This is a genomic window from Aeromonas sp. 602200 (assembly GCF_049173895.1).
Taxonomy (GTDB): domain Bacteria; phylum Pseudomonadota; class Gammaproteobacteria; order Enterobacterales; family Aeromonadaceae; genus Aeromonas; species Aeromonas veronii_A.
On sequence record NZ_JAAKSL010000022.1, the window covers coordinates 1 to 57520 of the forward strand.

The window sequence follows — 57520 nt, forward strand, 5'->3', positions numbered from 1 at the left end:
AGTCTCGCCCTTGAGCTCGACCGCCTTGGCTTCCGCCACCGACAGGTTGCCATCGCCAATCGCCGCCAGGTCGATGCCCGGCAGGTCAGTATCCACTTCATAACCTTCGCTGTCGGTCGCGGTGGCGCTGTTGCCCGCCACGTCGGTGCTGGTCACGCTGGCATCGATGGTGCGGTCGCCATCGGCCGCCAGGTCGCTGCCCGCCACCAGGATGGTGAAGCGGCCATCGGCATCCACCGGACCGGTGAACGGTTTGCCGTTGACGGTCAGGGTGACGGTGTCCCCTGCCTTGAACTCGCCGCTCACGGTGCCGCTGACCGGGATCTGCTGACCCGCTTCGGCGGCGTTGATGACGTCGTCGGCGGTGATGTCGGCATCCAGGGTGATGGCCAAGTCAGGGGCCTTGCTATCAACACTGCCATCGTCGGTAGAGGTACCTGTGTTGCCAGCCGGATCGGTGATGCTGGCCGTCACCTCATAGCTGCCTTCGGCCAGCGGAGTAGTTACATCTACGCTGTAGCTGCCACCAGGTTGTACCGTGGCGGTCAATTTTTGCAGGTTACCATTGGCATCGGTCACGACCAGAGTGACCGTGCTGCCAGCAGGTGCATCCGTAGTACCCGTGATGGTCGGGGTGGTGTCATTGGTATTGTCAGGTGCATCAACAGTAATCACTGGAGCGGTTACATCCACACTGCCATCATCAGTTGCACTGCCGGTATTCCCCGCAGGATCGGTCACTGTGGCGGTGACGGTATAAGAACCCTCGGCCAGTGGGGTAACCACATCCACGGTGAAGGTGCCATTAGGTGTGACAATAGCGGTCAGGGTCTGCTGATTGCCGTTGACATCGGTCACCACCAGGGTCACCGTGCTGCCTGCAGGCGCATCCGTGGTTCCGGTCAGGGTCGGAGTGGTGTCATTGGTATTGTCTGGCGCTACCACGGAGATGGTTGGAGGCGTAAGGTCAAATACCTCATCTTCTCCAGCCGCATCCAGCGGTGGCTCGCCATTGGCGTTGTAGATAGTATCGAAGGTGGCTTCAGCAATGGTTGCGGAACCGGTACGGTCGATAGTGACAAAACCGCCGTTGCCACTGGCTCCGGCGACACCACCAACACCACCACCACCGGCAGCAGGTGCACCGCCTGCGGCGGAGGCTTCAAAGGCCTGGGTCGGGTCAGCGCCACCCAAAATGGCTTCTTGCAGGGCACTGATATCATCGGGTGTGCCTGCGGCACTGTTTTGCGCCAGCTGGGGAGCATCTTCCTCTTCGGCAGGCTCACTCTGCTCGCTGGCAGGTTGCACATTGAAAGACTGTCCGCCGCCCATGAAACTGGCGCCATCCGGCGACATGATCACCGCCCCTTTCGGCAGCACATCCCCTTCCACCAGCAACTTGCGGCTACCATCTGCAGCCACCTGATAAACTTGACCTTTGAGCTGGGTGACGGTTACGCCCTGTTCCAGAGTAACGGAATTGGTAATCATGTTCTCTCCTGAATCCTGATTTGCATGCAAAAAGCCACAGCCTACTCTGCACAGAGAGAGAGCAAATAACCAGTTCGAAAATTCGAAAGAATAGACTGATTTGAGGCTGGACCGTTCAGCCAGACAGAAGGGTGACGAGGGGATTACCGAAAAATAAAAACTAAAATTATCAATACATTATCATGACAGGAGCATGACAAGGCATGCTCCTGTCAGAATTAACCCTATGCACCGGCCCAGAGGATGATGGCCAGCAGTTGCGGCGAGATGATCCGCAAGAACATCACCAGCGGGTAGACAGTGGCATAGGAGAGCGCACTGGCACCACTGGTCGGGTGCATGGCGTTGGCAAAGGCCAATGCGGGAGGATCCGTCATGGAGCCAGCCAGCAAGCCACAGAGGGTGAGATAGTTCATCTTGCCATAGAGACGCGCCAGCACCCCGACCACCAGCAAGGGGATCAGGGTAATCGCTGCCCCATATAGCATCCAGGAGGGGCCATCACCGTTGATCAGGGTATCAACAAAGCCGGCCCCTGACTTGAAGCCAACCACCGCCAGAAACAGCACGATCCCGATCTCCCGCAGCGCCAGGTTGGCGCTGGGGGGCATGAACCAGTAGAGCTTGCCGATGCTGCCGATCCGCGACAGGATCAGCGCCACCACCAGCGGCCCCCCCGCCAGACCCAATTTGAGAGCGGCCGGGAATCCGGGCAGGTAGAAGGGGATGGAGCCGAGCAATACGCCGAGGCCAATCCCGATAAATACCGGCAACATCTGCACCTGTTGCAGTTTTTGCTGCACGTTGCCGACCACATTGGTCACGGCCTCGATGGCATCGAGACGACCTACCAGGTTGAGGATGTCACCAAACTGCAGACTGGTCTGGCTGGTCGGTACCAGCTCGATACCGGCCCGGTTGAGGCGCGAGATCACCACGTCATAGCGCTGTTTGATGTCAAGATCGCGGATCTTCTTGCCCAGCACCTGCTCGTTGGTCACCACGACCCGCTCCACCCTCAGGTCGGTACCGCGAGTCGATAGGGAAGTGTCGACCTCTTCACCCAGCACCAGCAACACCTTGTGCAGTGCATGGCGCTCACCAACCAGGTGCAGCAGGTCGCCCAGCTCGATACGGGAATCAGGGCGCGGCACCATCAGCTCGTCGCCACGCTTGAGGCGTGAGCAGATGACATCAGACTCGTCGAGACTCGGGATCTCGCTCAGCATCAAGCCATGCATGTTGGGGTTGCGTACCGCGATGTTGATGGTCTGCAAGCTCTCCTTGGTTTTACCTGTCTGCAACTCGAACTGGGCGGCTTCATCGTCGATCTTGATGCGAAAGAAGACCCTGACCAGCCACATGGTGAGCAAAATGCCGCAGATGCCGAATGGATAGGCCACTGCGTATCCCATCCCCATCAGCCCGGTTGAACCATGGGGAGCTCCCAGCTCCGCCAGGATCTGCTGACCCGCACCAAGAGATGGGGTATTGGTCACGGCACCGGAGAAGACCCCGAGGATCACCGGTAGCGGCACATCAAACAGTTGATGAAGTGCCGCCGCAACGATGCACCCCAGGATAACCAGCAAAGCAGCAAAGGCATTGAGCTTGAGTCCGGAGCTGCGCAATGACGAGAAAAAACCGGGGCCGACCTGAATGCCGATGGTATAGACAAACAGGATCAGGCCAAACTCTTGAATAAAATGGAGTGTTTGCTCATCGAGCGCCAGCTCTGACACCCCGGCAAAGTGACCCACAATGATGCCGCCGAACAGCACCCCACCGATCCCTAACCCAACGCCATAGACTCGCCAGTTTCCAAGCCAGAGTCCCAGCACTGCCACCAGCGACAACATGCTGATGGAAAGCGCGATTTCACTCATTTCGTGCATCCTTTGCGAATTGAACTGGCCCTAGCTTGTCAGCAAACGCTGATGCCAACTGTGTGATACCGCACGAATTTATCCTTTTACGCGCCAAAAATACCAATTAAGGGCTAGTTGCAAGACGTTAGGCGACGTAGCCGTAAATGGCCATAAAGTGACAAACGCTGCCACCCAGCACAAAGAGATGCCAGATGGCGTGGTTATAGGGGAGCTGCTTGGCCACATAGAAGATGACCCCGAGGCTGTAGATAAGGCCGCCAAGCCCGAGCAGCAACAACCCCTCACCGGCCAGATGGATATAGAGCTGGTAGATGACCACCAGCGACAGCCAGCCCAACATCAGGTAGGTAAAGAGCGACAACTTCTTGAAGCGGTTGATAAACACCAGCTTGAACACCACCCCGGCCAGCGCCAGGGCCCAGATCACCACCATCAACCCCTTCGCCAACGGCGTATCGAGCGCCACCAGCAGAAAGGGGGTATAGGTGCCGGCAATCAGCAGATAGATGGCACAGTGATCAAACACCTTGCACCAGCGTCTGGCACGCCCTTCAGCCATGCTGTGATAGAGGGTCGAGGCGAGATAGAGCAATACCAAACTGCCGCCATAGAGGCTGTAGCTCACCAGCGCCTGCGTACCCTGTCCCCATCCCTTGATGAGCAACAGCACCAGCCCGACAATCCCCAGCAACAATCCCGCACCGTGACTCAGCCGGTTTGCCAGCTCCTCCCGGGGGGAGTAATCCATCACACCACTCATAACATCGACTCCACAATAACTGTGGCTCACTCTACCCAGCGCCATTTCGGAGTACAAGTGTTCGCTTAAAAAATGGGGTGGCTGTCACCCGCCCCCCTTTGGTGTATGCTCTGCCGCCGATGCCCGAGACAAGCGGCATAGACACCTAACCCGGTGACCTGGTCTGGAGAACCTGATGAAGTTGACTGAGTTGTTTGCACAAGCGGATCCCGCCTTTGGCGAGGCGATGAACACCTTGCTGGAGAGCTTCCACCACTCCGACGACAGTCAGGCCCCCTATCAGCGCGACCTGTTCACCCACCAGCTCGATCAATCCCGCATGCCTGCAGTCGGCCAACCTATCGAGGAGTATCTGGCGCGGCTGGCTACTCTGGTACCCGGCGCCTCGCACCTCACCTCGCCACGCTACATGGGCCACATGACGGCGCCCCTGCCGGCCTATACCGCCGAGCTGTCGCGCCTGCTGGTGATGCTCAACCAGAATCCGATGAAGATGGAGTCCTCCCGCCTGCTCAGCTTTCTGGAGCGGGAGGTGCTGGCCAAGCTGCACCGCCTCATCTATGGCAGGGACGATGCCTTCTACGGCGAGCAGATGCATGCCAAGGATGCCGCCCTCGGCGTCATGACCAGCGGCGGCACCATCGCCAACGTCACGGCACTGTGGCTGGCCCGCAACCGCGCCTGCGGCGACAACCTGTTCGCGCTCTATGAGCAAGGCTATCGCGGTGCAGTCATTCTGGGCTCCCGGCTGATGCACTACTCCTTCGACAAGGGGATGGATCTGCTGGGACTGGGCGCCCGCAGCGTCTGGCGCCTCGAGACCGACGAGCAGAACCGGCTCAGTCTGGCTGCGCTGGAACAGGCGCTGATCCAGTGCAAAGAGCAGAAATTGAAAGTACTGGCATTGGTCGGCGTGGCAGGCAGTACCGACTTTGGCTCCATCGATCCCCTGCCTGAGCTGGCGGCCATTGCCGAACGAGAGCAGATCCACTTCCACGTGGATGCTGCCTGGGGTGGCCCGACCCTCTTCTCCCCCCGCTATCAAAACCTGCTGGCCGGGATCGAGCGCGCAGATACCGTCACCCTCGATGGCCACAAACAGCTGCTGGTGCCGCTCGGTACCGGCATGCTGCTCTGCCGCCAGCCCGACCTGATGATGGCGGTCAAGCGGGAGGCGCCCTATGCCATTCGCGCCACCTCGTTCGATCAGGGCCGCTTTACGCTGGAGGGCACCCGCCCGGCCAATGCCCTCTATCTGGATGCCGCCTTCCAGTTGTTCGGCCAGCAAGGCTATGCCAACCTCATCGAGGCCAACTACGACCGGGCCCGACTGATGGCCGAGCTCATCACCAGTAATCCGGCCTTCGAGCTGATGTCTGCTCCGGTGATGAACCTGCTCTCCTATCGCTGCATCCCGCCCCATCTGCAGGGCAAGGTGCTGGATGAAGCGGCCAACGAGCAGATCAACACCTTCAACGTAGCGCTGCAAAAAGCCCAGCGCGCCGAGGGGCACAGCTTTGTCTCCCGTACCCAGCGGGCAGTGGTGCGCTACGGTGCCCAACCCCTCACCCTGCTGCGCGCCGTGCTGCTCAACCCCCTGATTGAAGAGGGCCATATCCGCGACCTGCTGGCCGATCAGCAGCGACTGGGGCTCACCATTGCTCGCCAACTGTTTGGCGACAGCGCGGAACCGGCGTAAAAATGAGCGGTCTTATTCATTTGCCGTTGTCCACCGTGCAGGTAGACTGGGCGAAATTTGCAGGCCATTTTTGAGGACTAGGCGCCAACAATGAAGCAATTTATTGAATTTATTCCACTTATCGTTTTCTTCGCGGTCTACAAGTTCTACGACATCTACATGGCCACTGGCGCCCTGGTGGTGGTCACCGGTCTGCAGCTCGCCTATAGCTGGATCCGCTATCGCAAGGTCGAGAAGATGCAGCTTTTTACCTTCCTGCTGGTCGGCTTCTTTGGCGGTCTCACCGTGTTCTTCCACGATGACACCTTCATCAAGTGGAAAGTGACCGTCATCAACGCCCTGTTTGCGCTGGGTCTGCTCATCAGCCGCTACGGCTTTGGCAAAAACCTGATCAAGCAGATGCTGGCCAAGGAGCTGCAGGCGCCCGACGCCATCTGGGATCGGGTCAACCTCGGCTGGGCCGGTTTCTTTGCCGTCTGCGGCCTGCTCAATCTCTATGTGGCCTTCAACTTGCCGCAAGAGATGTGGGTCAATTTCAAGGTGTTCGGCCTGCTGGGGATGACGCTGGTCTTTACCCTGCTCAGCGGTGTCTACCTCTACCGCCACATTCCGGCTGATCAAAAAGAACAGCTGAAAAAATAACCCTCATCAGAAAAGGATTGTCTCATGTGGTATCTCATCTACTCCGAAGATGTTCAGGGCAGCCTGCCGCTGCGCAAGCAGGTTCGCCCCGCCCATCTGGCTCGCCTGCAAGCCCTGCAGGATGAGGGTCGGCTGCTGACTGCCGGCCCCAACCCGGCCATCGATGCCGAGGATCCGGCCGATGCCGGCTTTACCGGCAGCACCGTCATCGCCGAGTTTGCCTCGCAGGCGGACGCCCAGGCCTGGGCCGATGCCGATCCCTATGTGGCAGCTGGCGTCTATGCCAAAGTGACCATCAAGCCGTTAAAGAAGGTCTTCTGACCGCAAAGCGCATAGCGAAATAAAAAAGGCCGGACTGGAAGTTCATTCCAGTCCGGCCTTTTTGCATCCCGATATCTCGTTTATGCCTTGGCGACAAACCAGGGATTGAGGATATCGGGCTTGTTGTAGGCAAGGGGTGAACCATCGAGTTGGGTGACGCTGCCCCCCGCCCCCTCCAGCACCGCCTGCGCCGCGCCGGTATCCCACTCGCAGGTGGGTGCGAGGCGCGGATAGAGCTCGGCGCCCCCCTCGGCGATGATGCAGAACTTCAGCGAACTGCCCATAGAGACCAGCTCGATTTCACCAAAGGGAGCCAAGAAATCGAGGGTCTCCTGCGACAGGTGGTTGCGACTGCCCACCACTCTCCACGCCTCCCCTTCACGATGAGGCCGGGTCTGGATGGACTCGCGCTTGCCATCGGCGATGCGCCAGGCGCCTACTCCTTTGCCGCCATACCAGAGCTTGTTCAGCACCGGCGCATAGACCAATCCCCAGCGCGGCGCCCCCTCTTCAATCAGCGCGATATTGACGGTGAACTCGCCGTTGCGGGAGACAAACTCCTTGGTGCCATCGAGGGGATCCACCAGCCAGTAGCGGGACCAGCTGTGGCGCGCCGCCATCACCTCGGGCCCCGACTCCTCCGACAGCACAGGGATATCCGGAGTCAGCCGTGCCAACGCCTGAACGATCACCTCATGAGCCCCCTTGTCGGCCGCGGTCAGCGGACTCTCGTCGCTCTTGTACTCCACCGCGAAGGGCTGGCTGTAGATGGCCATGATGGCCGCCCCCGCAGCGCGGGCGACAGGTTCAAGTTCGGTGATCTCGGGGTGGTACATAACAGGCTCGATCAGTGAGTGAGAAACCCAGTCTATCGCGTTTGTCATCAACCGCTTATAGCTGATTGCACTGGATTATATTGCCCGCGCTTCTCCTGTCCCGTGCTGCCATCGGCCGGTACCAGCAGCACTTCGATACCGGCATTGCGCAGGCCGGAAAGGATATCGGCAGGCACGGCATCGTCGGTGATCAGGGTGTGAATACGCAGGGTATCGATGATCTTGTGCAGGCTGCGCCGGCCAAACTTGCTGGAGTCGGTGACCACCACAATCCGCTCGGCCACCTGACACATGCAGCGGTTTAGGCGTGCTTCGTCCTCATGATGGGTGCTGACGCCGCGATCCAGATCGATGCCATCCACCCCGAGAAACAGCATGTCAAAGTGGTAGTTTTGCAGGGACTGCTCCGCTTGCGCACCGTAGAAGGAGAGCGACTTGCGGCGCAGATGTCCACCCGTCATCAGCAGCTCCACCCCTTCTGCTTCGAGCAGTTCATTCGCCACGTTCATGCCGTTGGTCATCACCAGGATCTCCTGATGTCCCTTCAGATGGCGCGCCACCTCCAGTGTTGTCGTCCCCGAATCGAGGATAAGGCGGCAACCGGAGGGCACCAGGGTCGCCGCCAGCGCGCCGATCCGCTGTTTCACGGGAGTATTGAGCACACTCTTGTCGGCAATGGTGCGCTCCGGCACCGTCTGGCCTGGTTCACACAACAGGGCGCCGCCGTAAGCGCGCACGGCGATCCCCTGCTTCTCCAGAAAAGCCAGATCGTTGCGGATGGTCACGGTAGAGACCTGATAATGAGTCGCCAGCTCGTTGACCTGAACGCTGCCATTGCTGCGCAGCTGCTGAATAATCCGCTCCCGCCGCTCGCTGGTTCCGAGCGCACCTTTTTCGCTTGTTTGCATAGTTCTTCTGCCGGAATGCTGTAGTGAAAGATCGCTTTCACTTCGTTACGTTTGCATATTAACGCTCAGCGAAGGTGCCAAATCAAGCCTTCATTACGCTTTACCACCACTCTCATAATCTTTCCCCACTATTCAAATCCTTTCGATACCTTTCTTTTTGTGATCCCTTTCAAGATCTGACGACTCTTTTGTTTCGTTTTCTTTTCCTCCCCACTACCGTAAAGAAAAGAAATCGAAAGAACATTTCCATCCGCAGCAACCAAGGGACATCAAAATGAAATCCATGCTGGCACTGGTCGAAAGACATAAACAGGGAGAACAGACCGGGATCTACGCCGTCTGCTCCGCTCACCCGCTGGTGCTGGAGGCCGCGCTGCGGCTGGCCGCCGAAGGGGATGAGCTGCTGCTGGTCGAGGCCACATCCAATCAGGTGGATCAGTTTGGCGGCTATACCGGCATGACCCCCGCCGACTTTCACGATCGCCTCTACGAGCTGGCGGCACAGTGTCACTTTCCGGCGCAGCGCCTCATTCTGGGGGGCGACCATCTGGGCCCCAACCGCTGGCAGGGGGAACCGGCCGAGCAGGCCATGGCCCATGCCGGGGATCTCATCGCCAGCTATGTCGCTGCCGGGTTCAAGAAGATCCACCTCGACTGCAGCATGTCCTGTCAGGGCGATCCCGTTCCCCTGACCGACGAGCTGGTCGCTGAAAGGGCGGCACGGCTGGCGCAGATCGCCGAGCAAACCTGTCTGGCCACTTTTGGCGAGAGCGATCTGGTCTATGTGATTGGCACCGAGGTGCCGGTGCCGGGCGGTGCCCATGACGATCTTGCCGAGCTGGCGGTCACCACGCCGGAGGCAGCGCGCCATACCCTCGAGGCCCATCAAGAGGCCTTCAGCAAGGCGGGGCTGGCCCATATCTGGCCGAGGGTGATCGGTCTGGTGGTGCAACCCGGCGTCGAGTTTGACCATACCCGCGTCATCGATTACCGGCCCGAAAAAGCGGCTCCCCTTAGCCGGATGATCGAAGCCTATCCCCACATGGTGTTCGAGGCCCACTCCACCGATTACCAGACTCCCGAGGCTTACCGCCAGCTGGTACGCGACCACTTTGCCATTCTCAAGGTCGGCCCCGCCCTCACCTTCGCCCTGCGCGAAGCGCTGTTTGCCCTTGCCGCCATCGAGGAGGAACTGGTGGTTGCCAAGGCCTGTTCAGGTCTGCGCAAGGTGATGGAAGAGACCATGCTGGAGCGCCCCGACTTCTGGCGCAGCCACTATCAGGGCAGTGCCAACGAGTGCCGGCTGGCCCGTGGCTACAGCTATTCGGATCGCATTCGCTACTACTGGCCCGATAGCCGGGTCGATGAGTGCTACGCCAGATTGCTGGCCAATCTGGCGGCGGAGCCCATCCCCTTGCCACTGCTGAGCCAGCATCTGCCCCTGCAGTATCGCAAGGTGCGTCAGGGCACGCTCTCGGCCAATCCCCATGACCTCATTCTCGATCAGGTGCAGGAGGTGCTGCGGCACTACGCCAGCGCCTGCACTGCGGCCTCTCGCCGCCATTCCCAGCTCGACCCCGTTGTATAAGGAGTTGCAGACATGATCCTTGGTTATTCAGAAGAGATGTTGCGCAGTGCCAATGGCCTGGCGACTGCCCGTGAAATTCGCCAGCAACCCGCCACCTGGCGCGAGACCCTCGCCATGGTCGAGGAGTGCCGTCCTGCACTGACCCGTTTTCTGAAACCCCTGCTCGCCCGGCAAGAGCTGCGCATCATCCTGACCGGAGCTGGCACCTCCGCCTTTGCCGGTCGGGCGCTCGCCCCCTATCTCTCGGCCCACCTGCATGCCCGGGTCGAGGCGATCGCCACCACGGATATCGTCACCGACCCGGCCGAGTATCTGGCCGAAGATTGCCCGACCCTGCTTATCTCCTTTGCCCGCTCCGGCAACAGCCCCGAGAGCGTGGCGGCGGTCGAACTGGCCAGCCAGCTGCTCAGCCACTGCCACCATCTGGTACTGACCTGTAACGGTGAAGGGGCACTCTATCGCCGCTGCCAGCAAGATGCCCACTCTCTGGCCCTGCTGATGCCGCCCCAGACCAATGATCGCAGCTTCGCCATGACCAGCAGCCTGACCAGCATGATGCTGAGCTGTCTGGCTCTCTTCCTGCCAGAGCGGTTCAACCGCCAGCGCTGCGAGCAGCTGGTCACCACCAGTGACGCCATTCTGGAGCAGGTTGTGCAGCGCGTACCGGCCTGGAACGAACCGTTGCCCGAGCGGGTCATCTATCTTGGCAGCGGCAGTCTGCAAGGGGTGGCGCAGGAGGCGGCACTCAAGCTGCTGGAGCTGACCGCCGGCCGTCTGGTCGCCATGTTCGACTCCCCCACCGGTTTTCGCCACGGTCCGAAATCGGTCGTCAACGAGCAGACGCTCATCCTGCTGCTCATCTCCAACGATCCTTACACCCGTCAATACGATCTGGATCTGCTGCGCGAGCTGCGAAGCGATGGCAAGGCCGCCCGGGTGGTCGCCATCGCTGACCAGCGCCATCCCGCTATCGAGGAAGGTGAGCACATCTATCTGCCCGCCACCCTGCATGGCGACGATGCCCAGCTCGCCTTCTGCTACCTGCTCTATGCCCAGTACTACGCCTTCCATACCTCGCTGGGACTGGGGATCAGTCCGGACAATCCCTGCCCCACCGGTCAGGTCAACCGGGTCGTACAGGGGGTCAATATCTATCCGTTCCACCAAGAAGGAGTGCTGTGATGCCCAATATCGTATTGAGCCGGATCGATGAGCGTCTGATCCACGGTCAGGTCGGTGTCCAGTGGGTCGGCTTTGCCGGTGCCAATCTGGTGCTGGTCGCCAACGACGAGGTGGCAGAGGACCCCATCCAGCAGAACCTGATGGAGATGGTGCTGGCCGAAGGCATTGCGGTGCGGTTCTGGCCGCTCCAGAAGGTGATCGACAACATCCACAAGGCGGCAGATCGCCAGAAGATCCTGCTGGTCTGCAAAACCCCGACCGATTTCAACACCCTGGTTCAGGGAGGTGTCCCCATCTCCCGGATCAACGTCGGCAACATGCATTACGCCGACGGCAAGCGTCAAATCCACAAGACCGTATCCGTGGACGAACAGGACATCACCGCATTTCGCGCCCTGCGGGACGCCCGTGTCGAGTGCTATGTCCAGGGCGTGCCGACCGAACCGGCACAGGACATTTTCAATTTGCTCTGATTAAGGACAATTGTGATGGAAATCAGTTTGTTACAAGGTCTGCTGCTTGGCATCCTGGCGTTTTTCGCCGGACTCGACCTGTTCAACGGTCTGACCCACTTCCACCGTCCCGTGGTGCTGGGGCCGCTGGTTGGCCTCATCCTCGGCGACCTGCCCACCGGTATTCTGGTGGGCGGTACCCTGGAGCTGGTCTGGATGGGACTGGCCCCGCTGGCGGGGGCGCAACCGCCCAACGTCATTATCGGCACCATAGTCGGCGCCACCTTCGCCATCACCACCGGGGTCAAGCCGGATGTGGCGGTCGGGGTTGCCGTTCCCTTCGCCGTGGCCGTGCAGATGGGGATCACCTTCCTCTTCTCGGTGATGTCGGGGGTCATGTCCCGCTGCGATCGCATGGCCGAAGCGGCTGACGTGCGCGGTATCGAGCGGGTCAACTACCTGGCGCTGCTGGCGCTGGGCACCTTCTACTTCCTCTGTGCCTTCCTGCCCACCTACTTCGGGGCCGAACATGCCAAGGCAGCCATCGACGTGCTGCCTGCCCGCCTCATCGATGGCCTCGGCGTTGCTGGCGGCATCATGCCCGCCATCGGTTTTGCCGTGCTGCTCAAGATCATGATGAAGAACGTCTATATCCCCTACTTCATCCTCGGTTTCGTCGCTGCCGCCTGGCTCCAGTTGCCGGTACTGGCCATCGCCGCCGCCGCGCTGGCCATGGCCCTGATCGACTTCATGCGCACCACCACCCCGCAAGCTCGTCCTGTTCAGGAGGAAACCGAAGATGGCATCTAACAACACAGCTGCGCGGATCATCTCCAGCGCCGAACCGCACAATACCCGGCCACAATCCGACGACACCTATGAAGATCAGCAGCTTGGCGCCGAGCTGACCAAGCAGGATATCAACCGCTTTGCCTGGCGCTCCCTGCTGCTGCAGGCCTCCTTCAACTATGAGCGGATGCAGGCCTCCGGCTGGCTCTATGGATTGCTGCCGGCACTGCAGAAGATCCACACCAATCCGCGGGATCTCTCCCGGGCCATGAAAGGGCACATGGGCTTCTTCAACACCCACCCCTTCCTGGTCACCTTCGTGATGGGGATCGTGCTGGCGATGGAGCGCTCCAAGCAGAACGTCAACAGCATCCAGAGCACCAAGATTGCCGTCGGTGCACCACTCGGCGGGATCGGCGATGCCATGTTCTGGCTAACCCTGCTCCCCATCTGCGGCGGCATAGGGGCAGATCTGGCGCTGCAAGGCTCCATCATGGGTGCCGTGGTCTTCTTCCTGCTGTTCAACGTGGTCCACTTCGGCCTGCGTTTTGGTCTGGCGCACTACGCCTACCGCATGGGGGTAGCGGCCATTCCGGTCATTAAGGCCAACACCCGCAAGGTGGGCCATGCCGCATCCATCGTCGGTATGACGGTGATCGGCGCACTAGTCGCCACCTATGTGCGTCTTGGCACCACGCTGGAGATCACTGCCGGTGATGCAGTCGTCAAACTGCAGGCGGATGTGCTCGACAAGCTGATGCCCGCCTTCCTGCCGCTGCTCTACACCTTGGCGATGTACGCCCTGATCCGCAAAGGCTGGAGCCCGCTGCGCCTCATCGTCATCACGGTAGTACTCGGTATCGTCGGCAAGTTCGCCGGTTTCCTCTAATCCGGAGCCGGCAGCAAGCCGGCCCCCTTTGCAGTAAAGGAACTGACTATGTTGGGCATCATTATTTGTGGTCACGGCGGTTTCGCCAGCGGTCTGGAGCGCGCCATGCTGCAGATCCTCGGCGAACAGGAAGCGGTTATCGCCATCGACTTTCCCGAGAGCTCCACCACTGCCCTGCTGCAGGCGCAGTGCGAAGCGGCACTGACTGAGGTCGACAAGGGGGATGGCGTGGTTTTCCTGACCGACCTGCTCGGTGGCACCCCGTTTCGGGTCGCCTCTACCCTCTCACTGCACCAGCCAGAGCGGGAGGTTATTACCGGTACCAACCTGCAACTGCTGCTGGAGATGGTGCTGGAGCGCGATGGCCTCAGCGCCCGTGAATTCCGCCGGCAGGCCCTTGATTGCGGCCACCGGGGGCTCACCTCGCTAGCAGATGAGATGGGTAAAGAACGTCAGGCAGATGCCGCTCTCGTCGAGGAGGGTATTTAAATGACCTCACGGATCCGTGCCCGTCGCCTGCTGACCGAACAGGGTTGGCTGGAACATCAGGAGCTCACCCATGAAGGCGGCATCATCACCGCCATCGCCCCCATCACGGATGGCGATCCGGCACGGGATGTCGAGCTGCTGGTGCCTGCGCTGATCGATGGTCATGTCCACGGCGGTGCCGGCGTCGATGTCATGGATAGCGATGGCAATGCCCTGGCTACCTTGTCGATGGCCAAGGCGGCAGAAGGGGTCGGCGCTTTTCTTGCCACCACGGTCACCGCCCCACTCCCCGAGATAGAGCAAGCCCTTGCCCGCATTGCCGATGGCGTTGCCCGCGGTATACCGGGCGCCGAGCTGCTCGGCTGCTATCTGGAAGGGCCCTACTTCACGCCGGACAACAAGGGCGCCCACGATCAGGCGCTGTTTCGGGAGCTGGATATTGCCGAACTGACCCACCTGCAACAGCTCGCGCGCGGCAGCCTGAAGGTGGTCGCGCTGGCACCGGAAAAGCCCAACGCCATCGCGGCCATTCACCATCTTGCCGCAAACGGCGTGCGGGTGATGCTGGGCCACTCGGCGGCGGATCACGACACCACCATGGCGGCGCTGGCAGCGGGCGCCTCCGGGCTGGTGCACTGCTTCAACGGCATGCGCGGCCTGCACCACCGCGAACCCGGCATGGTCGGTGCGGGTCTTGTCCATCCCGCAGCCTGGCTGGAGCTGATCGCCGATGGCCATCATCTCCACCCGAGCGTGCTCAAGCTCTGTCACTGCTGCGCCGGCCAGCGCCTGCTCTTGGTCACCGATGCGATGCGCGCCGCCGGTATGCCAGACGGTCACTATCTGCTTGGCAACTATCGGGTCGAGATGAAAAACGGCGTGGTACGCACCGAAACCGGCGGTCTGGCGGGCAGCACCCTCACCCTGCTTGGCGCCGTACGCAACATGGTGCAGCTGGCGGATGTGCCGCTCGATGAAGCCATCGCAATGGCCTCGCTGGCACCAGCAAAGATGCTCGGCATTGCCGATCGCCTCGGTTCACTGGCGGTTGGCAAACAGGCCAACCTGCTCGCTCTCACCACTGAACTCAATCAACAACACATCTGGGTAGCTGGCCGGGAAATAAACCCGACCCAGCTCTCCTCCCTTTTCTCAGGATCTCGCGTCAATCAGGACGCTCAGGAGTCACTATGTATCTGATCTCTTCCCATGAAATGCTCAAAGATGCCCAGCGCCACGGTTATGCCGTACCGGCTTTCAACATCCACAACCTGGAAACCGTGCAGGTGGTGGCTCGCACCGCCGCTCGCATGCGCTCTCCGGTGATTTTGGCTGGCACCCCGGGCACCTATCGCCATGCCGGGGTCGAGTATCTGGTCTCCATCTGTCAGGCCGCGGCCCATGAGTACCGTATCCCGCTGGTGCTGCATCTGGATCACCACGAAGACGAGCAGGACATCCACAACAAGGTCGAAGCGGGCATTCGCTCCGCCATGATCGATGCCTCGCACTTTCCGTTTGAAGAGAACATCGAGAAGGTGCGCAGCGTGGTGACCTTCTGCCATCGCATGGGGGCCAGCGTCGAAGCGGAGCTGGGTCAGCTGGGCGGTCAGGAGGATGACCTCATCGTCGATGCCGCTCATGCCAAATTTACCGACCCGCTCAAGGCGGCCGAGTTTGTCCGCCGTACCGGTATCGACTCGCTGGCGGTGGCCATCGGTACCGCCCACGGCCTCTACAAGGAGGAGCCCCGTCTGGACTTCGCCCGCCTCGCCGCCATTCGCGAGCAGGTGGATATTCCGCTGGTGCTGCACGGTGCCTCCGGCGTACCGGAGGCCGATGTGCGCCGCTGCATCGAACTCGGGATCTGCAAGGTCAACGTTGCGACCGAACTGAAGATAGCCTTCGCCGATGCAATGAAAGCATTCCTTGGCTCTCATCCGGATGCCAGCGACCCGCGCCAGTATCTGGTACCCGCCATGGCCGCCATGGAGGAAGTTGTCGAGGCGAAAATCCGTATGTGCATGAGTAATAACAAGATTTGATAACAATAAAATTACGGTAACAGGTCTGGGAGATAATAATGATGGCTCGCGCATCCTTGCGAAATAAGGTATGGGAATTTGCCCAGAGTTTGGGGAAAACATTCATGTTTCCCGTCTCTCTGATGGCATTCATGGGATTACTGCTGGGGGTGGGGTCATCCATTACCAGCCCCTCCACCATAGATAATTTTCCTTTTCTTGGTGGGGAATATACCCAGCTCGTCTTCAATCTGGTGGCAACCGTAGGCAGCTTCGGCTTCACCTATCTGCCCATCATGTTTGCCATCGGTATTCCGATGGGATTGACCGAAAAGAACAAGGGTGTCGCGGCCTATTCCGGTTTCGTCGGCTATATGGCGATGAATATCGGGATCAACTTCTATCTCGCCAGTACCAATCAACTGGCTTCGCCGGAAAATATCAAACTGGCGGGGCAAGCCATGGTGATGGGGGTTCAGACCCTCTCCATGGGTGTGCTGGGTGGCATAGTGTCGGGGATCGTAACCTACTTCATCCATCGCCGTTTTTATAACCTCAAACTGCACGACGCCTTCTCGTTCTTCAGCGGCTTGCGCTCCGTGCCCATCATCACCGTGCTGGTCATGTCGCTGATCGGTCTCGCCATGCCGCTCTTCTGGCACTATGTGGCGCTCGGTATTACTGCGGTCGGCAACATGATCATCTCTGCCGGCTCTTTTGGTGCCTTCCTCTACGGAGTGGCCATCAACCTGCTCAAACCGCTCGGTTTGCACCACATCATGCTGGCCATGGTGCGCTTTACCCCGGCAGGCGGTACCGAGCTGGTCAATGGCGAAACCATTTCCGGCGCGCTCAATATCTTCTTCGCCCAGTTGAAAGCGGGTGAACCCATCAGCCCGGCAGCAACCGCCTTCCTGTCGCAAGGGTTTATGCCGACCTTTATATTCGGTCTGCCTGCTGCAGCGTTGGCCATGTATATGGCAGCCACGCCCAGCAATCGAACCAGAATCAAGAGCCTGATTATCTCCGGGGTACTGGTCTCTATCGTGACCGGTATTTCCGAGCCCATCGAATTCCTGTTCCTGTTTGTCGCGCCGGTACTCTATCTGTTCCATGTCTTTATGACCGGCGCCGCGCTCTTTGTGGTGGCCATGTGTGGCGTCACCATCGGCAATACCGATGGCAGTGCACTCGACCTGCTTATTTTCGGCATCATGCAGGGCTGGCAAACCAAGTGGTATCTGATAATTCCCATTGGCCTTATCTGGTCTGCCATCTATTTCACCGTCTTCTACTGGTACATCAAGAAATATGACATCAAGACCCCCGGCAGGGATGAGGTCGATGATATCCAGATTGCGAAACACGACCCGGCCGTGATCCTGAGTGCCCTCGGTGGCAAGGAGAATATCGTCAGCCTGGACAACTGCGTCACCCGGCTGAGACTGGTGGTACACGACATGGGCAAGCTGCAGGAGAAGATCCTGAAACAGGCTGGCGCCCTCTCCGTTGTAAAAATCGACGAGCACAGCGTGCAGGTCATCATTGGCGCTCAGGTTCAAACCGTGAAGGATAATCTCGATGCTCTCCTGTAAAGATCGGGAGGCCCTGCGCCTCCCAACCCCCTCTGCCGACTTGCCCCCCTCCCGTTTCGACGAGCTGGCAGATCGCATCAGCGACAAATGCCGCAAGTGGGATATGAAAGTGATCGAGAGCCGCTTTGGCCCCGTTCCTGCAGACAGCATTCCCATGTGGATTGCCGATATGGATTTCAAATCACCGCCGGCTGTGGCTCGCAAGTTCAGCGAAATCATCAGCTGGGGCACCTTCAGCTACACCCACTGCATCGATGATTTCTACGAGGCGGTCATCAACTTCCAGGCCCGCCACCACAAGGTCGCGGTGGAGCGGGAGTGGATCACCCTCTCCTATGGCACCGTCTCGACCCTGCATTACACGGTGCAGGCATTCTGCCAGCCGGGTGACAGCATCATCATGAACACCCCTGTCTATGATCCCTTTGCCAAGGCGGCCGAAAGGCAGGGGGTCAAGGTTGTAACCAACCCGTTAGCCCTGAGCAAGGGGCGATACCGGATCGATCTGGCGAAGCTGGAGGAGCAGATCATTGGCCACAAGCCCAAAATCTACTTCCTCTGCTCACCCCACAACCCGTCGGGCAGGATATGGAGTCAGGGCGAGCTGGAAGCCGTTGCCGACATCTGCCTGCGCCATCAGGTGTTGATGATGGTCGATGAAGTGCATGCCGAGCACATCATCCATGGCGAGTTCGTCTCCTTTCTGGCGCTGGAGGAGCGTTACTGCAACAACATGATGCTGATGAGCTCGCCCAACAAGGCATTCAATCTGGGCGGATTGAAAACCTCCTACAGCATCATTCCAAATCCGCAGATAAGAAACAGCTTCAGAGCGCGCCTTGAGCAGAACTCCATCACCTCTCCCAACGTGTTCGGGCTTTGGGGAATTATCACCGCCTATAACGAGTGCGATGAGTGGCTGGCTGACTTGAATCTCTATCTGAGAGAAAACTACACCCTTCTGGCGCGCTACTTCAGGGAGAACCTGCCCGACTTCCAAGTCATGCCGATGGATGCCTCCTATCTGGTCTGGGTCAATACCAAAGGGAGCGGAATGAGCGCAAGCGAGGTGACCCGCAGGTGGGCAGTCGAAGCGGGGGTCATCATCGAAGATGGCTCCCACTACGTCAGCGATGGCGAAGAGTATGTGCGGATCAACATAGGCACCTCCCGCCAGCTGCTCGGTGAGGCGCTGCAGCGTCTGGGAAAATGGGCACAGCAGCAGGTCTGACGGCTGTCGATATTCCCATCGGCAGAAACAACAAAAGGGACGCCATGGCGTCCCTTTTGTTTCATATGGCCACTGTGCGTTGCCAGTGCCCGAACCATCAGATCCCCTGACGGGCTTCCTGCATCAGCAGGCGCATATCGCTGACCGCCTTGGCCAGACCGTCGAAGGCGGCGCGGCCGATGATGGCGTGGCCGATGTTGAGCTCATAGAGCTCGGGGATGGCGGCGATGGCCTTGACGTTGTGGTAGTGCAGGCCGTGGCCGGCATTGACCTTCAAGCCTTTGCCAGCGGCATAGGAGGCACCGGCGGCGATGCGCTTGAACTCGGCGTTGCGCTCGGCATCGGTAGTTGCATCGGCGTAACGGCCAGTGTGGATCTCGATAAAGGGGGCGCCACTCTCGGCGGCCGCATCGATCTGGATGGGATCGGCGTCGATAAAGAGGGATACCTGAGCCCCTACCGCGGAGAGGCGAGCCACGGCGTCAGTCACCTTGGCCAGCTGACCGGCCACGTCCAGACCGCCCTCGGTGGTCACCTCGGTGCGCTTCTCCGGCACCAGACAGACGAAGTGGGGCTTGATGCGGCAGGCGATGCCGATCATCTCTTCGGTCACTGCCATCTCCAGGTTCATTCTGGTCTGGATGGTCTGGCGCAGGATCTCCACGTCGCGCTCAGTGATGTGGCGGCGATCTTCTCGCAGATGCACTGTGATGCCATCAGCCCCGGCCTGTTCGGCCACGAAGGCGGCCTGTACCGGATCCGGATACTGGGTGCCACGGGCGTTGCGCAGGGTGGCAATATGGTCAATGTTCACACCCAGATAGATTTCACTCATTGAGAACTCCTTGAAAGGCTTCATCTGTTGACTGCGCGGTCAGCGAATCACCCCGCGCCAATATCCGTATGTCTGTAATCTGTGTCAGCCTTGGATGCTGGCTTTGCGTTTTAAAAACAGCTCCCGGCTCTTTAACTGGCGTTTGCCCAGATAGGGTTGCAGCGCCAGTCGGCTGAAACGTTTGGCCGCCTGCAGCAAGGGAGGGGTATCGAAACGTCCCTCGGCAAAGGCGAGCAGGTGGGCACCGAGAAACAGGGTACGGGGATCCGGCGCCCGCTCGCAAGCAACAAAGCCCAATTCACGCTCGAAGCCATAGAGCAGGGTCGGCTCGATGGGCGACTCGTCATCCGCCGTGTATTCGAAATCCACCGCATAGCCGAGCGCCTGCAGCAGCAGAAACTCGAAGCGACGCAGCGGTAGCTCCGGCGTCTCGCCGTCAGCCAGCGCCATGATGGCACGGGCATAGGCATCGAACACCTCTGGAAACGGGGTGTGGGCTTCCAGCAGGTAGTAGACCAGCTCGTTGAGATAGAGGCCGTAGAAGAGGCGATCGCCACCGAGTCGCAGGGAGTGGTCGGGGCATTCGACCTGGGTGAGGTTCTTGAGATCCCCCTTGCCGCGCCAGGCAATGGTCAGCAGGGTAAAAGGTTGCAGCAGCCCCTTGAGAGGGGAGCGTGGCCCGCGAGAACCGCGAGCCACCAGGGTAAAGCGGCCACTATCCTGAGTGAATACCTCGACCAGCTGGCTGGTCTCACGATAGGGCCGGCTATGGATGACGAAAGCCGGGGTCAGCAATCAGTCAGCGCCACTTAATCGTCACCGTAGCCAAGACTGCGCAGGGCGCGCTCGTCATCGGCCCAGCCGGATTTGACCTTGACCCACAGCTCGAGGTGCACCTTGTTCTGGAACAGCCGTTCCATATCGAGGCGCGCTTCGGTGCCGATGGTCTTGATCTTCTCGCCCTTGTTGCCGATGACCATCTTCTTCTGGCCATCGCGCTCGACCAGAATGAGGCCATGGATGTGATAGATACCGCTCTCTTCCACCTTGAAGCGCTCGATCTCCACCGTCACCGAGTAGGGCAGCTCCTCACCGGTGAAGCGCATCAGCTTCTCGCGGATGATCTCGGAGGCCATGAAACGTGAGGAGCGGTCGGTCACGTAATCTTCCGGGAAGAAGTGGACGTTTTCCGGCAGCAACGGCTTGGCCCACTCGCGGATCTTCTCCACGTTGGTACCCTTCTGGGCACTGATGGGCAGGATATGGGCGAAGTTCATCTGCTGGCCCAGCCACTCGAGGTGGGGAAGCAGCTCCTCCTTCTCCTTGACGTTGTCGATCTTGTTGACCGCCAGCACCACCGGGCACTTGAGATTGCGCAACTTGCCCAGCACCATCTCGTCATCTTTGGTCCAGTGAGTACCGTCCACCATGAATACCACCATGGCCACGTCCCCCAGCGAACTGGTGGCGGCGCGGTTCATCAGGCGGTTGATGGCCCGTTTCTCTTCAATGTGCAGACCCGGGGTATCTACATAGATGGTCTGGTAGTTATCCTCTGTGTCGATCCCCAAAATCCGGTGACGGGTGGTCTGGGGTTTCTTCGAGGTAATGCTGACCTTCTGGCCAAGCAGCTTGTTGAGCAGGGTGGACTTGCCCACGTTCGGGCGGCCCACGATGGCGACAAAGCCGCAGTAGGTAGTATCTGTCATGACAGTTTTTCCAATGCTTGCTGCGCCGCGGCCTGTTCGGCCTTGCGACGGCTGGTGCCGACCCCGACGAGAGGACCATCCAGACCTTCCACGTCACACTGGACAGTGAACTCCTGATTGTGGGCCTCGCCCTTGACGTTGGTCACGGTGTAGGTCGGCAGGGATTTGCGGCTTCCCTGCAAAATTTCTTGCAGACGGGTCTTGGGATCTTTCTGCTCGATGCCCGGCTTGATCTCTTCCAGGCGGCTGGCATACCAGCTCAGCAGCAGTGTCCGCACCGTCTCAAGATTGGTATCCAGATAGACGGCACCGATCACCGCCTCGACCGTATCGGCCAGAATGGATTCGCGGCGAAAACCGCCGCTCTTGAGTTCGCCGGGGCCGAGGATCAGGTGATCACCAAGGTCAAACTCCCGGCCCAGTTCGGCCAGGGTCTTCTCACGCACCAGGGTGGCGCGCATCCGGCTGAGATCCCCTTCCGCCGCTTGCGGGAAGCGGTGGAAGAGATCGTCGGCAATCACCAGACTCAAAATCGAGTCACCCAGAAATTCCAGTCGTTCATTGTGACGGGAACCGGCGCTGCGGTGAGTCAGCGCCCGGGTCAGCAGTTCCAGATCCGCAAAGACATGCCCGAGACGGGACTGCAGTCTGTTCATCTTGATATTCATTTACTTGATTCCGCCAATGCGGTTGAAGCGCACACCTGTCGGTACCCAACTTGGCAGCAGGGAGCCTTCTTCGCGCTCGAATTCAAAACTTATCCAGATAGCGACCGCCTTGCCGACCAGATTCTGCTCGGGCACAAAGCCCCAGAAGCGGCTGTCGGTGCTGTTGTCGCGGTTGTCGCCCATCACGAAATACTGGCCTTCCGGTACCACCCACTCGTCGGGGTAGGTGCCGGGCTGGCGATAGTAACGGCCAACCATGTCGGGCATCAGCGGATTGCGCAGGGTCTCGTGGGAGACATCACCCAACTGCTCGGTATAGCGGTCAAGGGGGATCCCCATCTGGGTAAATTCGCCTCTTTGTTCAAACTTGACGTCGAGCTTCTTGAAGCCCGGGCACGTTTTCCCTTCCTGCTCCTCGCACTTGGGCCGAATCATCAGCTCCTTGTTGCGATAGATAACCCGATCACCCGGCATGCCGACCACCCGCTTGATGTAGTCAACGCGCGGTTCAAGGGGATACTTGAACACCACCACGTCGCCACGCTTGGGCTCGCCAGTCTCGAGGAACTTGGTGTTGGTCACCGGGTCCCGCAGACCATAGGCAAATTTTTCCACCAGGATGAAGTCGCCCACCAGCAGGGTGGGCATCATGGAACCTGACGGGATCTGGAACGGTTCAAAAATGAACGAACGCAGGATCAGCACAAAGGTGATGACCGGGAAGACCCCGGCGGTCTGCTCAATCCAGACCGGCACGGGGGCGACCTTGGCCAGGGTCTTCTCATCCAGGTGGGCACCGCCATGGGCACGAGCCACGGCAATCTTGGCGGCGCGCTGCTTGGACCAAATCATCTTGTCCAGACACCAGATAACACCGGTGATCGCGCAGACCACCACCAGGATCAGGGAAAACGTGCTTGCCATCTATTAATCCTTTCCGACGTGGAGAATCGCGAGGAAGGCTTCCTGCGGCACGTCGACACGGCCGAGGGACTTCATCCGCTTCTTACCTTCTTTCTGCTTGTTCAGCAGTTTCTTCTTACGACTCACGTCACCACCGTAGCACTTGGCGGTTACGTCTTTACGCAGAGCCTTGACGGTGCTGCGTGCGATGATCTGGTTGCCGATGGCCGCCTGAATGGCGATATCGAACATCTGGCGCGGGATCAGCTCGCGCATCTTCTCCACCACCTGACGACCGCGATACTGGGCGTTGTCCTTGTGGGTGATGATGGCCAGGGCATCGACGCGCTCACCGTTGATCATGATGTCCAGACGGACCATGTCGGAGGTTTCGAAACGCTTGAAGCCGTAGTCCAGCGAGGCGTAACCGCGACTGGTGGACTTCAGACGGTCGAAGAAGTCGAGCACCACTTCCGCCATCGGGATTTCATAGGTCAGTGCCACCTGTTTGCCGTGATAGACCATGTTGGTCTGCACGCCACGCTTCTCGATACAGAGGGTGATCACGTTGCCCATGTACTCCTGCGGCAGCAGGATATGACACTCGGCGATCGGCTCGCGCATCTCCTTGATGCTGGTGATGGCAGGCATCTGGGCCGGGCTGTCGATATGGATGGTGGAGCCGTCGGTCAGCTCGATCTCGTAGACTACGGTCGGAGCCGTGGTGATCAGATCCAGATCGTATTCACGCTCCAGACGCTCCTGAATGATCTCCATGTGCAGCATGCCGAGGAAGCCACAACGGAAGCCGAAGCCCAGCGCAGTAGAGCTCTCAGGTTCGAAGAACAGGGAGGCATCGTTCAGGGAGAGCTTGTCGAGGGCGTCACGGAACGACTCGTAGTCATCGCTGGAGATAGGGAACAGACCCGCATAAACCTGCGGCTTCACCTTCTTGAAGCCGGCCAGCGCCTTGTCGGCACCGTTCTTGGCCTGAGTCAGGGTATCGCCCACCGGCGCGCCGTGGATGTCCTTGATACCGCAGACAACCCAACCTACCTCGCCGCAACCCAGACCCTGGGTATCCACCTGCTTGGGCGTGAAGATACCGATACGATCGACACCCCACACCTGACCGGTGCTCATCACCTTGATCTTGTCGTTCTTCTTCAGGGAACCGTTCTTGATCCGCACCAAAGAGACAACGCCCAGATAGGAGTCGAACCAGGAGTCGATGATCAGCGCCTGCAGCGGGGCATCCGGGTCACCTTCCGGCGCCGGGATCTTGGCGACGATCTCTTCCAGCACCAGATCAACACCCAGACCAGTCTTGGCTGAGCAGCGCACCGCATCGACCGCGTCGATACCGACGATGTCTTCGATCTCCTCGGCAACCCGCTCGGGTTCTGCGGCCGGCAGGTCAATCTTGTTCAGCACCGGCACCACTTCCAGATCCATTTCCATGGCGGTGTAGCAGTTGGCCAGAGTCTGTGCCTCAACCCCCTGGCCGGCATCCACCACCAGCAGCGCCCCTTCACAGGCCGCCAAAGAGCGGGAGACCTCGTAGGAGAAATCCACGTGGCCCGGGGTGTCGATAAAGTTCAGCTGGTAGGTGTTACCGTCTTGTGCCTGGTAGTTCAGGGTCACACTCTGTGCTTTGATGGTAATGCCGCGCTCGCGCTCCAGATCCATGGAGTCAAGCACCTGAGCCTGCATCTCGCGGTCGGACAAGCCACCGCAAGTCTGGATCAGACGGTCCGACAGGGTCGATTTACCGTGGTCGATGTGCGCAATAATCGAAAAGTTACGAATGTGTTTCATCGAGCAAGAGTCACTCAAAATTGGTTTAAGGTCGGTTATGGAGGCGCGATTTTACTGGATAACCCGGCTGACGGCCATTCTTTAGTCGCCAACGCCAGTGAAATAGCGCCTGTTCAGTCAGGAGAGGGTACGGACGGGAACCACAACGCCGAGCATGCGGGGGCCATAACGCCCCTCATCAAGCCGGCCGGAAAAGTAACGAACCAGTAAAAAGCCGCCAGCGCCACCCAGCAGAGAGGCAAGAATGGTAATCCCCTCCCCCCCAGAGAGCAGCGGCGCCAACCAGAGTTGCCCCAGCAGAGCACTCGCCAGCAGGCAGAACAGCGGCAGCACATAGACCAGCGCGGCCCCGCGCAGCAGGCTCTCCTGCGGGATACCGAGCCTCACTTGCTGGCCAACCCGCACCTCGGCGGTCAGCCTGACCCGCAAGCGGGGAGCTTTCAGGGGAAACGCCTTGGCCACGGTGCCGGTACCGCAGTTGGATTGCTGCTGACAACCACTGCAGGCGGAGCGACGCTCGTACTCCACCCAGGCATGGTCACCCTCAATGGCCACCACGGTCGCCAGCTCTTCACTCATCTCATTCACGGCAACACCTCGGGTTCACACAATCAGGGGATCTGACCACGACTCGCCACGCTCGGCAAGCGGGGAAGAACCCCGCATCCCCCGTTACTGCACCGCTTCGTTGCGGGCCAGCGGCTGGACCGACTCGGCGATGCGCTTGGCGGTTTCGGCAGGCACCTCGCCGACCACGGTGATCTCGACCCCCACCTCGTTGACATAGCTCACCAGCGAAGTCGCCCCCTGGCGGATCAGCTGCTGGCGCACCGCCTGCTTGGGATCGACCCGGGAGACATAGACCGAGAGATCCACCAGCCCGTCGGAGAGCATCATATAGTCCACCGGCATACTGGTGGTCACCAGCTGGTGCCGGTCTTGCGACAGCACCTTGAAGCCATCGGGCAGCCAGGTGATCTGCCAGTTCAACTGCTGTTGCGGCGCCGGATAGGCATCCTCCAGCGCCAGCGCCGGGGGCTGCTTGCTGTTGGCCAGCTTCACCAGCCAGGGGGCCGGTTTGCTCTGCAGATCCAGCTCGACACCGAGTACCTGCTCCACCAGATTGCCTTCCCGCTCGACCATGTCGATCCGCAACAGCAAGTGGCTCTGCTCGTCAATCCAGAGCACGAAACCATATTTATCGGCCTCTTTAGGCACCAGCCTCACCACCTGTGCCACCACACCGGCGACACGGCTGCGGCCGGCCAGCACAGGATCATAGCTCTCCAGCACCTGCGCCAGCGGCATCTTCACCAGGGTCGACCAGATGCCGGGGAAGCGGGCATCCTTCAAGGTGTAGGGATCATGGCTGTTCTCGAAAAAGGTGAACTCGTTCTGACGCTGGAGATACTCGATCGCCTTGCCGTCAAGGTAACTGAGGTGGGCCACTTCTTTGCCGTTGATCACGGCATGGCTGATCCGGATCGGTTCAAGACGCCCCTGACGGGCCTTGACCATGGACAACTCGAAATTCTGTTGCTGCACGGCACTCTGCATCTGCTGCAACAAGGCCTCGGCCGACTTATCGTCGGCCGAGGCCTTGGCACTGATCAGCAGGAGAGAGGCCAGCAAAATACGGCTGGACTGGCGCACGTTTGTATCCCTGACAATTCGTTATTGTTGGATCTGTCTGTCTTGCAACAGGCGCTGCTGCAACTGGTGGTCACGCAGGAAGGCGTTAATCCGCTCCCGCTGCTCCTGCATCTGCTGTTCGGTCAGCCCCTGCTGACGGGCACGGGCACCCTCCTGTTGCGGATAGTGAACACTCACAGGCGCCGCACTGCCACCGATTGGAATGGTATTGAGCACCGGATTGGCCGGAACGCCATCCTGCCCCTGATACTGCTGCACCCCGAAGATAACGGCAGCGGCCACGGATGCCGCAATGGCATATTGACCCAGCTGCTGACCGACACGGCGGAACAACGGAACCACATTAGAATCTGTCTTGACCGGTGCAACGGCAGGTTGCAGCACGGGAGCCGTCTCGACCGGCTTGGGTGCCAGTATGGTGGGCTCATCCTCCAGCGCAGCCATGATGCTGTCACTGAGATCCAGTTGCAGATTGACCGGCAGGTCACCCCGCATGGCATCGCCGATCAGGTGGTAACGACCCCAGGTATCTTGCAAGTCGGAGTCCATCTCCAGCTCGTTCAGTACCTCTGCGTCACTCAGGTCACCATCCATCAGGGCAGAGATTTGCTCTTTATTTGCCATAAGTTAACCCGTCTTTCCCCAGTTAATTCTCGATCAGAGGTTGCAGCTTTTTATCGATTGCTTCCCTCGCCCGGAAGATACGGGATCTGACCGTACCCACAGGGCAATCCATGATTTCGGCAATCTCTTCGTAGCTCAGCCCTTCCAGTTCGCGAAGGGTGATAGCTGTCCTCAGGTCTTCCGGCAATGCCTCTATGGCTGAAAACACGGTGCGTTTGATCTCGTCAGTCAGCGCCAGGTTTTCGGGGGTTGAGACCTCTTGCAAGGCTTCACCACCACCATAAGACTCCGCTTCGTCAGCCTCCACATCACTGCTGGGCGGCCTGCGCCCCTGGGAGGTGAGATAATTCTTCGCCGTGTTCACGGCAATTCGGTACAACCAGGTGTAAAAAGCACTTTCGCCACGGAATGTCGGCAATGCACGGTAGGCTTTTATAAAGGCCTCTTGCGCCACATCGGGCACATCACCGGGATTGTTGACATACCTGGCAACCAGGTTGACCACCTTATGCTGGTATTTTTTTACCAACAGGTTGAAAGCTGCTTTATCGCCGCGCTGGACCCGTTCAACCAGCTGTTCGTCCAGTAGATTCTGGTCGCTCATCAGAGCCGTAAAACCCCCATCAGGTTATCGTTTTTCTTTTCCGGCCCTTCCTAAGCGCACAAGTTCAGACAGGGAGAATCAGAGAAAGTTCGCTTCAATTGAAAAAAATGTGATGCAGGCTGCATCCTCGCCCTCGCTTGGGCTACCATGGTGCCAGTTCTTAATCCAGGCCAATGATACTTATGAAAGCAAGTGTTGAATACCTTTGCGATGTACTGATCATTGGCAGCGGTGCCGCTGGTTTGTCCCTCGCGTTGCGATTGGCAGACCACGCCAAAGTCCTGGTTCTGAGCAAGGGGCCCATCAGTGAAGGGGCCACTTTCTATGCGCAAGGAGGCATCGCTGCCGTTTTCGACGAAACCGACAGCATCGAATCCCACGTGAGCGACACGCTCAACGCGGGCGCCGGGTTGTGTGACCCGGCAGTGGTCGAGTTCACCGCACGCCACGCCCGCGAATCCATCCAGTGGCTCATTCAGCAAGGGGTCCCCTTCGATCAGGAGGAGAACGCCGACGGCGAGTCCCAGTACCACCTGACTCGTGAAGGGGGCCACAGCCATCGCCGCATCTTCCACGCGGCGGATGCCACCGGCAAGGCGGTGCAGCTCACCCTGATCGATCAGGTTCGTGCCCACCCCAATATCCAGCTGATGGAGCGCTTCAACGCGGTCGACCTCATCACCACCCGCAAGCTCAACCTGCCGGGCAACAAGGTATTGGGCGCCTACGTCTGGAACCGCAACGCCGAACAGGTCGAGGTGATCCGCGCCCGTTTCGTGGCACTGGCGACCGGCGGCGCCTCCAAGGTCTACCAGTACACCTCCAACCCGGATGTGAGCTCTGGCGATGGCATCGCCATGGCATGGCGGGCCGGTTGCCGGGTGGCGAACCTGGAGTTCAACCAGTTCCACCCCACCAGTCTGTTCCACCCCGATGACCCCAACTTCCTGCTGACCGAAGCGCTGCGTGGCGAGGGGGCCTATCTGCGCCGCCCGGACGGCAGCCGCTTTATGCCGGAGTTTGACGAGCGGGCCGAGCTGGCGCCGCGCGACATCGTCGCCCGCGCCATCGACCACGAGATGAAGCGGCTCGGGGCGGATTGCATGTATCTGGATATCAGCCACAAACCGGCCGACTTCATCATCAAGCACTTCCCGACCATTTATGAGCGCTGCCTTGCAGTCGGAATCGACATCACCAAGGAGCCGATGCCCATCGTGCCGGCTGCCCACTACACCTGTGGTGGCGTGATGATCGACAACAACGGCCAGACCGATATCCCCGGTCTCTACGCCATCGGTGAAGTGACCTACACCGGTCTGCACGGCGCCAACCGCATGGCCTCCAACTCCCTGCTGGAATGCGTTGTTTATGCCCATCAGGCGGGGGCCGACATTCTGGCCAAGCTGCCGATGAGCGTGGAGCCGCCGCGCCTGCCGGTGTGGGACGAGAGCAAGGTGGAAGATTCCGACGAACTGGTGGTGATCCAGCACAACTGGCACGAGCTGCGGTTGATGATGTGGGACTACGTGGGGATAGTGCGTACCAACAAGCGCCTGGCCCGCGCCAAGCGCCGTATCGACCTGCTCAAGCAGGAGGTGCAGGAGTACTACGCCAACTTCCGTGTCTCCAACAACCTGCTGGAGCTGCGCAACCTGCTGCAGGTGGCCGAGCTTATCGTCAACTGCGCCCTGCAGCGCAAGGAGTCTCGCGGCTTGCACTACAACCTGGATTATCCGGATATGCTGCCGGACTCCAAACCGACTGTGCTGACCCCGGAGCGGGATTAATCCCCCTTCCCGTAAAGCGTTGCACCAATCAGTGACCCCGCCATGGCGGGGTCACTTGTTTTCAACCGCTTTTCAGCCACAAAAAGAGTGTCGCCAGCCACATGGCAACAGCTTATCGCGATAAATCAGCGCCTGGTTATCAGGGAAGCAGGCGTCAACGTCGGGACGGCAGAAAGTGGATAGCTCGCGCCAGCAGGCGGTAATGTTCGGGGGGAAGGGCGTCGGAGAAGAGCCACAGTTGCCGTGGCGACGCCGATTCAGAGCCTTCCGGCTCGGGACAAAGCGTCAACCTGAGCGCGCCGGGCAGAATGCGACTGTTCTTGTCAAGCTGATAGCGACGACCTTGCCACTGTAGCCACTGGCCATCCCAGACAAGCTCGAACGGGGGCGCGGCGAGCGCCCGCCAGCTCAACCAAAGCGCCACCAGCCAGACGGGCAGCAACAGCGCCCACTGCCAACCGGCAATCAGGCCAGCCACCGGCCAGAGCAGCAACAGAAAGAGGGCCACCAGCAAATATTGCTGATGGCGGGAGGGGTGAACCTTCATGATCACCCGCTCCACGGTATTACCCCTGGCGGTCGTGGCGCGCCTGATTGCGCTCCAGGATCATCGGGATCATGGCGGCAAATGCGGGATCGGCAGGGACACCATGACCCATGCACCATTTGAACAGATCCGGATCGTCGCTCGCCAGCAGGCGGATAAAGGTCTGCTGATCGGCTTCGCTCAGGGAGTCGAACTCGTGTTCGAAAAAGGGCATAAAGATCACATCCAGCTCGAGCATACCGCGACGGCAGGCCCACTTCAGGCGGGATTTTTCAACTGGGCTCAACATGGCACTCTCCTTACAAAGACCGGGGGATGGTACCAGCTGGATTTTCCGGCTGACAAACATTAGTTACGTCTTTACCATGCAGCTCACATACTTTCTCTCTGGAATACCATCGTGAGCCTGCAACCACCTGTTTTTCCTGCCGAGCCGACCCGCTTCCCCCTGACCAAGCTGGCCATCACCCGTATCAGCGGCCAGGATCGCGTCAAATATCTGCAAGGTCAGGTCACCTGTGATGTCAACGCCCTGCAACCGGGGCAACAGACCCCGGGTGGCCACTGTGATCCCAAGGGCAAGCTGTGGAGCAATTTCCGCCTGCTCTGCCTCGACGACAGTCTGCTGCTGCTGACCAGCCCTTCAGTGTTGGAACGTCAGTTGCCGGAGCTGAAGAAATTTGCCGTCTTCTCCAAGGTCGAGATCGCCGCCGATGAGCGTCACGCTACCGGGATCGCCGGTACGGGCAGCGATGGCTGGATCGCCGCGCAGTTTGGTCTGGAGCAGAGCGGTCTTATCGACGGCGGCATGGCGGTGAAGATTGAACAGGATCGCTGGCTGCTGGTGAGCAATCAGCAAGCCGACGCCCTGCCACAAGGTGACGAGTCACTCTGGTGGGGGCTCGAGATCAAGGCGGGCCTGCCACACATGGAAGCGGTGCATCAGGGGGAGTTCATCCCGCAGATGCTCAACCTGCAGGCACTGGACGGCATCAGCTTCAACAAGGGTTGCTACATGGGGCAGGAGACGGTGGCCCGCGCCAAGTATCGCGGCGCCAACAACCGCGCCCTGTTCCTGCTGGCGGGGACTACCGGCGAGCCAGTTGCCAGCGGCGATACCCTGGAGCTGCAACTGGGTGACAACTGGCGCCGCAGCGGCATGGTGCTCAACGCCTGGCAACAGGCCGGGCAGGTGTGGCTCACCGCCGTACTGCCGAAGGATACCGAGGCTGACGCCCAATTCCGCCTCAAGCAGGACGAAGGCTCCCGCCTCACCCTGCAACCCCTGCCTTACGCCCTGACCGAGTAAGGTCGGCTAGCGAGGCACCCGCGCCAGCAGTGCCTCCTTCAGCCAGCGCCCCGCCTGCCCCAGCGGGCGGGCGCGATGCCACTGCAGCTCCAGCGCCAACGCATGGCTGGCGATAAAGTCGGGCTCCAGCACCACCACCTCGCCCCGCTTCAGCGGTTGATGCAGCAGAAATTCCGGAATAGCGGACCAGCCAAGACCCCGTTTGACCAGCTCCAGCACCCCGAGATCCCCCTCGACCCACCACACCTGAGCCGAGATACGAAAACGCTGGCGCTCGCTCCCTTCCCGTCGGCCGGTCACCATCAGCTGACGTGCTCCCTGCAGATCGACCTCCCGCAGCGGCTGCTTGCGGGCCAGCGGATGATCCGGTGACACCACCAGCGGCATGGTCACCTCCCCCAGCGAACGGGCGACAATCTCCCGCTGGGGATGCACCTTCTGATAACTGATGCCAAGCTGGGCCCGCCCAGTCACCAGCATCTCGGTCACATCTTCCATCAGCGGGAAGAGCAGCTCCAGCTCCACGGTGGGGTAGCGAGTGGCGAACTCCTCCAGCAGGCTGCCGAGCCAGGGCAGGTGGGAGTCATCATCGATGGCCAGGGTGAGGCGCGTCTCCACCCCGGCCGCCAGCTCCCCGGCAATGGATTGCAATCGTTCACTCTGCGCCAGCAGGATCCCCGCCTCCTGCACCATGCGGGCCCCCGCCTCCGTCAGTTGCGGATAGCGGCCGCTGCGGTCAAACAGGGTGAGCGCCAGATCGATCTCCAGATTGGCGATGGCGCTGCTCACTACCGACTGCGCCTTGCCCAGCTTGCGGGCGGCAGCGGAAAACGAGCCGGTTTCGGCGGCTGCCAGCAAGATCCTCAGTTGTTCCAGTGATGGCGTCATCCTATGGCCCTCCGGCAAGCTCTCTCATCCATCTATTTTAGCGATGGATACCAACATGAATCTATCGCTAAAGATCTATAGATTAACCAGCAATCCGTGAATAAATCTGATTGAGAGAGTGACTTATGCGTACCCGTAACGATCGCCTGCGCCATGCCATTGGCTTTGAATTCATTGGCCTGCTGATTGCCGCCCCGCTGGCCAGCTGGGTTACCGGGGTCGGGCTCAACCATATGGGCCCGCTGGCACTGTTCTTCTCGGTGCTGGCCACCGTCTGGAACTACATCTACAACATCGGGGTCGACAAGCTGCTGCTCAAATATCAGGGCCATACCCACAAAACCCTGTGGCAACGGGTGCTGCATACCTTCGGCTTTGAGGGCGGTCTGCTGATCGTCGCGCTGCCGGTCATGTCCTGGTGGCTGAGCGTCAGCCTGCTGGAGGCGCTGGTGCTGGATCTGGGCTTCGTCGTCTTCTACCTGATCTATGCCTTCGTCTACAACTGGGGCTATGACAAGGTGTTCCCCATCCCCCGCGAAGTGCCGCACGGCATGCAACAAGAGGCGCGCTAAGGCACGAATCCGTTGGATTGAAACCGAGAAATGAAGGGCAACAAGGAAAGACTACAGAAGAAACGACACGGCCCCATCATGGCAGACATGATGGGGCCGCAACAGGGATCAGCGCTGGCAGGCCGGCTGATTCAGAGGTAAGGATTCAGGCCTGCCCGTCGCTCAAGCCTGGGCCTTGAGCTCTTCGCCGCTCTCGTCAGTTGCGACAGCCTCTTCAGGCTGGGCCTGAGCGGCCTGCAGCGCTTCCAGCTCGCTCTGATAATCGCTCAGGATCTGCTGGGCAACCGCCATATCTCCCTTGTGTTTGCGCTCGAACAGATGGTGCTGCACCACGCCGTTGAGATACTCCACTGTAATGGGCTGCTCCAGGGTGGCCATCAGCTCCTCTTTCTCCAGCTCGGCATTGATTTCATCGGCGGTTGTGCGCAGCAGCCCGGCCAATTGAACCAACATGCGGCGCTCACCTTCGCGCAGCAGGCTCAACATGCGGTTTCTCTGCTGCTCATTCTGTTGGGTCATACATTTCCTTACGTCAATTGGGAACAAGCCCGCTCATTCTGCCCTGTCCCCATGACAGCGTCTATCTCATGCCCCCCACAAATTTTTGGCGCTGGCTCACAAATGGCTACAGATGCTATTTGAAGCGGCTCTGGGGTATAGTAGCCGCTGATTTTCAGGCGCTTTTTTCACCTTCATCCGCAGAAAAGGATGACACGGCAAGGGCGCCTGCCCGGTTTACCCCAACGAGGTGAAGATCCGCTTTATGACCGACGCCATTGTGGTGCTCTGCACCTGCCCAGATCAAACCAGTGCCGACCTTCTCTGCGAACAGCTGCTGAACCAGCGGCTGGCCGCCTGCATCAATCAACTGCCGGGCATTACCTCTGTCTATCGTTGGCAAGGCAAGGTGGAGCGCGCCACCGAGATCCAGCTCGTCATCAAATCCCGCCAGCCACTCTTTGCCGAGCTGCAGGCATGTATTCAAGCCAATCACCCTTATGAGGTGCCCGAGCTGCTGGCCCTGCCGGTGAGTGCCGGACTACCCGCCTATCTCGACTGGCTCAATGGGGAGACCTCATGACATTCACTCGCTTGCTCTCTCCCCTGTTGCTGCTCTGTGCCCTGTTGACGATAGCGGTGGGCAGCGCCCCTGCCCACGCCAGCGGCGCCGACCTGCTCAGCTCGCTGGGCATTGAGGCCAACGCCAAACCCAAATTTTTGCAGGTCGATGAGGCCTTTCAGATCAAGAGCGAACAGCGTGGCGATCAGCTGCTGCTAACCCTCCACATCGCCGACGACTACTACCTCTATCGCCATAGCCTGCGCTTCAAGGGGAACAACCTCACCTTCAGCGAGCCGACCCTGCCGGAAGGCACCGAGCACGAGGATGACTTCTTCGGCAAGACCCGGGTCTACTACCAGCAGGTGAGCATCGCGGTGCCGCTAAAGGAGGTGGGGGAAAATGCCACCCTGCGGGTGCGCTATCAGGGCTGTACCTACGGCCTCTGCTATCCACCGACCGACAAACTGATCGATGTGGCTCCGCTGGTCAAGACAACCACCGCATCCGCTGCTGAAACGGCACAAAGCGTCGCACCGGTTAGCCAGCAGGATCAGCTGGCCTCCGCCCTCGGCCATCAGGGGTTCTGGCTCAGCATCGTCGCCTTCTTCGCGCTGGGGCTGGGGCTCGCCTTCACCCCCTGCGTCTTCCCCATGTACCCAATCCTGACCGGCATCATCGCCGGTGCTGGCCATCGCCTCTCCACAGGTCGCGCCTTCCTGCTCTCCCTGGTCTATGTGCAAGGGATGGCGGTCACCTACACCTTGCTCGGACTGGTAGTGGCCTCGGCGGGTCTGAAATTCCAGGCGGCGCTGCAACACCCCTATGTGCTGATCGCCCTCTCGGTGATGTTCGTGCTGCTGGCCCTCTCCATGTTCGGACTCTATACCCTGCAACTGCCGAGCAGTTTGCAAACCCGTCTCTCCGGCCTCTCCAACCGCCAGCAGGGCGGCTCGGTAGTCGGGGTCGCCATCATGGGGATGATCTCCGGGCTGGTCTGCTCCCCCTGCACCACGGCGCCGCTCTCGGGGGCGCTGATCTACGTGGCCCAGAGCGGCGATCTCTGGCTCGGCGGGGCGGCGCTCTATGCGCTGTCACTGGGGATGGGCCTGCCGCTGCTGCTGCTCGGCACCTCGGGTGGCAAGCTGCTGCCCAAGGCGGGCGCCTGGATGGATGTGATCAAGCAGCTGTTTGGTTTTGCCCTGCTGGCAGTGCCGATCCTGCTGCTGTCACGGCTCTGGAGCGATCAGATTGCCACTCTCGCCTGGCTCGGCTGGGGGCTGCTGCTGTGCGGCTACCTCTATCACCACAACCAGCATCAGCCCCACTCGGTGGCCAAAAGCGTGCGCGGCTTCGTGCTGTTGCTGGCGATGATCAGCGCCGTGGTGGTGGGCAAGGATCTGCTGCAACCGGCCACCCCTGCTGCCATCACGGCGGATGTCGGTCAAACGGCGCCGCGGTTTATCCGCGTCAAGACGCTGGATGATCTCAAGGTGCAGCTGGCCGCCGCCCGCGGTAAGCCGGTGCTGCTCGACCTCTACGCCGACTGGTGCGTCGCCTGCAAGGAGTTCGAGCACAAGACCTTCAGCGACCCGGCAGTACGCGAGCGTTTCGGCCAGATGGTTCTGCTGCAGGCAGACGTCACTGCCAACGACGATGCCGATATCGAGCTGCTCAACAGCCTCAATGTGCTCGGACTGCCGACCCTCATCTTCTTCGACCGCGAGGGCAAGGAGCTGTCAGGGCAGCGGGTCACCGGTTTTATGGGGCCTATCCCCTTTGCCAAACATCTCGAGATGGTAAGTGATGCACACTGAGTTGCGTCGGCTGCAGACAAGCGATTCACCTGCCTTGCAGCGGCTGTTCGAGCAGGCCCCCTCCTATCAGGCGGCGGTGAGCAATGACCCTCTCTCTGCACGGGCAGGAGAAGAGGAACTTGTCGCCTGCCCATCCGGCCTGCCTCTCTCCGACAAACATCTCATCGGCCGCTGGGAGCAGGGAGAACTCACCGCTGTCATTGATCTGCTGCGCGGCTACCCCAATCCAGACACCGCCTATCTGGGTCTGTTACTGGTGGGGGAACCCTGGCAAGGGAGTGGCCGTGGTCAGTCGCTCTATCTTCACGCCTGCACGCTGGCAAGCTCATGGGGGGCTACCCGGCTTCGCCTGTCAGTGATTGCCAGCAATGAGAGTGCTCTATCCTTCTGGCTGCGCAGAGGCTTCACCGAGTGCTATCGCCGCGAGCTGGCTGGTTATCGGGCCGAGGCCATCGTGCTGGAACGTTCACTGGAACCGTGAGCCGAGGTTTGCCGCCGCGCATTCGCGTGGCACAATCGCCCCTCTCGTTTTGCACTTGTCCGGAGTTTTGATGAAAAAGTGGTTCATCCCCCTGCTAGCCCTCTGGCTTTATGGCTGCAGTGCAGGGCCCGGTGAAGAGGATATCCGCCAGCAGGTCACCGCCAAGCTGCTGGCCGAGACAGACGCCAACCTGTTCGATATCAGCGACTTCACCATCCTCGGCAAGGAGGAGCGGATGGAGGGGGTCTATCTGGTCAAGGTGAGTTACCAGCTCCACTTCAAGCAGGGGCTCGATCAGTTGCAGGTGTTGCACGACGAGGACCTGGTCTACGACCGGGTTGGCCCCTTCCAGCAGGAGATGGGGCTGATGGAGCTCGAGCGAAAATATGGCGCGTTCGAGGCGGGCCAGGTGCTGCCACAAGAGGCAGAGGTGTGGATGATGAAGGACGAACAGGGCTGGCGGCTGGCCGAACCGGCCCAATAAAGCGCTTTCCGCCCCTTATGCTCTGCAACGACGCTCCTGCCGTTGCCAACCTGCTCAAACCTGGGTATCGACCCGATACCCTTTTCGCTCGGCAGGTTCGTTCGGCAGCTTGCTGGCCAACCCTGACAGCACCTCCTTGAGGGTGACCCCGCTCTCTGCCGCACCACTGCTCTCCAGCAGCTTGGTCAGCTGGTTCTGCAAGGGGTTGACCGCTTCACGCTCGGCTCCTTGCTCGCTCTCTTTTTCCTGTCCGCCCTGCTGATCCAGCGTCTCCAGCAGGCGCTCCAGATCCCGCTTGAGCGGGTTTTCGCTGCTGTCGGCGATGGCGAGTTTGCGCTGTTCCTGCTCTTGCCGCTGTTGTTGCTGCAATACCAACTGTTGCTCCTGCTGCTGTTGCAGGGAGCCCATCATGGTGTTGATGAACGCTTCCAGCGAATCCCTGATTGAAACAGTGCCCCCGCCGCGGCTCTCCCCTTGCGGTGACAGCCCCAATTCGTCCAGCACAGCGCCAAGGTCGCGCACCATACGGCTGCCACTGCCCGTTGATGGTGAGGTCACAGCCCGCTCCAGTGCCTGCACGGCGGGAGAACCCTGCCGTTGCGCCAGCGGGCTGAGCCCGCCTGACGCGACCACATTTATCTCCATCTTGGCCCTCCTCTCCCCGTCCTCGGCCCTTTCTCGGCAAATATTCCGGCAATCTGACAACCCCTTGCCCCTTGGCAGATAACCGCTCTCACACCTAAAAGATAGCGCCAACCGGACGAGATTGGCGCGAATGCATCTTTTGGTCTATCGGGCGGAACGATAGTGCTAGCCCGCTATAAACAAGAACTGGCAAGGGGGCTTAGTTCAGCCATCACTGCACAGGCTGACAATCGGAGTCAGAAGATATCCTTCATCCGGTGCCACAACATTCCCAGAGCCAGCAGCGGAGAGCGCAGCGCCGGGCCACCCGGGAAAGTGATGTGAGGCACGCTGGCAAAGAGATCGAAACCCCGGCTCTCGCCGCGGATCGCCTCGGCTACCAGCTTGCCCGCCATATGGGTGGCGTTGAGGCCATGCCCCGAGTAGGCCTGGGCATAGAGCACGTTGGGGTGAGCCTTCAAGCGGCCAATCTGCGGCAGCCGGTTGGCGCCAATCCCGATCATCCCGCCCCACTGAAACTCGATGGCAGTGCCAGCCAGCTCGGGGAATACCCGCAGCAGCTTGGGCAACATGAAGGCCTTGATGTCGCGGGGATCCCTTCCCGAGTAGTTGCAGGCGCCGCCAAACAGCAGACGACCATCGGCGGAGAGACGGTAGTAGTCGAGCGCCACGTTCTGATCGCACACCGCCATGTTTTGCGGCAGCAAGCGCTGGCGCAAGCGGCGATCCAGCACCTCGGTGGCGAGAATGTAGGAACCGGCCGGCAGCACCCGCCCTCCCAGCTCCGGATTGAGGTCATTGAGATAGGCGTTGCAGCCGATCACCAGATAGTCGGCAGTGACCCGGCCATGGGCGGTGGTCACTTCAAGCTGCTTGCCGTAATCGATATGGGTCACTCTGGAGTGTTCAAACAGGGAAACCCCGAGGCTGGCGGCGGCGCGCGCCTCGCCGAGCGCCAGATTGAGGGGATGGAGATGGCCGGAGCCCATGTCGATGAGGCCGCCGATATAGCGATCCGACCCCACCACGCTATGGATATCTTCCCGCGGGACCAGCTTGAGTTCGTGCTCATAGCCCAGACTCGCCAGATGGTCGAGATCCTCTTCGAAACCTGCCAGATGGCGCTGACGGGTGGCAAGGTCGCAGTAACCCCAGGTGAGGTCGCACTCGATATTGAAACGCTCGACCCGCTCGCGTACCAGCTGCACCGCCTCCAGCCCCATCAGGTCGAGATCGCGCACCCCATCCTCACCAATCCAGCGGGCAAACTGGCTGGTATCGTGGCCGATACCGCGAATAAGCTGACCACCGTTGCGCCCGGAAGCGCCCCAGCCGATACGGTTGGCCTCCAGCAGCACCACCTTGTAGCCTGCATCAGCCAGGTTGATGGCGGTGTTGAGACCGGTAAAACCGCCGCCGATAATGCAGACATCCGCGTTCAACTCGGCCTCGAGTTCCGGCCACTGCTGCGGATCGTTGCGGGTCGCGGCGTAGTAGGAGGCCGCGTGCTCCTGATATCCGATGTGCTTTCCTGCCTGCATGTTCAGCATCCTGCCTTGTTGCAAATTGTTTAATAAAATAAGCAAACTTGTTTCGATAATACCCAGCTAAGGCACGGCAAACCAGCTACCACGGATCACAGAAATGCAAAAGGCGCCCCGAAGGGCGCCTTTTCATGCAATCAAGGTGCTGTAACGAATTACAGTACGTCGATGGCGTTCAGGTCGGAGAATGCTTTCTCCAGACGAGCGATCATGGAAGTCTGACCTTCACGCAGCCATACGCGCGGATCGTAGTACTTCTTGTTCGGCTTGTCGGCGCCTTCCGGGTTGCCCAGCTGGCCTTGCAGGTAAGCTTCGTTCTTCTTGTAGAAGTTCAGCAGACCTTCCCAGGTTGCCCACTGGGTGTCGGTGTCGATGTTCATCTTCACTACGCCGTAGGAGATGGACTCGCGGATCTCTTCCAGAGTGGAACCTGAACCACCGTGGAATACGAAGTCCAGAGACTTGGCCGGAATACCGAACTTCTCGGAAACGTACTTCTGGGAAGCGTCCAGGATGGACGGGGTCAGCTTGACATTACCCGGCTTGTATACACCGTGTACGTTGCCGAAGGAGGCAGCGATGGTGAAACGCGGGCTGATCTTGGACAGACGCTCGTAAGCGTAAGCAACATCTTCCGGCTGGGTGTACAGAGCGGACTGATCCATGTGGCTGTTGTCGACGCCGTCTTCTTCGCCACCGGTGCAACCCAGTTCCAGCTCCAGAGTCATGTTCATCTTGGCCATGCGGGTCAGGTACTCGCAGCAGATGTCGATGTTCTCTTCCAGAGACTCTTCGGACAGATCCAGCATGTGGGAGGAGAACAGCGGCTTGCCGGTTTCAGCAAAGTGCTTCTCGCCCGCTTCCAGCAGACCGTCGATCCACGGCAGCAGCTTCTTGGCAGCGTGGTCGGTGTGCAGAATTACCGGCACGCCGTAGGCTTCGGCAACAGCGTGAACGTGCTTGGCACCAGAGATGGCACCCAGGATGGCGGCTTTCTGACCTTCCAGCTTCAGACCCTTACCGGCGGTGAACACGGCACCACCGTTGGAGAACTGAACGATAACCGGCGCTTTAACCTTGGCGGCAGCTTCCAGTACGGCGTTAACGGAGTCGGTACCAACGCAGTTTACAGCCGGCAGAGCAAAGCCGTTCTCTTTAGCGATGGCGAACACTTTCTGAACGTCATCACCAGTGATCACGCCGGGTTTTACGAAGTCGAAAATTTTCTTAGACATGTTTAATCGTCCTGTCTCGTATGCCGTTAATAAAAAATGGGGGGTTCATCATGAACCGGCACAGCGGGCACATGATAAACGAAACGGGAGGCTTTTGCCCCCCGTTCCGGGTCAATTAGGCTTTGGCGCGCTGTTCCAGAATCGCAACAGCCGGCAGTACCTTGCCTTCTACGAACTCCAGGAAGGCGCCGCCGCCAGTGGAGATGTAGGAGACTTTGTCAGCGATGCCGAACTTGTCGATGGCAGCCAGGGTGTCGCCACCGCCAGCGATGGAGAAGGCCGGAGAAGCAGCGATGGCTTCAGCGATAACCTTGGTGCCTTCAGCGAACTGGTCGAACTCGAACACACCGACCGGGCCGTTCCACAGGATGGTCTTGGCGTTCATGATGATGTCAGCCAGGGCCTTGGCAGAATCCGGGCCGATGTCGAAGATCATGTCGCCGTCGGTCACGTCAGAGACGGACTTGATGGTCGCCGGAGTGGACTCGGAGAACTCTGCACCTACAACCACGTCGGTGGTCACAGGAATGTTGGTCTCGGCAGCCAGTTTCTTGGCGGTGTCGATCAGGTCGTGCTCGCACAGGGACTTGCCGACGTTGTGACCAGCAGCAGCGATGAAGGTGTTGGCGATGCCACCACCGACAACCAGCTGGTCAGCGATCTTGGAGAGGGACTCCAGAACGGTCAGCTTGGTGGAGACCTTGGAGCCGCCAACGATGGCAACCATCGGGCGCTCGGGCTTCAGCATGGCTTTGCCCAGGGCTTCCAGTTCACCCGCCAGCAGCGGGCCGGCACAGGCGACCGGTGCGAACTGAGCCACACCGTAGGTGGAACCTTCGGCGCGGTGAGCAGTACCGAACGCATCCATTACAAAGACATCACACAGGGCGGCGTATTTTTTGGCCAGCTCTTCGGTGTTCTTCTTCTCGCCTTTGTTGAAGCGGCAGTTTTCCAGTACAACCAGCTCACCGGCAGCGACTTCTACGCCATCCAGGTAATCCTTGGCCAGGCGAACCGGGCAGGACAGAGCGTCTTTCAGATAGTTGACAACCGGAGCCAGGGAGAATTCTTCGTTGTATTCACCCTCGGTCGGACGACCCAGGTGGGAGGTGATCATCAGCTTGGCGCCCTTTTCCAGAGCCAGCTTGATGGTCGGCAGAGTCGCAACGATACGTGCATCGGAGGTGACCTTGCCGTCTTTTACCGGTACGTTCAGGTCAGCACGGATCAGAACGCGTTTACCCGCCAGATCCAGGTCAGTCATCTTGATAACAGACATATTCAGTCCTCTATATTTTCCAGGTAATGTTAAAAACAGTAACCTTTCGCCCGGGGCAGGCTCAGCCTGCGGCCATCATGGCCCGGGTGGTATCCAGCATCCGGTTTGCGAAGCCCCATTCGTTATCGCACCACATCAACATCTTGACGAGGTTGGCATCGCTCACCCGGGTCTGGGTACCATCAATGATGCAGGAGTGTGCATCATGATTGAAGTCTACGGAGACCAGCGGTTCTTCCGTGTAATCCAGAATACCGTGTAATGTACCTCTGGATGCCCGTTGCAGGGCTTGATTTACGTCACTAACTGTCACTTTTTTACGAACAGTAATACTCAGATCCATCGCTGTTACATTGATGGTCGGCACCCGCACCGCGATCGCCTCGAACTTGCCGGCGAAGTGGGGCAGGATGCGCTCCAGCCCCTTTGCCAGCTTGGTATCCACCGGAATGATGGACTGACTGGCAGCGCGGGTTCGGCGCAAGTCACTGTGGTAGGCATCGATGACTTGCTGATCATGCATGGCCGAATGAATTGTCGTAATAGTACCACAATTTATCTCGAATTCTCGATGCAATGTTTCAATCACCGGCACCACGCAGTTGGTGGTACAGGAGGCGTTGGAGACGATCCGCTCGCGCCCCGTCAGCACCTGATGATTGACCCCGTAGACGATGGTGGCGTCCACATCCGCTTCGGCCGGATGAGAGAACAATACCTTGCCCGCCCCCGCCGCCAGATGCAGCTCGGCATCGGCCCGCGAGCCAAATACCCCGGTGCAATCGAGCACCACGTCCACCCCCAGCACCCGCCACGGCAGCTTTGACGGATCCCGCTCGGCAAACAGGGAGATTAGATCCTCCCCCACCAGCATGCTGTTGCCCGCCAGTTGCACCGGATGGTGGAAGCGACCGTGACTGGTATCGTAACGGGTCAGGTGCACCATGGCCTCGGGGGCCGCCAGCTCGTTGATGGCGACGATCTTGATGGTCTTGTCGCGCCCGCTTTCATAGAGGGCTCGCAACACGTTGCGACCGATCCGCCCGTAACCATTGATGGCAATCTTGATCATCGAGAATCCGTTTCCTTGAACCAGCAACAGGGCGGCGCACCGGCCACCCGGGAGCCCCGGCTACGACAGCAGGGCCTCCTTGAATTCACCGCGGGCCAGCAGTGCGGCCCCGAATACCCCGGCACTGTCACCCAGGGCAGGAGCAATAATGGGGGTTGCGAAGCGGGGATTAAAGAGGAAAGGCAAAATTGTCTGCCGCCCGGCGCTGTAAAGGCTCTGCACATTGCCCACCCCACCGCCGATGACGATCACATCCGGGTCGAGAATGTTGACCACATTGGCCAGCGCCTGACCAAACAGCAGGTGCAGCCGGTCGATGGTGAGCCTGGCCACATGATCGTGAGCCGTGGCGGTCGCGATTTGGGCGAGCGAGAGGTGGCGCTTGGCCTTCGCCTCGTACCAAGCCTCCAGCGCCGGGCCGCTGATCAGGGTCTCGACGCAGCCGTGCTTGCCACAGTAGCACTCGGGGCCGTCGGGAGAGAGCACGTTGTGGCCCCACTCACCGGCGATACCGTGATGACCGTTGAGAATGCGGCCGTTGATGACGATGCCGGAGCCGACCCCGGTACCCATGATGATGCCGAACACCACTTTCGCATCGGGATGGTGCTGGCGCACCGCACCAAGATGGGTTTCTGCCAGCGCAAAGCAGTTGGCGTCGTTGGCGATCAGCACCGACACGCCGAGCCGGCGCTCCAGATCCTCCTTGAACGGCTTGCCGTTGAGCTCGGTGGTGTTGCAGTTCTTCATCAGGCCGGTTTGCGGATCCCGAGCGCCGGGGGTGCCCATGCCGATGACGGTCGGGCGCTGGCCAATCTTCTCGGCGCACTCTGCTACCAGCTTGGCGATCTGGCCGATCATATGGTCATAACCGCCCGCCCGCTCGGTGGGGATGCGATGGCGCAGCAGCACCTCGTCACCATCCAGCACCACGCATTCACACTTGGTACCGCCAAGATCGATACCCCAATCCAGTGACTTGCTGCTCATCTTGCCTCCTGCACGGCCGCCACGCACTCGTCGTCGCGACGCTTTTTAAAATGTAAAACGGGGCCTGACGGCCCCGGATATCAAACAAACTCTTCTTCTCTCGCCCCGGCCTTAGCGGCCGTGGTACTGGGCGGAGAGCTCGTGTACCGCGTTGACGAACACACCAGCGTGTTCCGGATTCACATCCTGATGGATGCCGTGGCCGAGGTTGAAGACGTGGCCATTACCGTGACCGAAACCGGCCAGAATGGAGGCGACCTCTTCACGGATGCGAGCCGGGGTGGCGTAGAGCATGGAGGGGTCCATGTTGCCCTGCAGCGCCACCTTGTCGCCGACCCGACGCTTGGCGTCGGCAATGTCGCTGGTCCAGTCCAGACCCAGCGCATCGCAACCGGTGGCGGCGATCTGCTCCAGCCACTGACCACCGTTCTTGGTAAACAGGGTGACCGGCACGCGGCGACCGTCGTGCTCGCGGATCAGGCCATCGACAATCTTGTGCATGTACTGCAGGGAGAAGTCTCGGTAATCGCGCGGGGTGAGTACGCCGCCCCAAGTGTCGAACACCATGACAGCCTGCGCACCCGCCTTGATCTGGGCGTTGAGATAGCTAATCACGCTGTCGGCCAGCTTGTCGAGCAGCAGGTGCAGGGTTTGCGGCTCTGCGTACATCATCTGCTTGATCTTGGTGAACGCCTTGGAGCTGCCCCCCTCCACCATGTAGGTGGCCAGGGTCCATGGGCTGCCGGAGAAGCCGATGAGCGGCACTTCGCCCTTCAGTTCGCGGCGAATGGTGCGCACCGCGTTCATCACGTAGCCCAGCTCATCTTCCGGATCCGGGATCGGCAGCGCCTGCACATCGGCCATGGAGGTGATCGGACGCTCGAAGCGCGGGCCTTCACCCTGCTCGAAGTAGAGCCCCAGCCCCATGGCATCGGGCACGGTAAGGATGTCGGAGAAGAGGATGGCGGCATCGAGCGGGTAACGGCGTAGCGGCTGCAGGGTGACTTCACAGGCCAGCTCGGCGTTGCGGCACAGGGACATGAAATCCCCCGCCTGGGCGCGAGTCGCCTTGTATTCCGGCAGATAACGGCCAGCCTGGCGCATCATCCATACCGGGGTCATGTCCACGTCCTGACGCAGCAGGGCGCGCAGGTATCGATCGTTCTTCAGCTCTTTCATCCCAGTTCCCGAGTTCGTATCACGCATAAAATGGCGGCCATAATACCACTTTGCCCACCGGATCGGACTGCCCAAAACGTGGCAAATGGACGCGCGGTTGCAAAGATGTGAAGGGGCGCAAACCTGACCGCCCCGCTTGTAACAAGAAGTGCAAAAAGATTGGCGAAAAGATAAGCGCCTCGTTACCCCTCGCCCGCCAGCGAACGCTCGATCAGCCGCCGGGCGATGGTGCCGTGAGGTGGCAAACGCGGCAGCCGGTCGGCGGCAAAGAAATCGGCTGCGACCAGTTCATCATCCTGAACCCGGATTTCGCCGCTCTCGTAATCGGCGGTAAAGCCCATCATCAGGCTGTGGGGGAATGGCCAGGGCTGGCTCGCCACATAGCGCACATTGCGCACCCGGATGCCGCTCTCCTCGAACACCTCCCGCGCCACGCACTGCTCGAGGTTCTCTCCCGCCTCCACAAACCCGGCCAGCACGGTATACATGGGATCGTCCGCCTGATAGTGACGGCGATGGGCCGCCAGCAGGATCTCCGGCCCCTTGCGCACCGCCACGATAATGCAGGGTGAAATGCGCGGATAGGCCGTGTGGCCGAGGTGGCACACCTGCGCCCACTCCCCTGCCTTCGGGGTCATGGGAGCGCCGCACTCGCCGCAGAAACGGTGAGTACGGCGGAAGGTGGCAAGCTGCCAGGCACGACCAGCGAGACGAAAGCCCTCTTCGTCTCCTGCCACCATCAGCTGGCGCAGAGGGGCCATCATAGTCGTGTCGGCCTCAGCCCCCAGATCGAGCAGATAGCAGGGCAGCCCCTGCCACTCGTCAAAGCGCTCGAAATGGGCGTCAACCAGCGCTGCGGGCAGGCACGCTTTACTGCCCTGTGGCACTTGACCCTGCTGATCGAGCAGTACCAGATGATCGCCCCCCAGCACGAACCAGCGGGCTTGTTCGGTTAATGACATCAGATAAACACTCTCGTTAAAACAAAACCCTGGCTACGGCGGGCCCGCCAAGGGGAAAACGCCACGCGAATGGCTCCCATCTTACGACCAGCACAGGTCGCTGACGACCCCGCCGTGGCCGATTGTTCCATTCGTAAAAACGGATGGTGCAAATAAAGAGGCCGCCCGAAGGCGGCCCGCTGTTATCCGGCATCCCGTATCCGGCCTCTATCGACGCGGATCAGGCATCACCCATCGCCAGCAGGGAGGCGTTGCCGCCCACCGCAGTGGTGTTGATGGTGCGGGTCTTCTCGGTAACGAAGCGGCTCAGGTAGTGGGGGCCACCCGCCTTGGGGCCGGTGCCGGAGAGCCCCTGGCCGCCGAACGGCTGCACCCCGACCATGGCGCCGATCTGGTTGCGGTTGATGTAGACGTTGCCGACGTTGATGCGGCTCGCCAGCTCCTCGGCGTGGGATTCGTTGCGGCTGTGGATCCCCAGCGTCAGGCCGTAGCCGGTGCCGTTGATGTCGCTGATCACCTTGTCCAGATCCCGGGTGGCGTAGCGCACCACGTGCAGGATGGGGCCGAACTGCTCCTTGACCAGCTCGCGGATGGAGCCGATCTCCAGTGCGGTCGGCTGGACAAAGTGCCCTTCCATGGTCGCGGCCGGCATCGGCGCCTGCGCGATCAGGCGAGCACGAGGGATCATGTAGGCGAGGTGGGCATCGAGACCGGATTTGGCATCGGCATCGATCACCGGGCCGACGTCGGTGTTGTGCTCGGCCGGGTTGCCCACTTTCAGCTCCTGCATGGCACCGGTGAGGATCTCCAGCACCCGCTCGGCGATCTCCTCCTGCAGGTAGAGCACCCGCAGGGCCGAGCAGCGCTGACCGGCGCTCTGGAAGGCGGCGCTCACCACGTCGCGCACCACCTGCTCCGGCAGGGCGGTGGAGTCGACGATCATGGCGTTCTGGCCGCCGGTCTCGGCGATAAGCGGCAGGATGGCGCCATCGCGCTGGGCCAGGGTCATGTTGATGAGCTTGGCGGTCTCGGTGGAGCCGGTGAAGCAGACGCCGCCGATGCGCGGATCCGCCGTCAGCTTGGCGCCGACGGTGGCGCCGTCACCGGGCAGCAGTTGCAGCACGTCGCCCGGAATACCGGCCTGATGGGCCAGAGTCACCGCCAGATGGGCGATAAGGCCGGTCTGCTCCGCCGGTTTGGCGATGACGGTATTGCCGGTGGCCAGCGCAGCGGCGATTTGGCCGAGGAAGATCGCCAGCGGGAAGTTCCACGGGCTGATGCAGACAAAGACACCGCGCCCCTGCAGGAACAGCTCGTTCTGCTCGCCGGTATAACCGGGCAACAGGGTCGCCTGCCCCATCAGGCCGCGGGCCTGCACCGCGTAGTAGCGGCAGAAATCGACCGCTTCACGCACCTCGTCGATGCCATCTTGCAGCAGCTTGCCCGCCTCGCGGGTACAGAGGGAGACAAACTGCTCGCGGTTCGCTTCCAGCAGATCCGCCAGCTTCTCCAGCGCGGCAGCACGCTCGCTTACCGGGGTGTCACGCCAGCGCGGGAAGGCGGCGTGGGCAGATGCCAGCGCCTGCTCCACCGCCTGCTCGTCGGCCCAGTGGATCTTGCCGACGGTGAGGCTCACATCCTGCGGGCTCAGCACGGTGCGTGCCTCGCTGCGTTTGGGGGTCTCGCCATCGACGATGGGGCCCGCCAGCCACTGCTTGCTCTCCAGCTCTTTCAGGCGGGCGAAGAAGGGGCGCTGGATGGAGAGGATGTTCATGTTGACGCCACTGGAGTTCTTGCGGTCGGTGAAGAGGTTCACCGGCTGCGGAATCCGGTCGTTGGCAAAGCCGGAGTAGCGCTTGAGGGTGCGCAGCGGATGCTCGGCCAGCGAATCCACCGGGGTGTTGGGGTCCACCAGCTTGTGAACGAAGGAGGTGTTGGCCCCGTTCTCCAGCAGGCGGCGCACCAGATAGGGCAGCAGATCCTTGTGGGCGCCGACCGGCGCATAGATGCGGCAGTGCAGACCGGGATTGTCGTTCAGCACGGCGTTGTGCAGCTCCTCCCCCATGCCGTGCAGACGCTGGAATTCAAACTGGCGATCACCGGCCATCTCCAGAATGCTGACCACGGTATTGGCATTGTGGGTGGCAAACTGGGGGGCGATAAAGCCGCGAGTCGGCTCGCTCAGCAGGTAGCGGGCGCAGGCGAGGTAGGAGATATCGGTGCCCGCCTTGCGGGTAAAGAGCGGGTAGCCGGGCAGGCCCGCCTGCTGGGCATATTTCAGTTCGCTGTCCCAGTAGGCGCCTTTTACCAGTCGCACCGGAATGAGGTCACCCTGCTCGCGGGCCAGCGCGGTGAGCCAGCAGAGTACCGGCAGGGCGCGCTTGGAGTAGGCCTGCACTACCATGCCGAGCTTACCCCAGCCACGGTTGGCATCGGAGCGGTAGAGCTGCTCGAACAGATCCAGCGACAGCTCGAGTCTGTCCATCTCCTCGGCGTCGATGCTGATGGCCACATCCTTGTCGCGGGCGAGACGCACCAGCCCCACCAGCCGCTCGCACATTTCGCCGAGCACCCGTTCGCGGTTGGCCACGTCATAGCGTGGATGGAGTGCCGAGAGCTTGATGGAGATGGAGGGGGCCGGGCCGCCGTCGCTGATCCGCTCGTTGCCCACCGCCTCGATGGCGTTGCGGTAATCGGTCAGATACTTGTCGGCATCCTGCATGGTCAGCGCCGATTCACCCAGCATGTCGTAGGTGTGGGTGTAGCCCAGCTCGCGGGATTTGCGGCTCGCCTTGAGCGCCTCTTTCATGTCGCGCCCCAGCACGAACTGCTTGCCCATAATCTTCATGGCGGCGTACATGGCGGAGCGCACCACCGGCTCGCCCAGCTTGTTGACCATGCGCCCCAGCAGGTTGGCCGGGTTGCCGTCGAGCTTTTTGTCGAGCTTGATAATCTTGCCGGTCAGCATCAGCCCCCAGGTGGAGGCGTTGACCAGAGTAGAGTCGCTCTTGCGAAAATGAGATGACCAGTTGGCGCCGGAGAGCTTGTCCTTGATCAGGGCGTCAGCGGTCTCGGCATCGGGAATGCGCAGCAGCGCCTCGGCCAGACACATCAGGATGATCCCCTCCTGGGTATCGAGGCTGTACTCCTGCAGGAAGGCGTCGATACCGTCACCGGAGCCGCTCTCCTTGCGCACCTTGGTCACCAGAGTACGGGCACGCTGGGTCACCTGCTCCAGCGAGGCGCCATCCCCCGGCAACATGGCCGACAGTTCGGCCAGATAGGCATTTTCATCCACCACATAGTTCTGGGTGATGGCTTCGCGCAGGGCGGCCAGATCGGAGGGGATATAGTCAGCGGCAAGCACTTGAGTAGCTTTGAACATATGGGGTCTTCCTGTACGCCCTAGGGCTGATATCGACAAAGGCGGACGCGCCGCCGAAACGCCGATAATGTATACAATGTTGCACCCTATATGAAATGAATTTGTTGCCAATCTTTAACAAAGATCGCTCACTCCCCCTATGAATTCCCTTTTGAAGCCAATACGCCAGCAAGCGTGAGGGTCATCTGACTTCATTTTGTATACGATCTGCCGCCACTCTATCGCAAAGCAGCCACGCATTCCGCCCAATACCGGATGTCGCCAATGCGCCCCAAAAAAGAAGGGCCGCCACGGCGACCCTTCTCAACAATTCATTCAGCCAGATGCTGTCAGTTCATCCAGCGATCGCCACGGCTGCGACGACGGGGCAGCATGGGCAACAGGATGCCAAGCAGGATACCGGCCCCCACCATGGCACCACCACGGATAAACCAGTCCATCTGCATGTCGTGCTCCTGGTTGTCGTAGCTCTGGGTCAGGGCATCATTCTGCTCTTTGAGATTGCTCATCTCCTCACCCTGACTGACCAGCTGGGCCTTGAGGGCGGCGATCTCCTTGCTCTGGGCAGCGATCTGGCCATCCTTCTCGGTGAAGCGTTTCTCGTTGTCACCGTTGAGGTTCTGCAGGCGATCTTTAAGCTCATCGCGTTCTTTTTCCACCTGGGGCAGACGCTCGCGCAGGCTGATCTGGCTCTGCAGTTCGCTGTTCTTGATCCACCCCTCGCGGCCACGGCCGTCCACCACCTGGGTGAAACCGGCCTCGCCGTTCACCGCCTTTACCTCCAGCGGTTCACCAGCCTTGACGCTGCCAAGGATCCGGTACTGGGTACCCGGGCCATTGTGGATATAGGTAAAGATGTTGTCTGAAACATAACGGGTATCGGCCAGTGCCTGTTGGGCACACAAGCAGATCAAAATCCCGAGAAGGGCGCGCATGGTCGATCGGTTCTCTTTTTCTGGTGTGGACAAGAGGTTGAATGTTAAGCCGCCAGCAGGCTAAAGGACAAGCAAAGAAAAAGCAGCTCCCCCCGGATATAAAGCGCGGAGTTGCGAGTCACCTCGCAACTTGCCCGCCCTTGGCCTCACTTGTTTTTCAGCTCCCGCACCTCGCTGCGCAGGGCGCGGATCTCTCGCAGCAACTCCTCTTGCTGGTTGTTGTAGTGATGACGCCACTTGTCGGTCTCGCTCTCCTTGGCAGGCTGCAAAAAGATGCTGGCCATAAAACCGCTTATGGCACCAAACAGACCGACCCCGAACAGGATCAGCAGGCTGGCGACAAAACGCCCCTCCTCGGTCTTGGGTACCAGATCGCCATAGCCCACGGTCGACAGGGTCACCAGCGTCCACCAGAAGGCGTCATAGGGGGTCTCAATCTGGCTGCCGGGCTGGCCCGACTCAATCCAGTACATGACGCCGGAGCCCAATCCCAGCAGCAGGACGAAGAGGAAGAGGATGCCGGAGAGGGTGGTCTCGTTGCGCTCGCGACGGAACATGGCCCAGAGATCCGGGTGCTCCTTGAACAGTTGATAGACCCGCCACAACTGGAGCAGTCGGGCCCAACGCAGCTGCTCCACCATCGGCAGACTACCCGGCAGATAGAACCAGTTTGCCTTGAAGTAGGCTTTGCGGTCTGGAGCACGGATCCAGCCATAAGCAAAATGCGCGAGGAAGAAGTAGCAGATCAGACTGTCCAGGTCATAGAAGAGCTGCAGGGTCTGGGGAGTCAGGGTTTCGTGGCCCCACCAGCGGGCCGTCACCAGCAGAACCGAGACAATCGACAGAAATGCCATCAGCAGATCCATCGCCCGTAGATGAGTTAAGTGATGTCGCATACATTTTCCAACTTTAAGCACAGTGCGAATTAATAAAAGAGAAGATAATGCCGATAGCCTTGAGGGCAAAGGAAAAGCGATATTCAAAGGAGATTTTACGATGCAGTTGAACCTGCTGGAGAAGCGGATGAGCAACATTCGGCTAGTGCCGAAAGTGGTGTTGCTGATGGTGGTGAGTACCATTTTGCTACTGACCAAACTCTGGTTTGATACCAACAATCTGGAGACCACCCTGCTCAGCGAGGGGCTTGATCCGGACAAAGCCAACGCCATTGCCGACCGCCTGCTCTGGAGCGGCCTGATGGAGACCACCATCATGGGGCTGCTGTTCGTGATCCTGCTGATGACCGGTTCCCGCCTGATGGTCAAGCAGGTGCACTATCTGGTGGATCTGCTGGAGCGCTTCGCCAAGCGGGATCTCAGTCACAAGGTGTTGCTCAAATCTCGGGATGAATTCGGTGACATCGCCAAGGCGGTCTCCCACTCGCAGGAGAACCTCAAAGCAGTGTTTAACAACCAGCGCGCCGCCTGCAAGGAGCTCAACGACATCGCCTCTCAGGTCACCCTCTGCATGGAGGAGGCCAACGAAGCGATCAACGAAGAGTTCACCCAGATCGAACAGCTGGCGAGCGCCATGAGCCAGATGGTCGGCGCCATTCGCGAAGTGGCTGCCCATGCGGATCAGGCCTCTCACGCCACCGCCGAAACCAGCCAGCTGGCGGAAGAGGGAAGCCGCTGCGTCGCCGATACCGTCAGCACCATCGACACCCTCTCCGGCAACATCCAGCGCTCCGCCACCGTGGTCAACGAGGTGGAGCAGGGGGTCGAGCGCATTGGCTCTGTGGTCGACACCATTCGCGGCATCTCGGAGCAGACCAACCTGCTGGCACTGAACGCCGCCATCGAAGCGGCTCGCGCCGGTGAAGCGGGTCGTGGCTTTGCCGTGGTGGCCTCCGAAGTGCGCGAGCTGGCCAACCGGGCTCAGGCCGCCACCGTCGAGATCCAGAAGATGATCGAACAGCTGCAGGGCAATGCCGGTCAGGCCGCCGCACTGATGGCCCAGAGCGTGCGCCAGGCCGACAAGGGGGTGGAACAGGTGACCCAGGCCGGTACCCAGCTCGCCACCATAGTGCAGCGGGTACAGGGTGTCGCCGACATGAACCGCCACATCGCCGCCGCCTCCGAGCAGCAGAGCTCGGTCGCCGAAGAGATGCGCGGCAATCTGGAACAGGTCAAGCAGATTGCCGAAGGCTCCGTCGTGGTGCTGCGCGAGCTGCAAGAGGCCTCCGAGCTGGTCGAACAGCACAGCAAGGAGCTCGACAGCCAGATCCACTCCTTCAAGCTCGCCTGACTGCTCGCCCTGGTCGGGCATGACCGCGTTGTGCCCTGCCGCCGCTCCCGGCCATAAAAAAATCCGAAACCAGTGGTTTCGGATTTTTTCTATCGGACAAAGGGCAGGCTCGGCTATCGCCTTGCCCACTCTTGCACAACTTACTCGGCAGCCATACGGGCTTCGATGTAAGCCAGTGCGCGGTCGATACGCGCCAGTACGCGCTCCTTGCCCACCAATGCCATTACGGCGTCGATGGCAGGGGATTGACCCAGACCGGTGACGGCCACACGCAGCGGCATACCAACCTTGCCCATGCCCTGACCCAGCTCGGCGGCAGTGGCTTCAATCAGCTCGTGCAGCGCTTCGGTAGTCCAGCTATCCAGTGCAGCCAGCTTGGTTTTGGCCAGAGCCAGCGGCTCGGCAGCCACGCCGCGCAGGTGCTTCTTGGCAGCGGCTTCGTCGATGGCCTCGTACTCTTCGAACAGGTAGCGGCTCTGGGCGGCCATCTCGACCAGGGTGTTGCAGCGCTCGGCCAGCAGGGTGACCACGTCGGCCAGCGCCGGGCCATTGCTGGTGTCGATCTTCTGGTTTTCCATGTGCCATGCCAGATGCTTGGCAACATAGGCCGGATCCAGGCTGCGCATGTAGTGGTTGTTCAGCCACAACAGCTTGTCGGTGTTGAAGGCGGAGGCAGACTTGGAGATGGCATCCAGGCTGAACAGCTTGATCATCTCTTCCAGGCTGAAGATCTCCTGATCGCCGTGGGACCAGCCCAGACGCACCAGATAGTTCAGCAGCGCTTCCGGCAGGTAGCCGTCGTCGCGGTACTGCATCACGGAGACTGCACCGTGGCGCTTGGAGAGCTTGGCGCCATCGTCACCCAGGATCATGGATACGTGGGCAAACTCAGGTACCGGCGCGTTCAGCGCCTTGTAGATGTTGATCTGGCGCGGGGTATTGTTGATGTGGTCTTCACCACGCACCACGTGGGTGATCTCCATATCCCAGTCATCGACCACTACGCAGAAGTTGTAGGTCGGCGCGCCGTCGGTACGGCGGATAATCAGATCGTCCAGCTCGGTGTTGGCGAACTCGATGCGGCCACGGACGTGGTCATCGAACACCACGGAACCTTCGGTCGGGTTGCGGAAGCGAATCACGTGCGGCGCATCGGCCGGGTGATCGTGGGCGTGGTCGCGGCACTTGCCGTCGTAACGTGGCTTCTCGCCGTTGGCCATCTGGCCTTCGCGCAGTGCTTCCAGACGCTCTTTGGAGCAGTAGCACTTGTAGGCGCGGCCATCGGCCAGCATCTCGTCGATCAGACCGTTGTAGCGATCGAAGCGCTTGGTCTGGTAGTAGGGGCCCTCATCCCAGTTCAGCTCCAGCCATTCCATGCCCTCAATGATGGCGTCGATTGCCTCCTGAGTGGAACGTTCCAGATCGGTATCCTCAATACGCAGCACGAACTCACCGCCCTGGTTCTTTGCAAACAACCAGGAATAGAGTGCGGTACGGGCACCGCCGACATGCAAAAAGCCGGTCGGGCTGGGAGCAAAACGGGTTTTGACTTTCATCTTTAAGCCTTGTGTAGAGGGCCTTGGGCCAATTCGTTAGAAAAAACCGTCGCATTTTAGCACCGACAATCACGGATGGGAAAACCATGACGCCATTGCGGGCTAAAGTAGGGGGTTAAATCTGTCGCCATTTGCATCTGTAGCCCGATATTTGAAGAGGATCGCAAAACAGAAGCCCCGTTTCCGATTTGCTATGCACAATGCTGGAGAGCTGCCTCCTCCGGTCGATACCCAGATAACGCTCACCACACTTCTCACGAACAAGGAAGAGACGATGCAGTTCCGTTCTATCCAGAATCGCATTCTAGTGATGGCCGGGATCGCCATGACCGCAGCCCTGGTCATCCTGATCCTGCTCAACCAATACTCCGGCCAACAGACCCAACAACTGACCATCAGCTCCAGCCGTGAAGCGCTGCAGCAGGAGGCATGGCAGAAGGTCAGCGCCAATGCCCGCGCCGAGGCGGCCACCATCACCCAGCTGCTGCAAAAAGGGCTCTCCTACACCCAGCAGATGGCCAGCGCCCTCGCCCTGCAACAACAGGGCAAACTGCCGCTGGATCGCCAGCAGGCCACCGACCTGCTCAAGGCACAACTGGCGCTGGAGCCCCAGCTCTATGGCGCCTTCGCCGGCTTCGAGCCCAACGGTTTCGACGGTCAGGATGCCAGCTTTGCTGGCCAGAGTGCGCTGGGCAGTGACGACAAAGGGCGCTTCGTGCCCTACTTCTATCGCGACAAGGATCAAATCGGTACCGATCTGCTGCTCTCCATCGAAAAAACCGACCCGGACGAATTCGGCAATCCCGCCAACGACTACTACGCCTGCCCGAAACGGGAAGGGCGCTCTTGTCTGATCGATCCCTTCAAGGTGGATATCAACGGCCAACAGGTGCTGGTGAGCACCATCACCACCCCCATTCTGGTGGATGGTCAGTTCAAGGGGATCGCCGCACTGGATCTGGCGGTGGACTCCATCAGCCGTCAGGCCAAGAGCCTCAACAGCAACATCTATGACGGCAAGGGCGAAACCCTGATCGTCAGCGCCGCCGGCGTTATCACCGGTACCAGCGGCGATGCCAGCCTGCTTGGCAGCAGCGCCGAGAAGGTGCTGGGCAGCCAGTGGCAGCAGTATCTGAAACCGGAAGTTCAGCGTCAGGAGCTGGACGAGTCATTCCGTATTTCCGTCCCCATCATGGTGCCGGGAATGAGCCGCAACTGGGCCATCATCGTCACCCTGCCCTACAAGGTGGTACTGGCGGGGGCCGATCAGCTGGAGAGCCAGCTCAATGAGATGAACCGGGCCGCGGTGACCCAGCAATTGGTGGGTGCCTTTATCGTATTGGTGCTGGCGCTGGTCACCATGCTGATGATTGCCCGCAGCATCACTGGCCCCATCCGTCAGATGGTCAGCCTGGTGGATGATATCGCTGATGGCGAAGGGGATCTCACCAAGCGCCTCAACACTCGCTCGGTGGACGAGCTGGGGGATCTCGCCAAGGGGATCAACCGCTTTATCGACAAGCTGCAAGGGTTGCTCGGGGATGTGCTCAAGACTGCCAGCGAGGTGAACCGCTACGCCGGTGACACCGATCGCATTGCCGGTCAGACCGACAACAACCTGCAGCACCATCAGGCGGAGATGGAGCAGATGCTGACCGCGGTACAGGAGATGTCCTACGTCAGTCAGGAGGTCGCCACCCACGCCAACAATACCGCCGACTCGGCCAAACAGGCGCAAAGCGCGGCGAATCAGGGCAAGGAGCGCTTCCAGCAGGTGATCCAGTCGATGCACAAGGTCGCAGCAGAAGCCGGCAAAGGGGCCGAAGTGGTGGAAGGGCTGGCTCACGACAGCGCCCAGATCACCAGCATCCTCACCGTCATTCAGGGGATTGCCGATCAGACCAACCTGCTGGCCCTCAACGCCGCCATCGAGGCTGCACGGGCTGGCGAACAGGGCCGCGGCTTTGCGGTAGTCGCCGACGAAGTGCGCAAACTGGCGGGCAATACCCAGCAGGCGGTGCAGAACACCCAGGAGTTGATCGAGAAGATCCGCCTCAGCTCCACCAATGCAGTCAACGCCATCAACCAGAGCCAGCAGCTGACCCATCAGGCGGTGGGCGAGGCGGATCTGGCGGAAGAGGCGCTCGGCAGCATCTACCAGGCCATCTCCACCATCAACGACATGACCTATCAGATCGCCTCCGCTGCCGAAGAGCAGAGCTCGGTCTCAGAAACCGTCTCCGGCAACCTGTCAAAAACCAACGCACTGGCCAACGACATTGCTCAGGATGCGACCGAAACGGCCAAAGCCAGTCAGGCATTGCGTCAGGCTGCCGACAAATTGCAGCAATTATTGGGTCAATTTCGTCTCAGCTGATAATTTTCCGCCTCAGGACTCTCCCCCTCGGGGGCGAGTCCGTTTACCATAGGCGACGAATTTGCCTGATGGCAGGCAATGTAGTGAGAGGTAAATGCCGTGCCCACCCCGGACCGTCGCCCACGAGGCCATAACAGACGAGCCCAGCAGCGTCGCCAAGACGAATCACAAGGATCCCTGCTCCATCGCATCAATGCCGCGACCCTGTCCCTGCGCCAACGTTTTGGCCAAGGGATGAGCAACCTCGGCCAACGCCGCCAGGATGCCAAAGCAGGCAAATTCAAGCTGTCCAGCCCGCTGCCCCGCAAAAACACCATAGGTCTGCTGATCCTGATCCCGCTCTGGTTGCTGGTGCTGGCCTGGGAGCCGGCACCATCCGCCCCCAAAGCCGCCCCTTCCGGCTCGCTGGAAGTGCCGCTGGCCGTGCCTGCTCAAGCTCTAACTGTCGGTAATGGCGCGGCAGGTAGTGCCCCCGCGGCAGCCAAGCCGGTCGAAGAGAAGGTCAACGGTACCTGGCTGCAACACGATGTGCAGGCGGGTGAGACCCTCTACTCCATCTGGCGCAAATTCGAGTTGCCGGGTGCCGAGCTGAGCCGCCTGATCGCCATCGAGGGGCCGGATCGCCCCCTGACCCGCCTGCAATCGGGCCGCTCTATCTTCATCCTGGTGGACGACACCCGCCGCATCCAGCGGGTGGAGATCCGCTCCTACGGTCAGGCGGTTTACCGCTACGACCGGCAGGGCGAAGGGTTCGCCCTCAAGGAATAACAAAAACGGGAGGCGCTGGCCTCCCGTTTTTTTCAGTCAAATCTCTACAAATAAGCTACTGACTTCACAATATTTTTAGCTTGTTCAAAAAACGAAAGGGGTCAAATTGACAAGGATCGGCGCTAACGTACAATCGTTTGTGCTTTAGACAGGGATTGTTCTGCGTGCTACTGGGACAAAGAGACGTGGTCAGTCATGAGCCAACCCCTGCTTGCAAGGCAAATGCAGCCCAGCACGGGCTTAGTTTCATTTTGTTATTGATAGGATTTAGCACATGTCTGACATTCGCACCGGCCAGGTAAAATGGTTCAACGAAACCAAGGGTTTTGGCTTTATTGAACAATCCCAGGGTCCGGACGTATTCGTTCACTTCTCCTCCATCCAGAGCACCGGTTTCAAAACCCTGGCTGAAGGTCAAAAAGTCCAGTTCACTGTGACCCAGGGCAAAAAAGGCCCTCAGGCTGAGAACGTTACTCTGGTTTAAGCCCGCGCCAGTGAATCATGCAGGAGGAGCCAAGGCCCCTCCTCTTTTTTGCCCGCAATTCTCGCCTCCCACCACCTGTTACAACCGCTTGCCTCGTACAATCCGCACCATGAGCCCACATCCCCTTCCTGTTAGCAGGAGGTGGTAGAGACGCACCTAGTAAACGCCAGATACGACAAAGCATCGCAGCGCGATGTGAGGGGCAATTCAGAGGGATTATGAAGACTTCGAAGAGAGATTGGAGCGGGAAACGAGACTCGAACTCGCGACCCCGACCTTGGCAAGGTCGTGCTCTACCAACTGAGCTATTCCCGC

55 protein-coding genes and 1 tRNA gene are annotated in these 57520 nt (G+C 60.1%); 24 read left to right on the plus strand and 32 right to left on the minus strand.

Annotation, left to right across the window (positions count from 1 at the left end; translation table 11 throughout):
- The 3 genes from G5221_RS19495 to trhA form a co-directional block, all read right to left on the minus strand.
- Nucleotides 1-1491: retention module-containing protein (locus tag G5221_RS19495; RefSeq protein ID WP_421263748.1), on the minus strand; the 1491-nt coding region annotated here is incomplete at its 3' end.
- 224 nt (nt 1492-1715) lie between these two features.
- On the minus strand, nt 1716-3377 hold the full coding sequence (locus G5221_RS19500; RefSeq protein ID WP_216952965.1) for a putative transporter: 1662 nt from the start codon (nt 3375-3377) through the stop codon (nt 1716-1718).
- 127 nt (nt 3378-3504) lie between these two features.
- Nucleotides 3505-4140 carry a PAQR family membrane homeostasis protein TrhA gene (trhA, locus tag G5221_RS19505; protein WP_158111314.1) on the minus strand — a complete coding sequence of 212 codons (636 nt, stop codon included), beginning with the start codon at nt 4138-4140 and terminating at the stop codon, nt 3505-3507.
- A gap of 175 nt (nt 4141-4315) precedes the next feature.
- On the opposite strand from trhA, the gene G5221_RS19510 reads away from it, so the two are divergent.
- From G5221_RS19510 to G5221_RS19520, 3 genes are all read left to right on the plus strand, one after another.
- Nucleotides 4316-5839: an aminotransferase class V-fold PLP-dependent enzyme gene (locus tag G5221_RS19510; protein ID WP_266135345.1), complete on the plus strand. Its 1524-nt coding sequence runs from the start codon at nt 4316-4318 to the stop codon at nt 5837-5839.
- Between the two features lie 90 nt (nt 5840-5929).
- Entirely contained in the window at nt 5930-6481 is a 552-nt protein-coding gene (locus G5221_RS19515) for a septation protein A (protein ID WP_041210614.1), read from the plus strand.
- A 24-nt stretch (nt 6482-6505) separates the two neighbouring features.
- Complete coding sequence (locus G5221_RS19520; RefSeq protein WP_421263749.1) at nt 6506-6802, plus strand: YciI family protein; 297 nt, start codon at nt 6506-6508, stop codon at nt 6800-6802.
- 80 nt (nt 6803-6882) lie between these two features.
- On the opposite strand, the gene cysQ is transcribed toward G5221_RS19520, so the two are convergent.
- Together cysQ and G5221_RS19530 are read right to left on the minus strand one after the other, a co-directional pair.
- Nucleotides 6883-7638 (minus strand): 3'(2'),5'-bisphosphate nucleotidase CysQ, encoded by a 756-nt coding sequence (cysQ, locus tag G5221_RS19525; RefSeq protein ID WP_266135346.1) that lies wholly within the window; start codon nt 7636-7638, stop codon nt 6883-6885.
- A 47-nt stretch (nt 7639-7685) separates the two neighbouring features.
- The gene (locus tag G5221_RS19530) at nt 7686-8546 is read right to left on the minus strand and encodes a DeoR family transcriptional regulator (RefSeq protein ID WP_323137706.1); all 861 of its coding nucleotides are present in this window, start codon (nt 8544-8546) and stop codon (nt 7686-7688) included.
- 274 nt (nt 8547-8820) lie between these two features.
- On the opposite strand from G5221_RS19530, the gene kbaZ reads away from it, so the two are divergent.
- The 10 genes from kbaZ (at nt 8821) to G5221_RS19580 (ending at nt 18785) form a co-directional block, all read left to right on the plus strand.
- Nucleotides 8821-10134: a tagatose-bisphosphate aldolase subunit KbaZ gene (gene kbaZ, locus G5221_RS19535; protein ID WP_266135347.1), complete on the plus strand. Its 1314-nt coding sequence runs from the start codon at nt 8821-8823 to the stop codon at nt 10132-10134.
- A 12-nt stretch (nt 10135-10146) separates the two neighbouring features.
- Nucleotides 10147-11316, plus strand: a complete 1170-nt coding sequence (locus G5221_RS19540) for an SIS domain-containing protein (protein WP_266135348.1) — start codon at nt 10147-10149, stop codon at nt 11314-11316.
- Nucleotides 11316-11789 (plus strand): PTS N-acetylgalactosamine transporter subunit IIB, encoded by a 474-nt coding sequence (gene agaV, locus G5221_RS19545; protein WP_159157552.1) that lies wholly within the window; start codon nt 11316-11318, stop codon nt 11787-11789. Before G5221_RS19540 ends, agaV begins: the two co-directional genes overlap by 1 nt.
- Nucleotides 11790-11804: 15 nt before the next feature.
- Entirely contained in the window at nt 11805-12578 is a 774-nt protein-coding gene (gene agaW, locus G5221_RS19550; RefSeq protein WP_005354369.1) for a PTS N-acetylgalactosamine transporter subunit IIC, read from the plus strand.
- On the plus strand, nt 12568-13446 hold the full coding sequence (gene agaE / locus G5221_RS19555; protein WP_005354370.1) for a PTS N-acetylgalactosamine transporter subunit IID: 879 nt from the start codon (nt 12568-12570) through the stop codon (nt 13444-13446). Before agaW ends, agaE begins: the two co-directional genes overlap by 11 nt.
- 48 nt (nt 13447-13494) lie before the next feature.
- The gene (gene agaF / locus G5221_RS19560) at nt 13495-13935 is read left to right on the plus strand and encodes a PTS galactosamine/N-acetylgalactosamine transporter subunit IIA (RefSeq protein ID WP_156854829.1); all 441 of its coding nucleotides are present in this window, start codon (nt 13495-13497) and stop codon (nt 13933-13935) included.
- Nucleotides 13936-15135: an N-acetylglucosamine-6-phosphate deacetylase gene (nagA, locus tag G5221_RS19565; protein WP_421263750.1), complete on the plus strand. Its 1200-nt coding sequence runs from the start codon at nt 13936-13938 to the stop codon at nt 15133-15135.
- Complete coding sequence (locus tag G5221_RS19570) at nt 15126-15980, plus strand: tagatose bisphosphate family class II aldolase (protein WP_266135350.1); 855 nt, start codon at nt 15126-15128, stop codon at nt 15978-15980. The genes nagA and G5221_RS19570 overlap by 10 nt, the downstream gene beginning before the upstream one ends.
- A 104-nt stretch (nt 15981-16084) precedes the next feature.
- Entirely contained in the window at nt 16085-17554 is a 1470-nt protein-coding gene (malX, locus tag G5221_RS19575; RefSeq protein WP_266135351.1) for a maltose/glucose-specific PTS transporter subunit IIBC, read from the plus strand.
- Entirely contained in the window at nt 17541-18785 is a 1245-nt protein-coding gene (locus G5221_RS19580; RefSeq protein ID WP_266135352.1) for a MalY/PatB family protein, read from the plus strand. The genes malX and G5221_RS19580 overlap by 14 nt, the downstream gene beginning before the upstream one ends.
- 97 nt (nt 18786-18882) lie before the next feature.
- On the opposite strand, the gene pdxJ is transcribed toward G5221_RS19580, so the two are convergent.
- From pdxJ to rpoE, 10 genes are all read right to left on the minus strand, one after another.
- Nucleotides 18883-19620, minus strand: coding sequence for a pyridoxine 5'-phosphate synthase (pdxJ, locus tag G5221_RS19585; protein WP_421263751.1), 738 nt, complete (start codon nt 19618-19620; stop codon nt 18883-18885).
- An 84-nt stretch (nt 19621-19704) separates the two neighbouring features.
- Nucleotides 19705-20415, minus strand: a complete 711-nt coding sequence (recO, locus tag G5221_RS19590; RefSeq protein WP_041210624.1) for a DNA repair protein RecO — start codon at nt 20413-20415, stop codon at nt 19705-19707.
- Between the two features lie 14 nt (nt 20416-20429).
- A complete protein-coding gene (gene era, locus G5221_RS19595) occupies nt 20430-21329 on the minus strand; it encodes a GTPase Era (RefSeq protein ID WP_033112795.1) in 900 nt (299 codons plus the stop codon).
- Nucleotides 21326-21997 (minus strand): ribonuclease III, encoded by a 672-nt coding sequence (rnc, locus tag G5221_RS19600; RefSeq protein WP_005335394.1) that lies wholly within the window; start codon nt 21995-21997, stop codon nt 21326-21328. Before rnc ends, era begins: the two co-directional genes overlap by 4 nt.
- Nucleotides 21998-22921, minus strand: coding sequence for a signal peptidase I (gene lepB / locus G5221_RS19605; RefSeq protein ID WP_005335395.1), 924 nt, complete (start codon nt 22919-22921; stop codon nt 21998-22000).
- A gap of 3 nt (nt 22922-22924) precedes the next feature.
- Complete coding sequence (gene lepA, locus G5221_RS19610; protein WP_005335396.1) at nt 22925-24718, minus strand: translation elongation factor 4; 1794 nt, start codon at nt 24716-24718, stop codon at nt 22925-22927.
- 117 nt (nt 24719-24835) lie between these two features.
- Nucleotides 24836-25297, minus strand: a complete 462-nt coding sequence (locus G5221_RS19615) for a SoxR reducing system RseC family protein (protein WP_266135386.1) — start codon at nt 25295-25297, stop codon at nt 24836-24838.
- A 93-nt stretch (nt 25298-25390) separates the two neighbouring features.
- Nucleotides 25391-26371 carry a MucB/RseB C-terminal domain-containing protein gene (locus tag G5221_RS19620; RefSeq protein ID WP_266135354.1) on the minus strand — a complete coding sequence of 327 codons (981 nt, stop codon included), beginning with the start codon at nt 26369-26371 and terminating at the stop codon, nt 25391-25393.
- 21 nt (nt 26372-26392) lie between these two features.
- Entirely contained in the window at nt 26393-26995 is a 603-nt protein-coding gene (locus tag G5221_RS19625) for a sigma-E factor negative regulatory protein (RefSeq protein WP_266135355.1), read from the minus strand.
- A gap of 22 nt (nt 26996-27017) precedes the next feature.
- The gene (gene rpoE / locus G5221_RS19630) at nt 27018-27599 is read right to left on the minus strand and encodes an RNA polymerase sigma factor RpoE (protein ID WP_005335411.1); all 582 of its coding nucleotides are present in this window, start codon (nt 27597-27599) and stop codon (nt 27018-27020) included.
- Between the two features lie 182 nt (nt 27600-27781).
- Between rpoE and nadB the strand changes: the two genes are divergently transcribed.
- Complete coding sequence (gene nadB / locus G5221_RS19635; protein WP_005354382.1) at nt 27782-29389, plus strand: L-aspartate oxidase; 1608 nt, start codon at nt 27782-27784, stop codon at nt 29387-29389.
- A 154-nt stretch (nt 29390-29543) separates the two neighbouring features.
- Here nadB and G5221_RS19640 read toward each other — a convergent pair whose 3' ends face one another.
- Entirely contained in the window at nt 29544-29936 is a 393-nt protein-coding gene (locus G5221_RS19640; RefSeq protein WP_266135356.1) for a protein YgfX, read from the minus strand.
- Nucleotides 29937-29955: 19 nt separating this feature from the next.
- Nucleotides 29956-30225, minus strand: coding sequence for a succinate dehydrogenase assembly factor 2 (locus G5221_RS19645; RefSeq protein ID WP_005335417.1), 270 nt, complete (start codon nt 30223-30225; stop codon nt 29956-29958).
- A 111-nt stretch (nt 30226-30336) separates the two neighbouring features.
- Between G5221_RS19645 and ygfZ the strand changes: the two genes are divergently transcribed.
- Complete coding sequence (ygfZ, locus tag G5221_RS19650) at nt 30337-31245, plus strand: tRNA-modifying protein YgfZ (RefSeq protein ID WP_162517618.1); 909 nt, start codon at nt 30337-30339, stop codon at nt 31243-31245.
- Between the two features lie 6 nt (nt 31246-31251).
- Here the strand turns inward: ygfZ and G5221_RS19655 are convergent, their stop codons facing one another.
- Entirely contained in the window at nt 31252-32133 is an 882-nt protein-coding gene (locus tag G5221_RS19655) for a LysR family transcriptional regulator (RefSeq protein ID WP_266135357.1), read from the minus strand.
- Between the two features lie 125 nt (nt 32134-32258).
- On the opposite strand from G5221_RS19655, the gene G5221_RS19660 reads away from it, so the two are divergent.
- Nucleotides 32259-32705: a PACE efflux transporter gene (locus G5221_RS19660; RefSeq protein WP_100645204.1), complete on the plus strand. Its 447-nt coding sequence runs from the start codon at nt 32259-32261 to the stop codon at nt 32703-32705.
- Nucleotides 32706-32867: 162 nt separating this feature from the next.
- On the opposite strand, the gene G5221_RS19665 is transcribed toward G5221_RS19660, so the two are convergent.
- Nucleotides 32868-33224 (minus strand): hypothetical protein, encoded by a 357-nt coding sequence (locus G5221_RS19665; protein ID WP_069529227.1) that lies wholly within the window; start codon nt 33222-33224, stop codon nt 32868-32870.
- A gap of 244 nt (nt 33225-33468) precedes the next feature.
- Between G5221_RS19665 and cutA the strand changes: the two genes are divergently transcribed.
- The 4 genes from cutA (at nt 33469) to G5221_RS19685 (ending at nt 36547) form a co-directional block, all read left to right on the plus strand.
- Nucleotides 33469-33786 carry a divalent-cation tolerance protein CutA gene (gene cutA, locus G5221_RS19670; protein WP_203118769.1) on the plus strand — a complete coding sequence of 106 codons (318 nt, stop codon included), beginning with the start codon at nt 33469-33471 and terminating at the stop codon, nt 33784-33786.
- On the plus strand, nt 33783-35582 hold the full coding sequence (locus tag G5221_RS19675) for a protein-disulfide reductase DsbD (RefSeq protein WP_421263752.1): 1800 nt from the start codon (nt 33783-33785) through the stop codon (nt 35580-35582). The genes cutA and G5221_RS19675 overlap by 4 nt, the downstream gene beginning before the upstream one ends.
- Entirely contained in the window at nt 35572-36063 is a 492-nt protein-coding gene (locus G5221_RS19680) for a GNAT family N-acetyltransferase (protein WP_421263753.1), read from the plus strand. The genes G5221_RS19675 and G5221_RS19680 overlap by 11 nt, the downstream gene beginning before the upstream one ends.
- 70 nt (nt 36064-36133) lie before the next feature.
- On the plus strand, nt 36134-36547 hold the full coding sequence (locus G5221_RS19685; protein ID WP_421263754.1) for a hypothetical protein: 414 nt from the start codon (nt 36134-36136) through the stop codon (nt 36545-36547).
- Between the two features lie 54 nt (nt 36548-36601).
- Here the strand turns inward: G5221_RS19685 and G5221_RS19690 are convergent, their stop codons facing one another.
- From G5221_RS19690 to G5221_RS19740, 11 genes are all read right to left on the minus strand, one after another.
- A complete protein-coding gene (locus G5221_RS19690) occupies nt 36602-37192 on the minus strand; it encodes a hypothetical protein (protein WP_421263755.1) in 591 nt (196 codons plus the stop codon).
- A 236-nt stretch (nt 37193-37428) separates the two neighbouring features.
- On the minus strand, nt 37429-38733 hold the full coding sequence (locus tag G5221_RS19695; RefSeq protein ID WP_421263756.1) for an NAD(P)/FAD-dependent oxidoreductase: 1305 nt from the start codon (nt 38731-38733) through the stop codon (nt 37429-37431).
- A gap of 158 nt (nt 38734-38891) precedes the next feature.
- On the minus strand, nt 38892-39971 hold the full coding sequence (gene fbaA, locus G5221_RS19700) for a class II fructose-bisphosphate aldolase (protein ID WP_005335434.1): 1080 nt from the start codon (nt 39969-39971) through the stop codon (nt 38892-38894).
- 115 nt (nt 39972-40086) lie between these two features.
- Nucleotides 40087-41250 carry a phosphoglycerate kinase gene (locus G5221_RS19705; protein ID WP_005335436.1) on the minus strand — a complete coding sequence of 388 codons (1164 nt, stop codon included), beginning with the start codon at nt 41248-41250 and terminating at the stop codon, nt 40087-40089.
- 61 nt (nt 41251-41311) lie between these two features.
- Nucleotides 41312-42322 (minus strand): erythrose-4-phosphate dehydrogenase, encoded by a 1011-nt coding sequence (gene epd / locus G5221_RS19710; protein WP_421263757.1) that lies wholly within the window; start codon nt 42320-42322, stop codon nt 41312-41314.
- A 60-nt stretch (nt 42323-42382) separates the two neighbouring features.
- Complete coding sequence (locus G5221_RS19715) at nt 42383-43312, minus strand: ROK family protein (RefSeq protein WP_421263758.1); 930 nt, start codon at nt 43310-43312, stop codon at nt 42383-42385.
- 111 nt (nt 43313-43423) lie between these two features.
- Nucleotides 43424-44491, minus strand: coding sequence for a uroporphyrinogen decarboxylase (gene hemE / locus G5221_RS19720; protein WP_421263759.1), 1068 nt, complete (start codon nt 44489-44491; stop codon nt 43424-43426).
- Nucleotides 44492-44673: 182 nt separating this feature from the next.
- Nucleotides 44674-45453 carry an NAD(+) diphosphatase gene (nudC, locus tag G5221_RS19725; RefSeq protein WP_421263760.1) on the minus strand — a complete coding sequence of 260 codons (780 nt, stop codon included), beginning with the start codon at nt 45451-45453 and terminating at the stop codon, nt 44674-44676.
- 220 nt (nt 45454-45673) lie between these two features.
- Nucleotides 45674-48838 (minus strand): bifunctional proline dehydrogenase/L-glutamate gamma-semialdehyde dehydrogenase PutA, encoded by a 3165-nt coding sequence (gene putA / locus G5221_RS19730; RefSeq protein ID WP_421263761.1) that lies wholly within the window; start codon nt 48836-48838, stop codon nt 45674-45676.
- Between the two features lie 329 nt (nt 48839-49167).
- The gene (locus tag G5221_RS19735; protein ID WP_266135365.1) at nt 49168-49773 is read right to left on the minus strand and encodes a TIGR04211 family SH3 domain-containing protein; all 606 of its coding nucleotides are present in this window, start codon (nt 49771-49773) and stop codon (nt 49168-49170) included.
- Between the two features lie 146 nt (nt 49774-49919).
- A complete protein-coding gene (locus tag G5221_RS19740) occupies nt 49920-50738 on the minus strand; it encodes a potassium channel family protein (protein WP_304520555.1) in 819 nt (272 codons plus the stop codon).
- A gap of 31 nt (nt 50739-50769) precedes the next feature.
- Here G5221_RS19740 and G5221_RS19745 point away from each other — a divergent pair, with 31 nt between their 5' ends.
- Nucleotides 50770-52020, plus strand: coding sequence for a methyl-accepting chemotaxis protein (locus G5221_RS19745; protein ID WP_266135367.1), 1251 nt, complete (start codon nt 50770-50772; stop codon nt 52018-52020).
- Between the two features lie 140 nt (nt 52021-52160).
- On the opposite strand, the gene gltX is transcribed toward G5221_RS19745, so the two are convergent.
- The gene (gene gltX / locus G5221_RS19750; RefSeq protein ID WP_076360502.1) at nt 52161-53576 is read right to left on the minus strand and encodes a glutamate--tRNA ligase; all 1416 of its coding nucleotides are present in this window, start codon (nt 53574-53576) and stop codon (nt 52161-52163) included.
- A gap of 274 nt (nt 53577-53850) precedes the next feature.
- Here gltX and G5221_RS19755 point away from each other — a divergent pair, with 274 nt between their 5' ends.
- From G5221_RS19755 to G5221_RS19765, 3 genes are all read left to right on the plus strand, one after another.
- The gene (locus G5221_RS19755) at nt 53851-55953 is read left to right on the plus strand and encodes a methyl-accepting chemotaxis protein (RefSeq protein ID WP_421263762.1); all 2103 of its coding nucleotides are present in this window, start codon (nt 53851-53853) and stop codon (nt 55951-55953) included.
- A gap of 99 nt (nt 55954-56052) precedes the next feature.
- Nucleotides 56053-56721: a LysM-like peptidoglycan-binding domain-containing protein gene (locus G5221_RS19760; protein ID WP_103250429.1), complete on the plus strand. Its 669-nt coding sequence runs from the start codon at nt 56053-56055 to the stop codon at nt 56719-56721.
- A 274-nt stretch (nt 56722-56995) separates the two neighbouring features.
- Entirely contained in the window at nt 56996-57205 is a 210-nt protein-coding gene (locus G5221_RS19765) for a cold-shock protein (RefSeq protein ID WP_005338972.1), read from the plus strand.
- 239 nt (nt 57206-57444) lie between these two features.
- Here the strand turns inward: G5221_RS19765 and G5221_RS19770 are convergent.
- A tRNA-Gly gene (locus G5221_RS19770) sits at nt 57445-57520 on the minus strand.

Excerpts from the sequence above, each read along its gene's own strand:
- G5221_RS19500 (WP_216952965.1), bottom strand. The coding sequence starts at position 3,377 with ATGAGTGAAATCGCGCTTTCCATCAGCATGTTGTCGCTGGTGGCAGTG.
- trhA (WP_158111314.1), bottom strand. The coding sequence starts at position 4,140 with ATGAGTGGTGTGATGGATTACTCCCCCCGGGAGGAGCTGGCAAACCGG.
- G5221_RS19510 (WP_266135345.1), top strand. The coding sequence starts at position 4,316 with ATGAAGTTGACTGAGTTGTTTGCACAAGCGGATCCCGCCTTTGGCGAG.
- G5221_RS19515 (WP_041210614.1), top strand. The coding sequence starts at position 5,930 with ATGAAGCAATTTATTGAATTTATTCCACTTATCGTTTTCTTCGCGGTC.
- G5221_RS19520 (WP_421263749.1), top strand. The coding sequence starts at position 6,506 with ATGTGGTATCTCATCTACTCCGAAGATGTTCAGGGCAGCCTGCCGCTG.
- cysQ (WP_266135346.1), bottom strand. The coding sequence starts at position 7,638 with ATGTACCACCCCGAGATCACCGAACTTGAACCTGTCGCCCGCGCTGCG.
- G5221_RS19530 (WP_323137706.1), bottom strand. The coding sequence starts at position 8,546 with ATGCAAACAAGCGAAAAAGGTGCGCTCGGAACCAGCGAGCGGCGGGAG.
- kbaZ (WP_266135347.1), top strand. The coding sequence starts at position 8,821 with ATGAAATCCATGCTGGCACTGGTCGAAAGACATAAACAGGGAGAACAG.
- G5221_RS19540 (WP_266135348.1), top strand. The coding sequence starts at position 10,147 with ATGATCCTTGGTTATTCAGAAGAGATGTTGCGCAGTGCCAATGGCCTG.
- agaV (WP_159157552.1), top strand. The coding sequence starts at position 11,316 with ATGCCCAATATCGTATTGAGCCGGATCGATGAGCGTCTGATCCACGGT.
- agaW (WP_005354369.1), top strand. The coding sequence starts at position 11,805 with ATGGAAATCAGTTTGTTACAAGGTCTGCTGCTTGGCATCCTGGCGTTT.
- agaE (WP_005354370.1), top strand. The coding sequence starts at position 12,568 with ATGGCATCTAACAACACAGCTGCGCGGATCATCTCCAGCGCCGAACCG.
- agaF (WP_156854829.1), top strand. The coding sequence starts at position 13,495 with ATGTTGGGCATCATTATTTGTGGTCACGGCGGTTTCGCCAGCGGTCTG.
- nagA (WP_421263750.1), top strand. The coding sequence starts at position 13,936 with ATGACCTCACGGATCCGTGCCCGTCGCCTGCTGACCGAACAGGGTTGG.
- G5221_RS19570 (WP_266135350.1), top strand. The coding sequence starts at position 15,126 with ATGTATCTGATCTCTTCCCATGAAATGCTCAAAGATGCCCAGCGCCAC.
- malX (WP_266135351.1), top strand. The coding sequence starts at position 16,085 with ATGTTTCCCGTCTCTCTGATGGCATTCATGGGATTACTGCTGGGGGTG.
- G5221_RS19580 (WP_266135352.1), top strand. The coding sequence starts at position 17,541 with ATGCTCTCCTGTAAAGATCGGGAGGCCCTGCGCCTCCCAACCCCCTCT.
- pdxJ (WP_421263751.1), bottom strand. The coding sequence starts at position 19,620 with ATGAGTGAAATCTATCTGGGTGTGAACATTGACCATATTGCCACCCTG.
- era (WP_033112795.1), bottom strand. The coding sequence starts at position 21,329 with ATGACAGATACTACCTACTGCGGCTTTGTCGCCATCGTGGGCCGCCCG.
- rnc (WP_005335394.1), bottom strand. The coding sequence starts at position 21,997 with ATGAATATCAAGATGAACAGACTGCAGTCCCGTCTCGGGCATGTCTTT.
- lepB (WP_005335395.1), bottom strand. The coding sequence starts at position 22,921 with ATGGCAAGCACGTTTTCCCTGATCCTGGTGGTGGTCTGCGCGATCACC.
- lepA (WP_005335396.1), bottom strand. The coding sequence starts at position 24,718 with ATGAAACACATTCGTAACTTTTCGATTATTGCGCACATCGACCACGGT.
- G5221_RS19615 (WP_266135386.1), bottom strand. The coding sequence starts at position 25,297 with ATGAGTGAAGAGCTGGCGACCGTGGTGGCCATTGAGGGTGACCATGCC.
- G5221_RS19625 (WP_266135355.1), bottom strand. The coding sequence starts at position 26,995 with ATGGCAAATAAAGAGCAAATCTCTGCCCTGATGGATGGTGACCTGAGT.
- rpoE (WP_005335411.1), bottom strand. The coding sequence starts at position 27,599 with ATGAGCGACCAGAATCTACTGGACGAACAGCTGGTTGAACGGGTCCAG.
- nadB (WP_005354382.1), top strand. The coding sequence starts at position 27,782 with ATGAAAGCAAGTGTTGAATACCTTTGCGATGTACTGATCATTGGCAGC.
- G5221_RS19640 (WP_266135356.1), bottom strand. The coding sequence starts at position 29,936 with ATGAAGGTTCACCCCTCCCGCCATCAGCAATATTTGCTGGTGGCCCTC.
- G5221_RS19645 (WP_005335417.1), bottom strand. The coding sequence starts at position 30,225 with ATGTTGAGCCCAGTTGAAAAATCCCGCCTGAAGTGGGCCTGCCGTCGC.
- G5221_RS19655 (WP_266135357.1), bottom strand. The coding sequence starts at position 32,133 with ATGACGCCATCACTGGAACAACTGAGGATCTTGCTGGCAGCCGCCGAA.
- G5221_RS19660 (WP_100645204.1), top strand. The coding sequence starts at position 32,259 with ATGCGTACCCGTAACGATCGCCTGCGCCATGCCATTGGCTTTGAATTC.
- G5221_RS19665 (WP_069529227.1), bottom strand. The coding sequence starts at position 33,224 with ATGACCCAACAGAATGAGCAGCAGAGAAACCGCATGTTGAGCCTGCTG.
- cutA (WP_203118769.1), top strand. The coding sequence starts at position 33,469 with ATGACCGACGCCATTGTGGTGCTCTGCACCTGCCCAGATCAAACCAGT.
- G5221_RS19675 (WP_421263752.1), top strand. The coding sequence starts at position 33,783 with ATGACATTCACTCGCTTGCTCTCTCCCCTGTTGCTGCTCTGTGCCCTG.
- G5221_RS19680 (WP_421263753.1), top strand. The coding sequence starts at position 35,572 with ATGCACACTGAGTTGCGTCGGCTGCAGACAAGCGATTCACCTGCCTTG.
- G5221_RS19685 (WP_421263754.1), top strand. The coding sequence starts at position 36,134 with ATGAAAAAGTGGTTCATCCCCCTGCTAGCCCTCTGGCTTTATGGCTGC.
- G5221_RS19690 (WP_421263755.1), bottom strand. The coding sequence starts at position 37,192 with ATGGAGATAAATGTGGTCGCGTCAGGCGGGCTCAGCCCGCTGGCGCAA.
- G5221_RS19695 (WP_421263756.1), bottom strand. The coding sequence starts at position 38,733 with ATGCAGGCAGGAAAGCACATCGGATATCAGGAGCACGCGGCCTCCTAC.
- fbaA (WP_005335434.1), bottom strand. The coding sequence starts at position 39,971 with ATGTCTAAGAAAATTTTCGACTTCGTAAAACCCGGCGTGATCACTGGT.
- G5221_RS19705 (WP_005335436.1), bottom strand. The coding sequence starts at position 41,250 with ATGTCTGTTATCAAGATGACTGACCTGGATCTGGCGGGTAAACGCGTT.
- epd (WP_421263757.1), bottom strand. The coding sequence starts at position 42,322 with ATGATCAAGATTGCCATCAATGGTTACGGGCGGATCGGTCGCAACGTG.
- G5221_RS19715 (WP_421263758.1), bottom strand. The coding sequence starts at position 43,312 with ATGAGCAGCAAGTCACTGGATTGGGGTATCGATCTTGGCGGTACCAAG.
- hemE (WP_421263759.1), bottom strand. The coding sequence starts at position 44,491 with ATGAAAGAGCTGAAGAACGATCGATACCTGCGCGCCCTGCTGCGTCAG.
- nudC (WP_421263760.1), bottom strand. The coding sequence starts at position 45,453 with ATGTCATTAACCGAACAAGCCCGCTGGTTCGTGCTGGGGGGCGATCAT.
- putA (WP_421263761.1), bottom strand. The coding sequence starts at position 48,838 with ATGTTCAAAGCTACTCAAGTGCTTGCCGCTGACTATATCCCCTCCGAT.
- G5221_RS19735 (WP_266135365.1), bottom strand. The coding sequence starts at position 49,773 with ATGCGCGCCCTTCTCGGGATTTTGATCTGCTTGTGTGCCCAACAGGCA.
- G5221_RS19745 (WP_266135367.1), top strand. The coding sequence starts at position 50,770 with ATGCAGTTGAACCTGCTGGAGAAGCGGATGAGCAACATTCGGCTAGTG.
- gltX (WP_076360502.1), bottom strand. The coding sequence starts at position 53,576 with ATGAAAGTCAAAACCCGTTTTGCTCCCAGCCCGACCGGCTTTTTGCAT.
- G5221_RS19755 (WP_421263762.1), top strand. The coding sequence starts at position 53,851 with ATGCAGTTCCGTTCTATCCAGAATCGCATTCTAGTGATGGCCGGGATC.
- G5221_RS19765 (WP_005338972.1), top strand. The coding sequence starts at position 56,996 with ATGTCTGACATTCGCACCGGCCAGGTAAAATGGTTCAACGAAACCAAG.